General features: G+C 66.1%; 46 protein-coding genes (1 of these 46 cut by a window edge). 23 read left to right on the forward strand and 23 right to left on the reverse strand.

Translation table 11 applies throughout. The features are described 5' to 3' along the window. The 4 genes from ftsZ to ligA all read left to right on the forward strand — a co-directional run. Positions 1-1,167: the 3' portion of a cell division protein FtsZ gene (gene ftsZ, locus VH499_RS25825; protein WP_332055650.1), read on the forward strand. The gene continues 618 nt to the left of window position 1, outside the view; the window shows 1,167 of its 1,785 coding nt (coding positions 619-1,785); its start codon lies off the left edge, out of view; its stop codon occupies positions 1,165-1,167. A gap of 119 nt (positions 1,168-1,286) precedes the next feature. After that, a complete protein-coding gene (locus tag VH499_RS25830; protein ID WP_332055651.1) occupies positions 1,287-2,105 on the forward strand; it encodes an outer membrane protein assembly factor BamD in 819 nt (272 codons plus the stop codon). Positions 2,106-2,115: 10 nt separating this feature from the next. Next, positions 2,116-3,798 (forward strand): DNA repair protein RecN, encoded by a 1,683-nt coding sequence (gene recN / locus VH499_RS25835; RefSeq protein WP_332055652.1) that lies wholly within the window; start codon positions 2,116-2,118, stop codon positions 3,796-3,798. A 161-nt stretch (positions 3,799-3,959) separates the two neighbouring features. Further along, on the forward strand, positions 3,960-6,116 hold the full coding sequence (ligA, locus tag VH499_RS25840; protein ID WP_332055653.1) for an NAD-dependent DNA ligase LigA: 2,157 nt from the start codon (positions 3,960-3,962) through the stop codon (positions 6,114-6,116). A 34-nt stretch (positions 6,117-6,150) separates the two neighbouring features. Here the strand turns inward: ligA and VH499_RS25845 are convergent, their stop codons facing one another. Both VH499_RS25845 and VH499_RS25850 read right to left on the reverse strand, forming a co-directional pair. Beyond that, positions 6,151-7,383 (reverse strand): threonine synthase, encoded by a 1,233-nt coding sequence (locus tag VH499_RS25845; RefSeq protein WP_332055654.1) that lies wholly within the window; start codon positions 7,381-7,383, stop codon positions 6,151-6,153. 117 nt (positions 7,384-7,500) lie between these two features. Further along, positions 7,501-9,510: an aminopeptidase P family protein gene (locus tag VH499_RS25850; RefSeq protein ID WP_332055655.1), complete on the reverse strand. Its 2,010-nt coding sequence runs from the start codon at positions 9,508-9,510 to the stop codon at positions 7,501-7,503. Positions 9,511-9,724: 214 nt separating this feature from the next. On the opposite strand from VH499_RS25850, the gene VH499_RS25855 reads away from it, so the two are divergent. Continuing rightward, positions 9,725-10,066, forward strand: a complete 342-nt coding sequence (locus tag VH499_RS25855; RefSeq protein WP_332055656.1) for a DUF1127 domain-containing protein — start codon at positions 9,725-9,727, stop codon at positions 10,064-10,066. Between the two features lie 115 nt (positions 10,067-10,181). On the opposite strand, the gene VH499_RS25860 is transcribed toward VH499_RS25855, so the two are convergent. Next, positions 10,182-11,033, reverse strand: coding sequence for a 50S ribosomal protein L11 methyltransferase (locus VH499_RS25860; protein ID WP_332055657.1), 852 nt, complete (start codon positions 11,031-11,033; stop codon positions 10,182-10,184). Continuing rightward, on the reverse strand, positions 11,030-13,330 hold the full coding sequence (locus VH499_RS25865; protein ID WP_332055658.1) for an ATP-dependent helicase: 2,301 nt from the start codon (positions 13,328-13,330) through the stop codon (positions 11,030-11,032). Before VH499_RS25865 ends, VH499_RS25860 begins: the two co-directional genes overlap by 4 nt. 86 nt (positions 13,331-13,416) lie before the next feature. Here VH499_RS25865 and VH499_RS25870 point away from each other — a divergent pair, with 86 nt between their 5' ends. From VH499_RS25870 to VH499_RS25885, 4 genes are all read left to right on the forward strand, one after another. Next, on the forward strand, positions 13,417-14,409 hold the full coding sequence (locus VH499_RS25870; protein WP_332055659.1) for a S1C family serine protease: 993 nt from the start codon (positions 13,417-13,419) through the stop codon (positions 14,407-14,409). 168 nt (positions 14,410-14,577) lie between these two features. Continuing rightward, positions 14,578-15,534, forward strand: a complete 957-nt coding sequence (locus VH499_RS25875) for an MBL fold metallo-hydrolase (protein WP_332055660.1) — start codon at positions 14,578-14,580, stop codon at positions 15,532-15,534. Continuing rightward, positions 15,531-16,292, forward strand: a complete 762-nt coding sequence (locus VH499_RS25880) for a glucose 1-dehydrogenase (protein ID WP_332055661.1) — start codon at positions 15,531-15,533, stop codon at positions 16,290-16,292. Before VH499_RS25875 ends, VH499_RS25880 begins: the two co-directional genes overlap by 4 nt. Then, entirely contained in the window at positions 16,282-16,773 is a 492-nt protein-coding gene (locus VH499_RS25885) for a GNAT family N-acetyltransferase (RefSeq protein WP_332055662.1), read from the forward strand. The genes VH499_RS25880 and VH499_RS25885 overlap by 11 nt, the downstream gene beginning before the upstream one ends. Here VH499_RS25885 and VH499_RS25890 read toward each other — a convergent pair. The 3 genes from VH499_RS25890 to VH499_RS25900 all read right to left on the reverse strand — a co-directional run bounded on the left by VH499_RS25890 (position 16,694) and on the right by VH499_RS25900 (position 19,262). Next, positions 16,694-18,082, reverse strand: a complete 1,389-nt coding sequence (locus tag VH499_RS25890) for an MFS transporter (RefSeq protein WP_332055663.1) — start codon at positions 18,080-18,082, stop codon at positions 16,694-16,696. The genes VH499_RS25885 and VH499_RS25890 overlap by 80 nt on opposite strands. Positions 18,083-18,246: 164 nt before the next feature. Further along, positions 18,247-18,762: a thioesterase family protein gene (locus VH499_RS25895; protein WP_332055664.1), complete on the reverse strand. Its 516-nt coding sequence runs from the start codon at positions 18,760-18,762 to the stop codon at positions 18,247-18,249. An 8-nt stretch (positions 18,763-18,770) separates the two neighbouring features. Beyond that, positions 18,771-19,262 carry a thioesterase family protein gene (locus tag VH499_RS25900; protein WP_332055665.1) on the reverse strand — a complete coding sequence of 164 codons (492 nt, stop codon included), beginning with the start codon at positions 19,260-19,262 and terminating at the stop codon, positions 18,771-18,773. Between the two features lie 91 nt (positions 19,263-19,353). On the opposite strand from VH499_RS25900, the gene VH499_RS25905 reads away from it, so the two are divergent. From VH499_RS25905 to VH499_RS25915, 3 genes are all read left to right on the forward strand, one after another. After that, a complete protein-coding gene (locus VH499_RS25905; protein WP_332055666.1) occupies positions 19,354-20,097 on the forward strand; it encodes an SDR family NAD(P)-dependent oxidoreductase in 744 nt (247 codons plus the stop codon). 117 nt (positions 20,098-20,214) lie between these two features. Then, complete coding sequence (locus VH499_RS25910) at positions 20,215-21,240, forward strand: NADP-dependent oxidoreductase (protein WP_332055667.1); 1,026 nt, start codon at positions 20,215-20,217, stop codon at positions 21,238-21,240. Positions 21,241-21,283: 43 nt separating this feature from the next. Then, positions 21,284-22,393, forward strand: a complete 1,110-nt coding sequence (locus tag VH499_RS25915) for an FUSC family protein (protein WP_332055668.1) — start codon at positions 21,284-21,286, stop codon at positions 22,391-22,393. A gap of 3 nt (positions 22,394-22,396) precedes the next feature. Here the strand turns inward: VH499_RS25915 and VH499_RS25920 are convergent, their stop codons facing one another. Next, positions 22,397-22,969: an HdeD family acid-resistance protein gene (locus VH499_RS25920; RefSeq protein WP_332055669.1), complete on the reverse strand. Its 573-nt coding sequence runs from the start codon at positions 22,967-22,969 to the stop codon at positions 22,397-22,399. 86 nt (positions 22,970-23,055) lie between these two features. On the opposite strand from VH499_RS25920, the gene VH499_RS25925 reads away from it, so the two are divergent. From VH499_RS25925 to VH499_RS25950, 6 genes are all read left to right on the forward strand, one after another. Next, positions 23,056-23,898, forward strand: coding sequence for an NUDIX hydrolase (locus VH499_RS25925; RefSeq protein ID WP_332055670.1), 843 nt, complete (start codon positions 23,056-23,058; stop codon positions 23,896-23,898). A gap of 123 nt (positions 23,899-24,021) precedes the next feature. Further along, complete coding sequence (locus tag VH499_RS25930; protein ID WP_332055671.1) at positions 24,022-25,467, forward strand: hydroxymethylglutaryl-CoA synthase family protein; 1,446 nt, start codon at positions 24,022-24,024, stop codon at positions 25,465-25,467. Between the two features lie 54 nt (positions 25,468-25,521). Continuing rightward, positions 25,522-26,721, forward strand: a complete 1,200-nt coding sequence (locus tag VH499_RS25935; RefSeq protein WP_332055672.1) for an acetyl-CoA acetyltransferase — start codon at positions 25,522-25,524, stop codon at positions 26,719-26,721. Between the two features lie 79 nt (positions 26,722-26,800). Next, on the forward strand, positions 26,801-27,262 hold the full coding sequence (locus tag VH499_RS25940) for a MaoC family dehydratase N-terminal domain-containing protein (protein WP_332055673.1): 462 nt from the start codon (positions 26,801-26,803) through the stop codon (positions 27,260-27,262). A gap of 11 nt (positions 27,263-27,273) precedes the next feature. Further along, positions 27,274-27,696 carry a MaoC family dehydratase gene (locus VH499_RS25945; protein ID WP_332055674.1) on the forward strand — a complete coding sequence of 141 codons (423 nt, stop codon included), beginning with the start codon at positions 27,274-27,276 and terminating at the stop codon, positions 27,694-27,696. A gap of 80 nt (positions 27,697-27,776) precedes the next feature. Continuing rightward, entirely contained in the window at positions 27,777-28,601 is an 825-nt protein-coding gene (locus VH499_RS25950; protein ID WP_332055675.1) for an SDR family NAD(P)-dependent oxidoreductase, read from the forward strand. Between the two features lie 88 nt (positions 28,602-28,689). On the opposite strand, the gene VH499_RS25955 is transcribed toward VH499_RS25950, so the two are convergent. Continuing rightward, positions 28,690-29,502 (reverse strand): AraC family transcriptional regulator, encoded by an 813-nt coding sequence (locus VH499_RS25955; RefSeq protein ID WP_332055676.1) that lies wholly within the window; start codon positions 29,500-29,502, stop codon positions 28,690-28,692. Between the two features lie 47 nt (positions 29,503-29,549). On the opposite strand from VH499_RS25955, the gene VH499_RS25960 reads away from it, so the two are divergent. Beyond that, on the forward strand, positions 29,550-29,960 hold the full coding sequence (locus tag VH499_RS25960; RefSeq protein ID WP_332055677.1) for a DUF2000 family protein: 411 nt from the start codon (positions 29,550-29,552) through the stop codon (positions 29,958-29,960). Positions 29,961-30,073: 113 nt separating this feature from the next. Here VH499_RS25960 and VH499_RS25965 read toward each other — a convergent pair whose 3' ends face one another. The 7 genes from VH499_RS25965 to hrpB all read right to left on the reverse strand — a co-directional run bounded on the left by VH499_RS25965 (position 30,074) and on the right by hrpB (position 39,098). Next, a complete protein-coding gene (locus VH499_RS25965; RefSeq protein WP_332055678.1) occupies positions 30,074-30,643 on the reverse strand; it encodes a VOC family protein in 570 nt (189 codons plus the stop codon). 119 nt (positions 30,644-30,762) lie between these two features. After that, on the reverse strand, positions 30,763-32,577 hold the full coding sequence (locus VH499_RS25970; RefSeq protein ID WP_332055679.1) for a cyclic nucleotide-binding and patatin-like phospholipase domain-containing protein: 1,815 nt from the start codon (positions 32,575-32,577) through the stop codon (positions 30,763-30,765). 12 nt (positions 32,578-32,589) lie between these two features. Further along, positions 32,590-33,678 carry a M14 family metallopeptidase gene (locus tag VH499_RS25975; RefSeq protein WP_332055680.1) on the reverse strand — a complete coding sequence of 363 codons (1,089 nt, stop codon included), beginning with the start codon at positions 33,676-33,678 and terminating at the stop codon, positions 32,590-32,592. Positions 33,679-33,726: 48 nt separating this feature from the next. Then, positions 33,727-34,557, reverse strand: coding sequence for a class I SAM-dependent methyltransferase (locus tag VH499_RS25980; RefSeq protein WP_332055681.1), 831 nt, complete (start codon positions 34,555-34,557; stop codon positions 33,727-33,729). A 2-nt stretch (positions 34,558-34,559) separates the two neighbouring features. After that, entirely contained in the window at positions 34,560-35,087 is a 528-nt protein-coding gene (locus VH499_RS25985) for an adenine phosphoribosyltransferase (protein ID WP_332055682.1), read from the reverse strand. Between the two features lie 15 nt (positions 35,088-35,102). Further along, entirely contained in the window at positions 35,103-36,557 is a 1,455-nt protein-coding gene (locus tag VH499_RS25990) for an amidase (protein WP_332055683.1), read from the reverse strand. Positions 36,558-36,620: 63 nt separating this feature from the next. Then, positions 36,621-39,098 carry an ATP-dependent helicase HrpB gene (hrpB, locus tag VH499_RS25995; protein ID WP_332055684.1) on the reverse strand — a complete coding sequence of 826 codons (2,478 nt, stop codon included), beginning with the start codon at positions 39,096-39,098 and terminating at the stop codon, positions 36,621-36,623. Positions 39,099-39,235: 137 nt separating this feature from the next. Between hrpB and VH499_RS26000 the strand changes: the two genes are divergently transcribed. Genes VH499_RS26000 through VH499_RS26010 form a run of 3 tightly spaced genes read left to right on the forward strand, consistent with a single transcriptional unit; the run spans position 39,236 to position 42,319 of the window. Beyond that, a complete protein-coding gene (locus VH499_RS26000) occupies positions 39,236-39,622 on the forward strand; it encodes an EthD domain-containing protein (protein WP_332055685.1) in 387 nt (128 codons plus the stop codon). A 26-nt stretch (positions 39,623-39,648) separates the two neighbouring features. Continuing rightward, positions 39,649-40,581 carry a tripartite tricarboxylate transporter substrate binding protein gene (locus VH499_RS26005; RefSeq protein WP_332055686.1) on the forward strand — a complete coding sequence of 311 codons (933 nt, stop codon included), beginning with the start codon at positions 39,649-39,651 and terminating at the stop codon, positions 40,579-40,581. Positions 40,582-40,588: 7 nt separating this feature from the next. Beyond that, a complete protein-coding gene (locus tag VH499_RS26010) occupies positions 40,589-42,319 on the forward strand; it encodes a thiamine pyrophosphate-requiring protein (protein ID WP_332055687.1) in 1,731 nt (576 codons plus the stop codon). Here the strand turns inward: VH499_RS26010 and VH499_RS26015 are convergent. From VH499_RS26015 to VH499_RS26025, 3 genes are read right to left on the reverse strand one after another with little or no spacing between them, the layout of a single operon-like run. Next, the gene (locus tag VH499_RS26015) at positions 42,314-43,243 is read right to left on the reverse strand and encodes a PdxA family dehydrogenase (protein ID WP_332055688.1); all 930 of its coding nucleotides are present in this window, start codon (positions 43,241-43,243) and stop codon (positions 42,314-42,316) included. The genes VH499_RS26010 and VH499_RS26015 overlap by 6 nt on opposite strands. A 4-nt stretch (positions 43,244-43,247) precedes the next feature. Continuing rightward, positions 43,248-43,712, reverse strand: a complete 465-nt coding sequence (locus VH499_RS26020; protein ID WP_332055689.1) for an aromatic-ring-hydroxylating dioxygenase subunit beta — start codon at positions 43,710-43,712, stop codon at positions 43,248-43,250. 3 nt (positions 43,713-43,715) lie between these two features. Beyond that, positions 43,716-44,969, reverse strand: a complete 1,254-nt coding sequence (locus VH499_RS26025; RefSeq protein ID WP_332055690.1) for an aromatic ring-hydroxylating dioxygenase subunit alpha — start codon at positions 44,967-44,969, stop codon at positions 43,716-43,718. 80 nt (positions 44,970-45,049) lie between these two features. Between VH499_RS26025 and putA the strand changes: the two genes are divergently transcribed. Further along, positions 45,050-48,481, forward strand: coding sequence for a bifunctional proline dehydrogenase/L-glutamate gamma-semialdehyde dehydrogenase PutA (gene putA / locus VH499_RS26030; RefSeq protein WP_332055691.1), 3,432 nt, complete (start codon positions 45,050-45,052; stop codon positions 48,479-48,481). Positions 48,482-48,552: 71 nt separating this feature from the next. Here the strand turns inward: putA and VH499_RS26035 are convergent, their stop codons facing one another. From VH499_RS26035 to VH499_RS26050, 4 genes are all read right to left on the reverse strand, one after another. After that, entirely contained in the window at positions 48,553-49,179 is a 627-nt protein-coding gene (locus VH499_RS26035; protein WP_332055692.1) for a hypothetical protein, read from the reverse strand. A 311-nt stretch (positions 49,180-49,490) separates the two neighbouring features. Continuing rightward, positions 49,491-49,634 (reverse strand): hypothetical protein, encoded by a 144-nt coding sequence (locus VH499_RS26040; RefSeq protein WP_332055693.1) that lies wholly within the window; start codon positions 49,632-49,634, stop codon positions 49,491-49,493. Between the two features lie 17 nt (positions 49,635-49,651). Next, complete coding sequence (locus tag VH499_RS26045; RefSeq protein WP_332055694.1) at positions 49,652-49,774, reverse strand: hypothetical protein; 123 nt, start codon at positions 49,772-49,774, stop codon at positions 49,652-49,654. A 251-nt stretch (positions 49,775-50,025) separates the two neighbouring features. After that, on the reverse strand, positions 50,026-50,333 hold a 308-nt coding region (locus VH499_RS26050), incomplete at its 5' end, for a hypothetical protein (RefSeq protein WP_332055695.1).

Consider the following 50,333-nt stretch of genomic DNA (forward strand, 5'->3'; position numbering starts at 1 on the left):
ATGCCGGGCCTGATCAATCTGGACTTTGCCGACATCCGCACGGTGATGGGCGAGATGGGCAAGGCAATGATGGGCACCGGCGAGGCCGAGGGCCAGGATCGCAGCCGCGTCGCGGCCGAGAGCGCGATCTCCAACCCGCTCCTCGAAGACCATTCGATGAAGGGCGCCAAGGGCGTGCTGATCAACATCACCGGCGGCCTCGACATGACGCTGCACGAGGTCGACGAGGCGGCCAACCGCATCCGCGAGGAAGTCGATCCCGACGCCAACATCATCTTCGGCTCGACCTTCGATGCGACGATGCAGGGTCGCATGCGCGTGTCCGTGGTCGCCACCGGCATCGCGGCCATCGCCTCGCAACAGCCGGTGCCAAACTATCTCAATCTCGACATGAATCGGCCGATGCAGACCGGCCAGCCGGCTCTCAGCCGTCCGGTGGCGGCGCCGGCCGGCCGTATCGCGATGCCGGCTGCGGCGACGGCACCGGTGGCCGCGCCTGCGATGGCCGTGCCGATGCCCTCGCCGGCACCGCCCGTGGCTGCCGATCCGACGCCGATGCAAGCTCCCGCGCCATCGCTGGCACCTGCTCCGCAGCCCGCCGTTGTGCAGGTACCGCTGCCGGCCGTGGAAACGTCCCCGGTTCAGGTAATGCCAGCGGCGGCCGAAATGCCGGTCGCGCCGCCGATAGCCGCCGCGCCCGTCGCACAGCCCGTGCCCGCGCCGGCCGCGCCGCCGGCCCCCGCGCCCGTTGCGGTACCGGCGGCGGCGCTGGCGCCAACCCCCGCGCCAACGCCACAGCACAAGCCGATGGTTGACGAAAGCGATTGGCGCGTGAGCCGTCCGCCGATACGGCCGGCGGTGCGTGCGACGGAGCCAACCTCGCGGCCCGCAGTGGCACGCGCGGTGGGGAGCGAGAACCGGATGCCCAATCTGTTCCAGCGCATCACCGGTGCGTTTGCCACGCCCAAACCGGCAGCGCCTGGCGCTTCCACGCATACCGAGCCGGCCGTGTCGCGCCAGGCTTCGGAAAACGTCGTCGCTGCACCCAAGCCGGTGGTCCGGCCGGCGCCGGTACAGACCTCGATCGACGTTACCGAGCGGGCCAAACCGGCGCGCGACGACGACGATCTGCAGATCCCCGCGTTCCTGCGCCGCCAGGCCAACTGACCATCGCAACTCACGCGGATCACGCAACTTTCCACGCTTTCTTCGAGGGGCCCGCTCGGCCCCTCTTTTTTTGGCATCGGCGTGATATAACCGCCGCGGCACGCAGAAACGGACAGGATATGGCGACGGCGTTGAAGATCAGGTTGTTGATGGGGCTCGGCAGCGCGGCGCTGGCCGCGACATTGGCGGGATGCGGCGACTCCTCGGACGACAAGACCTACAGCGAGCAGCCGGTCGAGGTCCTCTACAATCGCGCGCTCGATGCTCTCGGCGCCCAGGACTACAAGGCCGCCGCCAAGGGGTTCGAGGAGGTCGACCGCCAGCACCCCTATTCGGTATGGGCGACGAAGGCGGAGATCATGGCGGCCTTCAGCTACTACCAGAACAACAAATACGACGACGCCATCATCGCACTCGACCGGTTCATCCAGCTTCATCCCGGCCACAAGGACATTCCCTACGCCTACTATCTCAAGGGCATCTGCTACTACGAGCAGATCTCCGACGTGGGCCGCGACCAGCATGTGACTCAGCAGGCGCTCGACGCGCTGTCCGACGTCGCCAAGCGTTTCCCCGACACGCCCTACGCGCGCGACGCGCGCCTGAAGGTCGAACTCTGCATCGACCATCTCGCCGGCAAGGAAATGGATATCGGCCGCTACTACGAGAGGCAGCAGCAATATGTCGGCGCCATCAACCGCTTCCGGACGGTGATCGAGCGCTACCAGACGACTACCCATGTACCCGAGGCGCTGCATCGGCTGGTCGAGTGCTATCTGGCGCTGGGCGTCAAGAGCGAGGCCAAGGAAACCGCCGCCGTGCTGGGCTACAACTTCCCGGGGAGCGACTGGTACCAGGACACCTACTACCTGATGACCGGCGAGGGCACGCCGGCCGACTCCGACACGGGAACGCGCAAGTTCCTAGGGCTGTTCTAGCCGGATCTCGATGCTTGTCTCGCTTTCGATCCGCGACTTCGTCCTGATCGAAAAGCTCGACCTCACCTTCGCGCGCGGTCCGGATCGCGGGCTGGGCGCACTTACCGGCGAGACCGGTGCGGGCAAATCGATCCTGATCGACGCGCTCGGCCTCGCGCTCGGTGCGCGCGCCGAGTCAAGCACGGTACGGCGCGGTGCCACGCAAGCTTCCGTCGCCGCCGCCTTCGATTTGCCGAGGGCGCACGCAGCACGTGACACCCTTGCCGAGCAAGGGTTCGACATCGAAGAAGACGTGCTCACCTTGCGTCGCACGGTCGGCGCCGATGGCCGCAGCCGTGCCTTCGTCAACGACCAGCCGGCGTCGGTCGGACTGCTGCGACGGCTGGGCGAGATGCTGGTCGAGATCCAGGGCCAGATGGAACAACACGGTCTGCTCGATGTCGCCACCCATCGCGCCGCCTTGGACGCCTTCGCCGGGCTCGAGAGGCAGGCGCAGGCGGTGCGCGCCGCCTGGCGCGAATGGCGCGCCGCCGAGCAGGCGCGCGGCGAGGCCGAGGCGACGGCCGTCGCCGCTCGTCGCGACGAGGACTTTTTGCGCCATGCCGTCAAGGAGCTGGAGACGCTGGCGCCAAAGGCCGACGACGAGGCGAGGCTCGCGGCCGAGCGGCAGTTGCTGCGCGCCGGCAGCGCCATTGGCGAGGCGGTGGCGCAGGCGTTGGGTGAGCTGGAGCAGGGGCGAGGCGCCGTCGCGATCCTGCGGGCGGCGCACCGGCTGGTAGAGCGCAATGCCGACAAGGCTGCGGGTCGGCTCGACTCATCGCTCGCCGCGCTCGACCGGGCGCTCAGCGAGACGACGGAAGCGCAAGCCCAACTGGAGACCGCACGCGATGCGCTGGAGTTCGATCCCAACCGTCTGGAGAAGATCGAGGAGCGCCTGTTTGCGCTCAGGGCGGCTGCCCGCAAGCACAATGTGACAGTTGACGATCTCGCGCCGCTTGCGGAGAAGATGGCGGCACAGCTCGGCGCGCTCGACGACGGTGAGGCCAGTCTCAGGAAGCTCGAGGCAACGGCCAAGGCGGCGCGCGCCGCCTATGTCGCGACGGCCGAAGCACAGGCCGCGGCGCGACGCAAGGGCGCGGCACGACTCGACAAGGTGGTTGCGGCGGAACTTGGGCCACTGAAGCTCGAGAAGGCGAAGTTCGTGACGGAAATCACGGCCTTGCCCGAAGAGGACTGGTCCGAGGCGGGCACCAGTCACGTCCAGTTCACCGTCGCCACCAATCCCGGCACGCCACCGGCGCCGATCGCCAGGATCGCCTCGGGCGGCGAGCTGTCGCGCTTCCTGCTGGCGGTCAAAGTTTGCCTGGCCAAGGGCAGCGAGGCGGCGACCATCGTGTTTGATGAGGTCGACTCGGGTATCGGCGGCGCAACCGCGGCGGCGGTCGGCGAGCGGCTGAAGCGGCTCGCCAGGGAGGTGCAGGTGCTGGTGGTTACCCATTCGCCCCAGGTTGCCGCAGTGGCCGACCGGCATTGGCTGATCCGCAAGACCACTACGAAGAACGCCGCAAGTACCGACGTGCTCGCGCTCGACGCCAAGGGCCGCCGCGAGGAGATTGCGCGTATGCTCGCGGGTGCCGAGGTGACGGCCGAAGCCCGCGCCGCCGCCGACCGCTTGCTGGCAGCCGCCCGATGAGCGTTCCCTACGCCGTATCACTTGGAGCCGGCTGTGTTATCCCGAGCGCAGCGAGGGATCTTTGACCAACCTAACGAAGGATCCCTCACTTCGTTCGGGACGACACCGGATCTCGCGATGAAATCGGCACTTAGGGGCGCGAGGCCAACCAGGAGAAGACCATGTCGCGTGCCGTGAAGTTCAAGGCCGGCCTGGCGGTCGAGGCGATGACCGAACGCCAGGCGCGCGTGGAGCACAGGCGTCTCGCCGGCGAGATTGCCCGTCACGACGAGCTTTATCACCAGAAGGACGCACCGGAGATCTCGGACGCGGAGTACGACAAGCTGCGTCAGCGGCTCCGGGCAATCGAGGCGCGCTTCCCCCAACTCGCCGACAAGGAAAGCCCCTCGCAGCGCGTCGCGCCGACACCGACCACCGCCTTCGCCAAGGTCCGCCACGCGCGACCGATGTTATCGCTCGACAACGCCTTCACCGACGAAGAGCTGCAGGGCTTTTTCGACCGGGTGCGGCGCGGCCTGGAGCGCGAGACCGACCTCAAGCCGGACGACGAGATCGCGTTCAATTGCGAGCCCAAGATCGACGGATTGTCGATCAGCCTGCGCTATCTCGATGGTGAGTTCACGATCGGCGCCACCCGCGGTGACGGCACGACCGGCGAGGATGTCACGGCCAACCTCAAGACGGTGGAGGACATTCCTCACAAGCTGAAAGGCAAGGCGCCGAGGATCCTCGACGTGCGCGGCGAGGTCTATATGGAGCGCCGTGCCTTCCAGGCGATGAACAGGCGCCAGGAGGCGGCGGGCGAGAAAACCTTCGCCAATCCGCGCAACGCCGCTGCCGGATCGCTGCGCCAGCTCGATCCTGCGATCACCGCGACCCGGCCGCTGCGCTTTTTCGCCTATGCCTGGGGCGAGGCCGAGCCACGCTCCTGGAAGACGCACAGCGATTATCTCAAGCTCCTGAAGGGCTGGGGCTTTCGGGTGAATCCGCTGTCGCAGCTCTGCCGCACGCCCGACGAGGTGCGTGCCTTCTACTGCCAGATGGGCGTTGAGCGCCCGTCGCTGCCCTACGACATAGACGGTGTGGTCTACAAGGTCGACCGCATCGATTGGCAGGAACGGCTGGGCTTCGTGAGTCGCGCGCCGCGTTGGGCGATCGCGCACAAGTTCCCGGCCGAGCAGGCGCGCACGCGGCTGAACGGCATCCTGATCCAGGTCGGACGTACCGGTGCGTTGACCCCCGTCGCCGAGCTCGAACCGGTCAATGTCGGCGGCGTCATCGTGGCACGCGCCACGCTGCACAATGCCGACGAGATCGAGCGGCTCGACGTGCGCGTGGGCGACATGGTGGTGGTACAGCGAGCCGGCGACGTGATCCCTCAGGTGCTGGGCTACGTGCCCGAGGAGCGGCCGAGGAGGACCGAGAGGTTCCGCTTCCCCACGCGCTGCCCCTGTCCGCTCAGGACCGAGGTGAAGAGCGAGGAGGGCGGCGTGGTGCGGCGCTGCAGTGGCGCGCTCGAATGCCCGTTCCAGCAGGTCGAGCGGCTGCGCTACTTCGTGTCGCGCAACTGCTTCGACATCGAGGGGCTGGGCGGCACGCACATCGAGAACTTCTTCAACGACGGGCTGCTGAAGATCCCCGGCGACATCTTCCGCCTGCCCAGGCGGGCCGACGAGATCCGCAGGCGCGAAGGCTGGGGCGAAATCTCGGTGCGCAACCTGGTCAACGCCATCGAGGGGCGGCGCACCATCTCGCTCGACCGCTTCATCAACTCGATCGGCATCCCGCTGATCGGGGAAGCCACGGCCAAGATCCTGGCCCAGGAGTACGGAGACGTGGACGTTTGGTTTGGCGAGATGCTGGCGGCGGCCAAGGAGCGCAAAAAGACGCCGGGCGAGGTCAAAAAGGAGCAGGCTGCGGCCGAAGTAGGAACGAGCTACGGCCGGCTCTGCAACATCGAGCAGATTGGCATCACGACGGCGGATGCCATGTGCAGCTTCTTCAACGAACTGCATACCGTCGAGATCATCCGCGACCTGCGCAAGCAGCTCACCGTGGAGGGCGTGACGCGCCGCGTGATCGCCGCCGACGCGCCGCTCAAGGACAAGATCGTGGTCTTCACCGGCGAGCTTTCCGTCATGACCCGCGAAGCTGCCAAGACCCGAGCCGAGGAGCTGGGCGCCAAGGTCACCGACTCGGTCTCCAAGAAGACCAGCCTCGTCGTGGTAGGCGAAAACGCCGGCTCCAAGGCCCGCAAGGCGGTGGAGCTTGGCGTCAAGACGCTCACCGAAGAGGAGTGGGTGGCGCTCTCTTCATGAGCTTCCCCATCCGTATGGGGAGGGGGTCGATTCGCTAAAGCAATGCGAAGTCGAGGGGGCCGTTGCGGTCGAGAGGGCGGCCGCCGTCGGCCATCGGGTACTTGAGCCCGGTCGCGCAGTTGAACAGCACGACATTGTCGGTCTTCTTGATGCGGCCATCGGCGAGCGCCTGCTTGTAGGCGGCAGCGGTCGCCGCGCCCTCGGGGCAGAGCAGGACACCATCAAGCCGCGCGATCTCGTCGAGCGTCGATGAAATTGCGCTGTCCTCGACGGCGATCGCGAAACCGCCTGACTCGCGCACGGCATCGAGGATGAGAAAGTCGCCGATCGCGACGGGCACGCGGATCCCGGCCGCCACGGTGTGGGCATCCTTCCAGAGCTCGGCGTGACGGCTGTTGCTTTCGAAGGCGCGAACGATCGGCGCGCAGCCCGCCGCCTGGACGGCAATCATCTTCGGACGCTTCTTGCCGATGAAGCCGATCGCTTCCAGCTCGGCGAAGGCCTTCCACATCCCGATGAGCCCGGTCCCGCCACCCGTCGGATAGAGGATCGCGTCGGGCAATTGCCAGCCGAGCTGCTCGGCCAGCTCCAGTCCCATGGTCTTCTTGCCCTCGATCCGGTAGGGCTCCTTGAGGGTCGAGGTATCGAACCATCCCGCTTCGGCGGCACCAGCGCCAACCAGTTTGCCGCAGTCGTTGATAAGCCCGTTGACCTTGTAGACGCGCGCGCCGCATTCGGCGATCTCGTTGACGTTCACGACCGGCGTGTCGTCCGGACAGAACACCACCGTCTCGATGCCGGCGCGACTGGCATAGGCGGCAAGGGCCGCGCCGGCGTTGCCGTTGGTCGGCATTGCCATCTTGCGAATGCCGAACTCCTTGGCCATGCACACGGCCAACGCCAGTCCGCGCGCCTTGAACGACCCTGTCGGCAGGCGCCCCTCGTCCTTGACAATGACCTCGCCGGAGGTGCCCAGCGATCTGGCAAAGCGCGGCGTCGAAATGAGAGGCGTCATCACCTCTCCGAGAGACACGATATTTTCGGCTCTGCGTACGGGCAACAATTCGCGGTAGCGCCACCAATCCGGCGAACGGCCGGCAAGCTTCCTCTTTGTCAGGGCCTTTTTGACGCCAGCGAGATCGTAGCGCACCAGGATCGGATAGCCGGCCGGTGACAGATTGTGTGGCGCGTCCGCGGGCAGCTTCTCACCGGTCATCGCGCATTCGAGATGGGTCACGAAAGTCGGCAGATCTGGAAAGGTCGTCATGTCTCGCTTTCTTCGCTTGAGCAAGAATGTGGAACAAAAGAGATCTCTCGGCTCCGCCTCGGGAGGACACGGTCCCTTTGCGTCAATCCGAGCGCAGCCGGGAATCTTCAGCAGTCGCTAAATCGCGCGCGTCGCCTCGCCCAGCCAGGCACGCGTGGCCTCATCGACCTGGGGCGCGATCGTGTCGTGGACGCGGCGATGGTAGGCGTTGAGCCAGCCGCGCTCGGGGTCGGTGAGGAGGGGTGGCTCGATGCAGTTGAGGTCGATCGGCGCCAGTGTCAGTGTCTCGAATTCGAGGTAGCGCCGGTCGGCGCCTTCGATCCTGGCTTCGCGCACTACAAGCAGGTTCTCGATACGGATGCCGTAGGCGCCGGCCTTGTAGTAACCCGGTTCGTTGCTGACGATCATGCCTGACTGCAAGGCAACCGTACTCGCGACCTTGGAAATCCGTTGCGGCCCCTCGTGCACCGCGAGATAGGCTCCGACGCCGTGGCCGGTGCCGTGGTCGTAGTCGAGGCCGGCCTGCCAGAGCGCATAGCGTGCAAGCGAATCGAGCTGCGAGCCGGTGGTGCCCACCGGGAAACGGGCCATGGCCAGTGCAATATGACCCTTGAGGACGCGCGTGAAGCGGTCGCGCATTTCCGCGCTCGGCGCTCCGATGCCGACGGTGCGCGTGATGTCGGTGGTGCCGTCACGATACTGGCCGCCCGAATCGACGAGGTAGAGCGAGCCCGGTTCGAGTGTGCGTTCGGTTGCCTTCGAGGCATGATAGTGGACGATGGCGCCGTTCGGTCCCGCGCCGGAGATGGTGTCGAAGGAAAGGTCGCGCAGCTTGCCGGTCTCCTGCCGCATCTTCTGCAGCCGGTTGGACGCCTCGATCTCGCGCAAGGTGCCGCTCTTCGATTCGCGGGCGAGCCAGGCGAGGAACCGGCTTACGGCAGCGCCGTCGCGGCGATGAGCGGCACGGATTCCGTCCAGCTCGACCTCATTCTTGCAAGCCTTGGGAAGCGCTACTGGATCGGCATCGCGCACCAGGCTCACGCCTGCCGCCTGGAGGCGCGTGGCGGCCCACCAGGGAGCGGTCGCGGTTTCGATCAGCACGCGCTTGCCCATCCGGCCCAGCGTGTCGAGCGCGGGGCCGAGCTCCTCAGGTGGCGCCAATGTCACCGAATTGCCGAGCCAGGCTATCGTGCGCGCCGGGACTTTGCGGCGATCCATGAAGAGATCGACGTGGCCGTCACTGTGCAGCAGGGCAAAACCGAGTGGGAAAGGGGTGCGTGGCACATCACCGCCGCGCACGTTCAGTAGCCATGCAATCGAATCGGGCGCCGTCAGCAAAGCGACGTCGGCGCCGCGGGCGGCGACAGTCTCGGCGATACGCTTGCGCCTTGCCGCACTGTTTTCGCCCGTGAATTCCTCGGCGTGCGGCACGACCGGAGCGAGCGGCGCGGGAGGTCGGTCATGCCACACGGCGTCGATCGGGTTCTGTTCCACCGGCACGAAGCTGCCGCCGGCACGAGCGGCGGCACGCGCGAACCTCTCGTAACCATCGACAGTCTGGAGCCATGGATCGAAGCCTAGCTTGCTGCCCTTTGGCAGATGCTCGGCAATCCACGCTTCAGGTGGCTGCTCGGGGATCTGATAGGGCGTGAAGGCCTCCGTATCGACCTGGCCGCGCACCGCCAGCGTATAGCGGCCGTCGACGAAGATTGCGGCGCGGTCGGCCAGTACGATGGCAAGCCCAGCGGAGCCGGCAAAGCCCGTGAGCCAGGCCAGCCGCTGTGCGCGAGGCGGCACATACTCGCCCTGATGCTCGTCGGCGCGCGGCACGACGAAGCCGTCGAGGCCGCGTCGCTTCAGCTCGGCGCGCAACGCCGCCAGACGCTCGGGTGGGGCCGGCGATACGTGGAGTCCTCCGTCGTCGCCGGCCAGCTCGGCGCGCCAGGCGGCCAGCGCCCGCGTGAGCTCGGCGCCGGCCTCTGGATCGATCAGCTCGACCCACTCCGGACCAGCCAGTCCCTCGGGTGCGGCAGCCACACCGCGCATCAAGGCTTCCAGGTCGGCCGGCTCGGGCGCTCGGCCTCGTTGCCGCAAAAGCTGAAGAACGTCGTCAGGCGCTGAACTCATGATGCGGCCGACCCTACGCGTGGCCTCGGGATGAGGCAAACCGGGTGATATTTGCCCACTTCGCAGGCGCGAAATGCCCAATTAATAGCCCTATGCACGAAGTGCATAGCAGAGCCATGCGGCTCGTATTTTGCCCTGATAACTCAAGGACCTATATTGCGCACCGTGCGGCGCAGCATAAATACATTGCGTCGCACAATGGAAGGAGAAACTCATGATGTCCCAGCCGATTCAGACGCTTCAGAATCTGACCAGCGAAACTACGCCGGCCGGGGGAAACGTATCCAACAGGTTTGGCCTCTTTCAGTGGATTCGCACGCCATTCAGGGACCTGATTTCCGCGGTCAAGGCGGACTTCCGGCTGCGGGCGGCGGAAGCCCAACTTTTCCGCATGACCGACCGTGAACTCGCCGACGTCGGCCTCAGCCGCGGAGACATTCCGTTTGCGGTCCGCCGCGCCAACGACGAGGCGGTCACGGGCGAGGCACCGATGATCGGCAGCACGACCGCCGCCGCGCGCGCAGCGAATGAGAACCTGCGTCATATCGCGGCCTAACGCGACGAGGCCGGCGACACCATATGACGTGTAGCGTAGCGTAAAGCGTAGAGTAGGAAGGGCCGGCAATTGCCGGCCCTTTTCTTTTGCCCGGATCGTGCAGACAGACGGAAGGTCAGGGCTTGCGCAGCAGGACAGTGCGCCACCACGCGCCGCCGGTTTCCAAATCGAGAGAGCGCTCGAACACGAAGGCATTTCGACCATAGGCGGCGAGGAGGTCCTCGGCCTGCTCGACCAGCAGGCCACTCAGGAGGACGCGACCGCCCGGCCGCACGGCAGCGCTGAACGACCTCGAGAGTTCTACCAGGGGGCCGGCCAGGATATTGGCAACGATCAGGTCATAGGGCGCGGCTGCGGCGAGCGCAGCGGCATCGAGACCGGTCGATTCGTGGAAGCGGCATAGCGAGGCGACGCCATTCAGAACGGCGTTGTCATGTGCGACAGCGACCGCTTCGCGATCGCTGTCCCCACCCAGCACCGGCCGCTGCCAAAGCCTGGCCATCGCGATCGCGAGAATGCCGCTGCCGCAACCGACATCGACCGGATTGACGGTCTCGACAGGATCGAGCGTGGCCAGCATCTCCAGACAGCCGCGGGTCGTGGCGTGCGTGCCCGTGCCGAAGGCGAGGCCGGCGTCGATGCGAAGCGGCAGCAGCCCGGCCGGCATTCCGCTGGCAACGTGCGAGGGGTGCACCCAGAAGGGACCGACGGCAAAGGGTTGGAACGAACGCTGGTTCTCGGCCACCCAGTCGACTTCCGGCAGCTCTTCCCAGGACCATAGGCCATCCACCGTCGCTTCGACCTTGTGCCTGTCGCCGTGGCCGAAGATCTCGATACGCCATGGCCCGTCACGCGAAAGCTCACGGCTCGAGACGACGAATCCATCCTCCGAAAGCGGCTCAAGCGCCTGCTCGCGCTCCAGCCGTTCGGCGGCAGGGACGTCGAACCAGGCCTTCCAGGCGTTCACGCCGCCTCGATGAAGCTGTCGAGGACCTTCTTGGGGCCGGCCTTCTCGAATTCGATGTCGAGCTTGTTGCCGTCGACGGCGAGAATGCGGCCATAGCCGAACTTCTGGTGGAACACGCGCTGGCCGATACTGAGATCAGGCTTGTCCCCCTCGACGGCGCGCCGATCGTCGAACGTCTCGTCGCGCCAGCGTGTGCGTGGCCGCCCCATCCCGGTGACGGCGAGGCTCTCATAGTCGAAGCCGCTCGCCTGGTCGCGCAGGCCGGCATGATGGCCTGCCGAGTAGGTGGCATAGAGGCCGGCATCGCTACTCTCGGCAAGCTGGTCGGTCGGCAGCTCGCGCAGGAAACGCGAGGGAATGGCAGCCTGCCATTGGTTGAAGACACGCCGATTGGCGGCGAAGGAGACATAGGCCCGCCTGCGCGCACGCGTCAGCCCGACATAGGCCAGCCGTCGCTCCTCCTCGAGGCCGGCCACTCCCTTGTCGTCGAGGGCCCGCTGGTTGGGAAACAGGCCTTCCTCCCAGCCCGGCAGGAAGACGGTGTCGAACTCCAGGCCCTTGGCAGCATGCAGCGTCATGACGCTCACCATGTCGCCGCCCGACTTCTCGGCATTGTCGGTGAGAAGCGCCACGTGCTCGAGGAAGGCGGGGAGCGTGTCGAACTCCTGCAGGGCGTTGGTGAGCTCCTTCAGGTTCTCGAGCCGCCCCTCGGCCTCGGGCGAGCGGTCGGCGCGCAGCATGTCGGTGTAGCCGCATTCGTCGAGCATGGTCTCGACAACCTCGACATGATTCATTCCGTCCAGCATGTCGCGCCAGCGCTCGAAGCTTCTGATCAGATCGCCCAGCACCTTGCGCGGCCGCGCCTTGAGCTCGTCGGTCTCGAGCGCGCGGCGCGCTGCCTCGAACAGCGAGATCTTCTGCGCGCGCTGGATAAGCCTCAGCGTCCGCAGTGCCGACTCTCCCAACCCCCTGCGCGGCGTGTTGTAGATGCGCTCGAACGCGAGATCATCGTCGGCCTGGACCGTGACGCGGCAATAGGCCAGCGCATCGCGGATCTCCTGGCGCTCGTAGAAGCGTGGACCGCCTATCACCCGATAGGGCAGGCCCAGAGTGATGAACCGCTCCTCGAACTCGCGGGTCTGGAACCCCGCGCGTACCAGGATGGCGATCTGGCCCAGCGGATGCCTGTCGCGCTGCAGCGCCTCGATTTCCTCGCCAATGGAGCGCGCCTCCTCATCGCCATCCCATACGCCGCGCAGCGAGATGCGCTCGCCTTCCTTGAGATCCGTCCACAGTGTCTTTCCGAGCCGGCCCTCGTTGTGTGAGATCAGATGGGAGGCGGCGGCAAGAATATGGGGCGTCGAGCGGTAGTTGCGCTCCAGCCGCACGATCTCGGCACCGGGAAAATCCCGCTCGAAGCGCAGGATGTTGCCGACCTCGGCGCCGCGCCAGCCGTAGATCGACTGGTCGTCGTCACCGACGCAGCAGACGTCGCGCGTGCCCTGCGCGAGCAGGCGCAGCCAAAGATACTGAGCGACGTTGGTGTCCTGGTACTCATCGACCAGGATATGGCGGAAGCGGCGGTGATACTGCTCCAGCACGTCGGGATGCCGCTGCCACAGGCCGACGCAGAGCATCACGAGATCGCCGAAATCGACGGCGTTCACCTCGGCGAGCCGGGCCTGGTACTGCCGGTAGATGTCGGTGGCGCGGCCGTTCGCGAACTCGCCGGCATCGTCGGCCGTCACCTTGTCGGGCGTGAGCGCGCGGTCCTTCCAGCGCTGGATGATGCTCGAGAGCACACGCGCCGGCCACTTCTTGTCGTCGATCCCTTCGACCTGCAGGAGCTGCCTGATGAGCCGCGCCTGGTCGTCGGTGTCGAGGATGGTGAAATTGCTCCTCAGTCCCACCAGCTCGGCATGGCGCCGCAAAATGCGCACGCCGACGGAATGGAACGTGCCGAGCCACATGCCGTCGGCAGCGCCGCCGATGAGCTGGGCCACGCGGTCGAGCATCTCGCGCGCGGCCTTGTTGGTGAAAGTGACGGCGAGGACCTGCGATGGACGCGTGCGGCCCGCGATCAAGAGGTGAGCGATCCGCGTCGTGAGCACGCGCGTCTTGCCGGTTCCGGCTCCGGCAAGTACCAACAGCGGGCCATCCTCGTGCATGACGGCCTTGCGCTGCTCCTCGTTCAGCCCCTCCAGGTGCACCATCGACGCGACAGCGCGCCGCGCCGGCAGCTCGGGAGCGGGGACGGGGTCGTCTGTGATTTCAAACGGGTCGGCGGGGGGCGCCATCACCCTCATATAGCAATCGTCGGCGCGGACGCCTATCTTTCCAGCGGGACTCGGAGGTGGAAATGGCCCGAGGGTTGAACGGATCCATGAACGGCTCGAGTCGCTGGCTCGGCGCTCAGGGTAGTGTCGAAGCCCGGACGCCGGGAAACGAGAGCAACCTGCCGTCCGATGTGGTCGACGGCCTGCCGGCCGTGGTCGGCCTGCACACGACCATTCCCGAGACCCGGCGCTCGGTCCAGCATCTCGGCTCGGAGCGCGAGGGCCATGGCGTCGTGATAGATGATGAAGGCCTCATTGTGACGATCGGCTATCTGATCACGGAGGCCGACACCATCACCATCAAGGACGGCGATGGCCAGGAATATCCGGCGACCCTCGTGGGCTACGACTACGAAAGCGGCTTCGGCCTCGTGCGTGCGACGGTGGCGCCGCCGGTCAAGCCGATGCCGTTCGGCGACTCCGATCAGCTGCTGCTGCGCAGCGAAGCCTACGTCGCGGGCGTGGGCGGCGAGAAGGCGACGCTCAAGGTCAAGGTGGCCGGGCGGCGTGAGTTCGCCGGCTACTGGGAATATCTGCTCGACAACGCGATCTTCACCGTGCCCGCCTATCCGCTGTGGGGCGGTTCGGCGCTGATGGGCCTGGACGGCACGCTGCTCGGCATCGGCTCGCTATTGGTGCAGGAGGCGCTCGGCCCCGGCTCGCCGGCCTTTCCCGGCAACATGTACGTGCCGATCAACCGGCTGAAGCCGATCTTCCGGGAGCTGGTGGAGAAGGGACGGCTGTCGACCCCGCCCAGGCCGTGGCTCGGGCTCTACACGATTGAGCACATGGGGCAGCTCGTCGTCGGTGGCATTTTCGATGGTGGCCCCGCCGACCGTGCCGGGCTGAAGCGTGGGGACTTTCTGCAGGCGCTCGATGGCGAGGTGCTGGACGACGTGGCCGATTTCTACCGCAAGCTCTGGGCAAGCGGGCCGGCCGGGACGCCGGTTACGCTGCGCATGGAACGCGACAACGACTCTTTCGAGGTTACCGTCCGTACCGGCGATCGCTCGAGCTACCACAAGTATGGCTCGGGCTGATTGTTTGTCGCGACTTGTCTCATCCCGAGCCGAAGGCGAGCGACCTTTGCGACGCCGCTAAAAGATTTCCTCGCTGCGCTACGGATGACACGAGCGCGCGGGATGACACGAAATGGCAATGCGGGCTAATTTTCGCCGCAACGCAGGAGCGTGCGGGAGAACAAGCCGATGGCCAAAGCCTTCGCCTCGCAGGCGGACATGGCGGACAAGAACGTCACCTTCAGCCGCCTGTCCGAGCATGCCTATGCCTTCACGGCGGAGGGGGATCCCAACAGCGGCGTCGTGGTCGGCGACAATGCGGTGATGGTGATCGACGCGCAGGCCACGCCCAAGGCGGCGCAAGCGGTAATCGAGAAGGTGAGGAGCGTGACCGACAAGCCGATCCGCTATGTCGTTCTCTCGCATTATCATGCCGTGCGCACCCTCGGCGCCTCGGCCTATGCCGCCGAGCACGTCATCTGCAGCGAGGCGACGCGCGAAATGATCGTGGAGCGCGGCGCGCACGACTACAAGTCAGAGTTGCAGCGCTTCCCGCGCCTGTTCCAGGCCGCCGACACCATTCCCGGGCTGACCATGCCGACCATGACCTTCGCCGAGCGCTTGACGATCTGGCTGGGCAAGCTGCAGATCGAGATCATTCATGCCGGCCGCGGCCATACCAAGGGCGACACCGTCGTCTGGCTGCCCGAGGAACGTACGCTGTTCAGCGGCGACCTCGTGGGGTCCCGGGCGGCGCCATATGCCGGTGACGGGCACTTCAAGGACTGGCCGGCAACGCTGCAAAAGCTGCGTGACCTTCGTCCGGAAGCGCTGCTGCCCGGCCGCGGCGACGCCCTGGTCGGGTCGGAAGGGATCGAGGAGGGTCTCGCGGGCACGCAGGCTTTCCTCGACGAGCTGTATGCGATCGCGACCGCGGCGTCCGAGGCGGGCGAGACGGTGAAGCAGGCCTACGACAAGGCGGCAGCCAGGTTGCAGCCGCGCTACGGCAACTGGACGCTGTTCGACCACGGCCTCCCGTTCAGCGTCTCGCGCGCCTATGACGAGGCCAAGGGCCTCGATCACCCTCGACTCTGGACCGCCGAGCGCGACCTCGAAACATGGGGATTGCTGGAGCCGGCGCCATGATAGCCAAGGACGTGCTGGCCGGACGCCTGGCGCTGGTGACTGGCGCGGGCCGCGGCAACGGAGCGGCGATCGCGCGCGGTCTGGCGGCGGCGGGGGCGGAGGTGATCGTGACGGACATCGATCGCAGCGCCGCGCGGGCCATCGCCGATTCAATCGTCAAGGAGGGCGGCAAGGCGCGTGGTTTCATGCTCGACGTCACCGACGATGACGGCTGCCGCAAGCTCGCGCAGGACGTGTCGTTGCTGGTCGGTCCGATCCGTATTCTGGTCAACAATGCCGGCATTTTCCTGCGCGGCAACCTCGTCGACGCGGACGCCCGCGAGCGCTGGGACAGGACCATGGCGGTGAACGTGGAGGGGGCGTTCAATGTCACCATGGCATTCGTCGAGCAACTCCAGCGCACGCGCGGAAGCATCGTGAATATCGCCTCCATCAACTCCTTCACGGCGCCAGCCGGCAGCGGCGCCTATCCGGTCTCCAAGGGAGCGCTGGCCCAGTTCACGCGCGTGCTCGCCTCGGAACTGGCACCTGATGGCGTGCGCGTGAATGCGCTGGCACCCGGCATCATCGCCACCGCCATGAGCGAAGCGACGCGCGCCGATCCCAGGCGTCTCGAGGCCTTCCTTGCCCATGTGCCGATGAAGCGTGTCGGTCAACCGGAAGAGCTGGTCGGGCCGGTCGTATTCCTCTGCTCTGATGCCGCGAGCTACATCACCGGCGCAATCCTGCCGGTCGACGGAGGCTATCTTGGCGTCTGAGATCGTGGTTCGCGCCGCGACAGTTGACGATGTCGAGCTCCTGCACCGCTTCTCGCTCGATCTCGCGACCTTCGAGGACGAGCCCGACGCCGTCAGCTCGACGCCGCAGACGCTGGCGCGCGACGGCTTCGGCAAGCACCCGCAATTCGCTGCCCTGATCGCCGAGCGAGCCGGTGAGCCGGTGGGCTTCGCGCTCTACACCTTCAACTACTCGGTCTGGACCGCGGCGCGCGGCATCTTCGTCGAAGACATCTGGGTCGTGCCGAAGGAGCGGCGTGGCGGTGTCGCACGTGCGTTGATGGTGGCACTGGCGCAGGAGTGTGTCGCCAAGGGTTTCAAGCGCATCGACCTCAACGTGCTCGACTGGAATCCGGCACGCGGCTTCTACGAGAGGATCGGCTTCAAATGGATCCGGACCTGGCTGCCCTACCGGCTGAGCGGCGAGGCGCTCGCCGCTCTCGCATCGCTATCGAGGCGGTAGCCGCTCCTGCCAGCTGCACGGCGCCGCCCGCGAACATCGCCAGGCGCAGGCCATCGGCACCACCATCTGCCAGCGCATAGGCCGCGCCCAGCACGGCGACGCCGATCGTTGCGCCCGCCATGCGCGCGACGTTGATCAGCGCCGAGGCCGTGCCCGAGCGCGCACGTCCAACCGTACCGACGGCCGCAGCCATCAGGGGGCCAGTGGCAATGCCCATGCCGAGGCCCGTCAGCACGAGCCCGATCTCGTCGACGACGATGGAGGCGCGGTCGGCGCCAAGGGCGATCACCAGCAGGCCGCCGCCGATGAGCGCCACGCCCCCGGAGGTCATCCCGCGCAGCCCGACCTTCTCCGTCAGCCGTCCCGAGAGAGGCGACAGCAGCACGAACGCCAGTGCCATTGGCATCAGGGCGAGTCCGGCTTGCGTTGCCGAGAGCGTGCCTGCGCTCTGCCAGGTGAGGGGCACGAGGAACAGCACGCCGTACATGCCGAAGGTCATGGCCGCCGTGGCGGCAATGGCGCCGCGAAAAGCATCCGTGCGGAAGATGTCGAGCGGCACGAGCGCGGCATCGCCCTGCCGATGCTCGACGCGGAGGAACAGGACCAGTGCCACCAGGGCGGCAAGGAAGGCGATCGCCGCCACCGCCGGACGGCCGCGCGATTCGATGGCCGCAAGTGCAAGGCCACCGAGCGCCACCGCGCCCAGCGCCTGCGCCGTCGCATCGAGACTGCGACCGTGCGGATTGGCCGATTCTTCGACCGCACGCGGCGCGAGCATAAAGGCCGCGACGCCGAACGGAATCACGACCAGGAAGATGCTGCGCCAGCCGAAGGTATGGATAAGGAGCCCGCCTAGCGTCGGGCCGATGGCCATGGCAAGCCCGTTGCACGCCGCCCATACGCCGAGCGCGCGGCCGCGCTCGGCCTCGTCGCGCCAGGCCATGCGGATGATGGCGAGCGACGCCGGCACCAGCAGCGCGGCGCCGAGACCGGTGCCGGCACGGCCCGCGATCAGCACTGAGATACTGGGCGCGATCGCGCAAACCAGCGACGCGGCGACGAAGATGGCGAGCCCCACCATGAAGACACGCCGCCGTCCGTAGAGATCGGCCAGCAGGCCGCCGGTCAGGAGCAGTACCGCATAGACCAGATTGTAGCTGTCGAGTACCCATTGCAGGGCATCGACGCCGGCCTGGAAATGCTCGCCGATCGGCCGCGTCGCCAGATTGACGACGGCCGTGTCGAGCTGCGCCACCAGGACGGCGAGGCAGAGCGTCGCGAGAGTGAGGGGATGCCGATCGCGGTTCACGCGCCAAACAACGCACGACTTGCTTGCACGATGCTTCGGAAAGGAACGAAGCATCGGAGGATTGCGCACGCCGATGAGAGATCCCTCACTGCGCTCGGGGACGACACAAGAAGACGGTGTCATCCCGAGCCGAAGGCGAGAGATCTTGCAAGTAGTGCAGAGTTCTATCTCTTCCCCAGCCCCATCACTCGCCCGGCGTTGGCAGGGCGAGGTAGCCGCTTGTGCTCGTCCCAGATCGCCTCCAGCCGCTCGGCCGCCTGCATCGGCCACGGCGTGGAACGGCGGGAGGCGTAGTCGATGTTCATCACGATCACCTCGTTGGTCGCGGCGAGGTAGCCTTGCTCCCCGTGGTACATCTCGTGGAAGAGATGGACCCGCTTGGCGTCGCGATCGAGCAACTGCGTCGTGAAGCGCATCGGCGCGCTGCCTTTCATCTCGCGGTCGTATGTGACATGCGTCTCCAGCACGAAGGTCATGCCGAGCTTGTTGTCGACGTAATTCCGGCCGAGCCCCATGTTACGCATGAAGGCACCCGACGCCTGATCGAAGGCCGCGACATAGAATGCGACGTTCATGTGGCCGTTCCAGTCCACCCATTCGGAAAGCACGGTCGAGCAGTGAATATCGAGCGGGGCCCGCGTGACCAAGTCCGGCATTTCGTAAGGCAGGGTGACGAGCATGGTATCCCTTACTTCTTCTTGATGCCGATGAGGCGGCCGGCCTGCGGCGGCCGTGGCAGCCTGGCGTGGAGGGCGACGAGCTTCTCGATGCGCGCCATCGCCCAGTCCGGCCATGGCGCCGAGCGCCGCGTCGCGTAGTCGATGTTCATCAGCATCAGCTCGTTGGTAGCGGCGAGGAAGCCCTGATCGGCATGATACATCATGTGGATGTAGTGCAGGCGCTTGGCGTCGTGGTCGAGGATTTGTGTGGTGATACGCAGCGGATCGCCTTCCTTCACCTCACGGTCATAGGTGACGTGCGCCTCCAGCACAAACGTCATGCCAATCTTGTCGCGCGTATATTCCCAGCCGACGCCGAGCTGGTTGCAGAGCGTATCGGTCGCCTTGTCGAAGGCCACGACGTAGAAGCCCACGTTCATGTGGCCGTTCCAGTCGGTCCATTCGGGCAGGACTCTGGCGCGATGGATATCGAGCGGCGCGCCGAGATCGAGTTCGATCATGGGGTACGGAGCTAATTTCATGCGCGCGGACCGTAGCGAAGCGGGCCCCTCCGTCGCAAGTTCCGCAACAGTCTTTTGCCGAGGAGTGGACATGGCCAAGAAGCCAAAGGCGGTGATCCTGGGTGTCGGCGCCGTGCGCGGCATCGGCGGCGCGGCGAGCCGACGATTCGCGAAGGAGGGCCATCACGTGCTGGTGGCGGGCCGAACGACGGCCAAGGTCGACAAGGTGGTCGACGTCATCGCCAAGGAAGGCGGTTCGGCTTCGGCCGTGACGATCGACGGTACCAAGGAGGATCAGGTCGTCAGGCTCTTCGATCGCGCGATGGCCGACGATGCCGATGGGACGCCGGCGGACCTCTTCGTGTTCAACATGGGCAACAATGCGGCGGTCGATGTGAGAGAGATGACGGCGCAGCATTTCGAGGACTCCTGGCGCGTCGGCTGTTTCGCGGGCTTCCTGTTCGGCCGCGAGGCCGTCCGCCGTCTCGCACCGCTGGGGCGCGGCACGGTGCTCTTCACTGGTGCCTCGGGCTCGCTGCGCGGCCGGCCGCGCTTCGCCGCCTTCAACGCCACCAAGGGTGGCTTGCGGCTCTTCGTGCAGTCGCTGGCGCGCGAGTTCGGCCCACTGGGCCTGCACATCGCCCATGTCATCATCGACGGCGGCATCGAAGGCGACAGGCTTCTCGCGCGCATGCCCGACCGCGCCGACAAGGCCGGCGCCAATGGCCTTCTCAAGGTCGATGCGATCGTCGACAACTACTGGCATCTTCATTGCCAGCAGCGCAGCGCGTGGAGCCACGAGATCGATCTGCGGCCGTACAAGGAGCCGTTCTAGATCCCTCGGCTGCACCTCGGGATGACGCGGTCCTCGAGTCGACGATGTCGTGTCATCGCGAGCGCAGCAAGGGATCTTTCGATTCGTGCTAACAATGCCATCAAACTGGAGGCCCTGATGCCCGCATCCAACCGCCGCGTCTTGCTGAAGTCACACCCGCAGGGAGAGCCGACGGCCGCGAATTTCGACGTCGTCGAATCGCCGATCCCCGAGCCGAAGGAGGGCGAGTATCTTTCGCGCACGATCTGGCTGTCGCTCGACCCATACATGCGCGGCCGCATGTCGGAGGCACGCGGCTATGCGGCCAACGTCAAGCTCGGCGACCCGATGGTCGGCGGCACCGTCGGGCAGGTGGTCAAGTCGAGGGCCGCGAACTTCAGGGAAGGCGACTTCGTGGTCGAGCAGTCGGGCTGGCAGAGCTACGCCGCATCGAAGGGCGAAGGCGCCATGAAGCTCGATCCGAAGGCGGCCCCGCTTTCGACGGCTCTGTCGGTGTTGGGGATGCCCGGCATGACCGCCTGGTGGGGGCTGATGCAGATCGGCAAGCCCAAAGCCGGCGAGACGGTCGTGGTCTCGGCGGCTTCGGGCGCCGTGGGCTCGGTGGTCGGCCAGCTCGCGAAGTTGCACGGCTGCCGCGCGGTCGGCATCGCCGGCGGCGGGGCCAAGTGCGACTACGTCATGAAGGAACTCGGCTTCGACGCCTGTGTCGACTATCGTGCCGCGGGCAACGATCTCTTCAAGGAGCTGCGCGCCGCGGCGCCGAAGGGCATCGACGTGTATTTCGAGAATGTCGGCGGCGCGGTGCAGGCGGCGGTCGTGCCGCAGCTCAACGACTTCGCGCGCGTACCGTTGTGCGGCCTGATCTCGCAGTACAACGCCACGGAGATGTCGCCTGGCCCGGACTGGCGGCTGCTGCTGATCAAGCGCGCCACCGTGACAGGCTTCATCGTGTCCGATCACTTCGGCGAGATGGACGGCTTCCGCAAGGAAGTGCCGCCAGCGGTGAAGGCGGGCAAGATCAAGTACCGCGAGGACATCGTGCACGGCATCGAGAAGGCGCCCGAGGCTTTCATCGGCCTGCTCAAAGGCCGGAACTTCGGCAAGCTCCTGGTCCAGGTGTCGGAGGATCCGACGCGGAAGTAACCACGTAGGCGTGGCTGCAGGAGCGAGATATCCTTGCTCGCACATGGATTTCGCAACGCGCGTCAGCCAGGAAGCGAAGGCCTTCATCGAGCCCGGACCGAGGCTGGTCGACGAGCTCGAGTGCGTGGCATCGGTGCTGCTGGCGATCGTGTTCGCCCATGCGCTGGACGTCCGCAACGTCTCGTGGGCCGCCTTCTCGGGCTACATGGTGATGCGTGGCCATGTCTCGCAGAGCTTTCTGCGCGGCGTGCTGCGAATCGCCGGCACGGTCGTCGGTGCAGGATTGGCGCTGTTGCTGGTCCCGATCCTGTTGCCGTCGCTGGCGGCGGCGTCGCTCGTGGGCGCCGCAATCGGCGGCGTGACGCTCTATGGCGCGCTTGCCGGCCGCAGGGCCTACGCCTGGCTGTTCGTCGGGCTCACCTTCGAGATGGTGCTGCTCGACCAGCTCGCACGTCCGGCCGTCGCGCTGGTGGATTTAGCCGAAACGCGCGTGCTGGAGGTGATCGCCGGCACGATCGCCTGCGTGCTGGTGAGCATGGCTTCGACGCTCACGGCGCGGCGGCGCTGGCCCGCGCCACCGGTGCCGCCGGCGTCAAGCCTGGGCTGGCATCCGGGTGCGGCACGCCATGCCGCACAGGGCGCCATGGCGCTCGCCTTGCTGCCGCCGCTGTGGGGGCTGTTCGGGATTTCCGATCTCGCGCAAAGCGCCATCACGATCATGGCGGTGATGCTGGTGCCGGTATCGAGCCTGCGCGTGGGCGGGCTGGGCCTTGTTACCAGGCGTGTGCTTCACCGCGTGGCCGGTTGCCTGGTGGGCGGCGCAGTGGCGGCGCTGATCTTGTTTTTGGCGCACGGCAACGCGCCCCTCCTGATCGCCGCCACGGCGCTCGGCGTCATGGTGGGGCGATATATCGAGAATGGTCGCGGTCCTGTCGCCTATGCCGGCACGCAGTTCACGCTGGCGATCCTCGTGACCCTGGTGCCGGACAGTTATGCCGCCGCCGCGATCGATCCCGGCCTGCATCGCCTGATCGGCATCCTGGTCGGCGGTGCGCTGATGGAGCCGGTGCTGATGGCATGGCACGTCATCGCGCCGTCGCGGGCGGCGCCACGAGCGACCAGCCCCGGCGTCGAAGAGCCCGCGTCAGAGTGAATGTCAGGCGCGTCGCTTCAGCGCTAGGCCCATAGCGATCCAGCCGCTGCCGATGAAGATGAGGTCGATGCCGAGGAACATGCCGAGCACGTAGAAGCTCGAGACCGGCCAGTGCGCCACGATGATCAGGCCTAGGAAGAAACTGATGAGGCCCGAGAACACGACCCAGCCCCACGGCGTGCCATGCTTCATCTGAGTCGCCAGAAAGACGCGCAGGATGCCCGACACGATCAGGGCGATACCCAGTATCAAGGTCAGGATCGTGGCGGCGGCGAACGGATTCTGCAGGCAGATGAAGCCGGCGACGACATAGAGAATGCCCAGCAGCAGCCAGAAGGCGAAGCGTCCCCAGCTGCGCACGCTGAAGGCGGAGATGATCTCGACGACGCCGACCAGCAGCATCATCACACCGACGATGATGACGGCCGAGGCGGTCGCGGCGACGACGCTGCCCAGCGCGACGATGCCCGCGATCAGCGCGATCACGCCAAACGCCACGATCCAGCCCCACTTGTCGCGCAGCGCGCGCATTCCCTCGCCCAGGCTATGGGGGCCAACATTGTCCGCTGTCGCCATGGTCGCCTCCTCAGTGCGGAACTGGCCGCACGACGTCTATCCCTGCGCCGATGGCACAGTTCCACCGGCTGTGTGACAATGACACCATGAAGGATACGCTCCGCAAGGAATCTCCGCCACCGCGTCCTGCCACGACAGTCCTGCTGGTGCGGCCGTCGGAGACCGGCAACGCTGCCTCACCGCTCGAGGTATTCATGGTGGTTCGCCATCACCAGATCGATTCGTTCTCCGGCGCCCTGGTCTTCCCCGGCGGCAAGCTGGAGGAGGCTGACGGCGATCCGCGCTTGCGTGCCCGCTGCGGCGGCTCCGACAGGCTCGGCGACGAAGAACTGAAGTTCCGGATCGCCGGTGTCCGCGAAGCCTTCGAGGAATGCGGTATCCTGCTCGCTCGCAAGCCTGATCAGCGCGCGCTGGTTGGCGCCGGCGATCTCGAGGCCATCGAGCGGCGCTGGCGGACCAAGCTCGCCAAGGACGAGGCGAGCATCGTCGATCTCGTGGAAGCCGAGAACCTCGAGCTTGCGACCGACCTCATGACGCCGTTCGCCCATTGGATCACGCCCACCTTTGCGCCCAAGCGCTTCGACACCTGGTTCTTCCTGGCCGAGGCACCGGAAGACCAGGTCGCGCTGCATGACGGTTCGGAGTCGGTGGACTCGGTCTGGATCGGCGCGGAGCAGGCGATCGACGAGGCGAAGGCGGGGAAGCGGACGCTGGTCCACGCCACGCACAAGAACCTCGAGCTGTTGGCCGAGGGCGGCACGGTCGTCGGCGCGATTTCGCAGGCGACCGAGCGCAAGATCGTCACGGTGCAGCCTTGGGTCGAAACCCGCGAGGGCAAACGTTTCCTGCATATTCCCGAAGGGGCGGGCTATCGCAATCTGGTGCGTGAGATGCCGTCCATGGCAAGTGTTTCGCAGGCCGGAAGATAGTTTCGTCGTCGGGGCAGCCATGTCCAAATCCGGCTCGCGCCTGCCGGGCCGTCGCGCTAAGAGCCAATGAACACGCGTTCATGAGCCGGCTTCCTCGGCCGGCCTGCTGGAGGGACGACGAGAATGGTCGGAATCGTGGCCTACGGAGCCTATGTGCCGCGCCTGCGCCTCAGCCGCCAGGCGGTGTATGACGCCAACAAATGGTTTGCCGGCGGCTTGCGCGGACTGGCCAAGGGCGAACGCTCGATGGCCAACTGGGACGAAGACTCCATCACCATGGCGGTCGAGGCCTCGCGCGATTGCCTGAGCAGTCACAAGGCCGAGGACGTGCGCTCGCTCTACTTCGCCTCGACCACGCATCCCTTCAAGGATCGCCAGAATGCCGGCGTCGTCGGCACGGCGCTGTCGATCGAGCAGAACCTGCTGGCGTCGGACGTTGGCGGTTCGCAGAAAGCGGGCACGTCGGCGCTGATCGCCGGGCTCAATGCCTCGAAGAACGGCGGCGGCCCGGCGCTGGTCGCGGCGGCCGACAAGCGCCTGACCAAGGTCGCTTCCTCCAACGAGCTGAACTACGGCGACGGCGCGGCTGCACTGCTATGCGGCACCGAGAACGTGATCGCGAAGCTCGTCGGGCATCACTCCGTATCGATGGATTTCGTGGATCATTTCCGCGGCGAGGAGTCCGAGTTCGACTACGGCTGGGAAGAGCGCTGGATTCGCGACGAGGGCTATTCGAAGATCGTCCCGCCGGCGATCAAGGCAGCGCTCGCGGCGTGCAAGCTGAAGGGCAGCGACGTCACCCATTTCATCATGCCGAGCCTGATGCCGGCGGTGCCCAAGCAGATGGCCAAGATCTGCGGTATCGGCGAGGGCGCGGTGCGCGACCTTTTGGGCGCCAACCTCGGGGACACCGGCGCAGCCCACGCGCTGGTCATGCTGGTCGATGCGCTGGAGACGGCGAAGGCCGGCAACAGGATCATGGTCGTGGCCTTCGGTCAGGGGGTCGACGTGCTGGTGTTCGAGGTCACCGAGGAGAACGCCAGGCTGCCCAAGCGCAAGGGCCTGTCGGGTTGGATGGCGCGGCGCAAGGAGGAGAAGAACTACATGAAGTTCCTCGCCTTCAACGAGATGCTGCCGATCGAGAAGGGCATGCGCGCGGAGTTCGACAAGAAGACCGCTCTCTCGGTCCTGTGGCGCAAGCGCGACATGATCTATGGGCTGGTCGGCGGCAAGTGCAAGGTCTGCGGCACGGTCCAGTTCCCGCGCAGCCAAGTCTGCGTCAATCCAAACTGCCATGCGGTCGACAGCCAGGAGCCCTACGCGATGGCGGGCCTCGAGGCGTCGGTGATGTCGTTCACCGCCGACTCGCTTACCTACTCGCCCGATCCGCCGGCCTACTACGGCATGATCACCTTCCCCGAGGGCGGCCGCTTCATGGCCGACTTCACGGACAGCGACAAAGAACAGGTGAAGGTCGGCACCAAGATGCGCATGACCTTTCGCATCCGCGATAACGACACGATGCGCGGAGGCTTCAAGCGCTATTTCTGGAAGGCGGCACCGGTCTGATCGCTTTCCTCCTGCTTTCGTCTTAGAGTTCCACCCTCACCAAGGAGACCTGCAATGGCTCGTGGTATCAAGGACAAGGTCGCGATTCTGGGCATGGGCTGCTCCAAGTTCGGCGAGCGCTGGGACAGCGGCGCCGAGGAGCTGATGCTCGAGGCGTACAAGGAATGCGTCGCCGACGCCGGCATCGACGCCAAGCAGATCAATGCCGCCTGGTTTTCCACCGCGATCGACGAGGTGCATGTCGGCAAGTCGGGCATTCCGCTGTCGACCACGCTGCGCCTGCCCAACATTCCGGTGACGCACGTCGAGAACATGTGCGCGTCGGGCACGGAGGCTTTCCGCGGCGCCTGCTACGCCGTCGCCTCGGGTGCGGCCGACTTCGCGCTGGCGCTGGGCGTCGAGAAGCTCAAGGACACGGGCTATGGCGGTCTGCCGGGCGGCCGCGGCGGCCCGCTTCAGGCGCTGTGGAGCGCCAACGGCACGGCGCCGGGCAATTTCGCCCAGCTCGCCACCGCCTACATGACCGCGCACGGTGTCTCGGGCGAAGATCTCAAGAAGGCGATCGGCCACGTCTCGTGGAAGAGCCATCAGAACGGCGCCAAGAACCCCAAGGCGCATCTGCAGAAGGCGGTCGAGATGGATACCATCCTGAATGCGCCGATGATCGCCTCGCCGCTCGGCCTGTTCGACTGCTGCGGCGTGTCCGACGGCGCGGCGGCGGCGATCGTGACCACGCCGGAGATCGCCAAGTCGCTCGGCAAGAGCAACATCGTGAGCGTCAAGGCTCTGCAGCTTTCCGTCTCCAACGGCTCGGAGTCGGGCCACAACTCGTGGGACGGCAGCTATTTCCATACCACGCGCATTGCCTCGAAGAAGGCTTACGAGGAAGCCGGCATCAAGAAGCCGCGGGACGAGGTCTCGATGTTCGAGGTCCATGACTGCTTCTCGGTGACCGAGCTCGTCACCATGGAGGACTTGCACATTTCCGAGACCGGCAAGGGCTGGAAGGACGTGCTCGACGGCTTCTACGATGCCGACGGCAAGATCCCGTGCCAGATCGACGGCGGGTTGAAGTGCTTCGGCCACCCGATCGGCGCCTCCGGCCTGCGCATGCTCTACGAGATGTACCTGCAGTTCCAGGGCCGCGCCGGCGCCCGCCAGCTCAAGGACCCGAAGATCGGCATGACCCACAATCTTGGCGGCGCCCCGCGCGAGAACGTATCGAGCGTGGCGATCATCGGCCGCTTCGAATAGCCGCCTCAATCGTGAGCCCTCTCTCTGGCTGACCGTCGGAGAGAGGGTTTTTCTTTCAAGGTAACGGAGGAAGCGGCCTATGCAGCTCGACAAGAAACTTATCGGCCATACGTTCAAGCCGTTCACGACCACGGTCGAGGCCGGCAAGATCCGGCTGTTCTGCAAAGCCATCGGCGAGGAAGACGCGATCTACGTCGACGAGGCGGCCGCCAAGAAGGCCGGCTATCGCGCGATTCCCGCGCCGCCTACGTTCCTGACCGCCGTCACCAACGACGATCCCGACAAGGGTGGACTGCTCAGGCTCCTGAACGTCGATATCGGCCTGATCCTGCACGGCGAGCAGCACTACGAATATCTCGCGCCGGTCCATGTCGGCGACAGGATCACCTGCCAGCAGAAGGTGGTCGACATCTACGACAAGAAGGGCGGCGCGCTCTGGTTCGTGGTGTCGGAGACCGAGCTCAAGGACCAGGGCGGCAAGGCGGTGGCCAAGGCGAAGGGTATCACCGTCGTGCGCAACCCCGACGCGGCCAAGAAGTGAGGGAGGACGAGATGGCGACCGCTCCCAGGTTCGATCAGATCAAGGTCGGCGACACGCTGCCGCCGCTCAAGCTGGCTCCGATCAGCCGGCATCAGCTCGCGCTCTACTGCGGTGGCTCGGGTGATCACAATCCGATCCATGTCGACATCGACTTCGCCAAGAAGTTCGGTTTCAAGGACGTGTTCGCCCACGGCATGCTGTCGATGGCCTTCCTCGGCCGGCTCGTAACCTCGTGGGTGCCACAGACACAGCTTCGCAAGCTTGGCACGCGCTTCACCTCGATCACGTGGGTCGGCGACACCATTACCGTCAGCGGCAAGGTGACGGGTAAACGCGAGGAAGGCGGCCAGCAGCTGGTGGATCTCGAAGTCAGGTGCACCAACCAGAACGGCCAGGACACGCTGCAAGGCGATGCCACGGTGGTGCTGAATTAGTCAGGCGGACCGCGAGCTTCCAGCTCGCTCGAGAGCTCCCGAGATGCGCGCGGTCCAGAAGAAGGTAGGAGAAGAAGCAAATGGGTCAGATGGACGGCAAGGTGGCGATCGTCACCGGTTCGGGGCGCGGCATCGGCAGGGAGATCGCACTCAGGCTGGTGCGCGACGGCGCCAAGGTGGTGATCAACGACATCGACGAGGCGCCGGCGAAGGAAACCATCGCCGACATCGAGAAGATGGGTGGCAAGGCGGTGGCCTGCAACGGTGACGTCGCCAAGCCCGACTTCGGCGACCGCATCGTCAAGACCGCTGTCGACGCTTTCGGCGGCTGCCATGTCGTCGTGAACAACGCGGGCTACACCTGGGACTCGGTGATCCAGAAGATGACCGACGAGCAGTGGTACGCCATCCTCGACGTCCATCTGACCGCGCCGTTCCGCATCCTTCGCGCCTTCCAGCAGCACTTTCGCGGCGAGGTCGAGAAGGAACGCTCGGCAGGCAAGCGCGTCGTGCGCAAGGTGGTGAACATCTCATCGACCTCGGGCGTCAATGGCAATGCGGGCCAGTCGAACTACTCGGCCGGCAAGGCGGGCATCGTCGGCCTCACCAAGACGCTGGCCAAGGAGTTCGGCCGTTACGACGTCACGGTGAATGCCGTGGCCTTTGGCTACATCCAGACCCGCCTCACCAAGCCGCTGAGCGAAGGCGAGGCCGGCGAGATCGAGGTGCAGGGCCGCAAGGTCAAGATCGGCGTCCAGGGCGGCCGCATCGCCGCCATGAACCAGATGATTCCGCTCGGCCGCGGCGGCCTACCCGAGGAGGCGGCGGGTTCGGTCTACCTCTTCTGCAGCCCCGACAGCGACTATGTCAGCGGGCAATGCCTGGTGGTGAACGGCGGGTTGTGACCGGAGAGTTCCCTCGCCATTCGGCTTGGGATGACAGGGATTTGGTTTCACCCGCCAAGCTGCGTCATTCCAAGCGCAGCGAGGAATCTCACTTCTTCCTATTCGACGTCAGCGCCGCCCATCGGCCGGGCGTAAGGCCGAAGTGGGCCGAGAAGTGCCGCGTGAGGTGGCTCTGATCGGCGAAGCCAGTCGCGACGGCGACCCCCGACAGAGGTTCGCCGCGCGCGATCAGCGTTTGCGCGCGGGCGAGCCGCCGCCCGACCTGGAAACGATGCGGCGAGGTGCTGAAGACCGCCCGGAACTGACGGGCGAGGGCGAAGCGGTCGAGCCCGGTCACCGATTCGAGTTCCTCCGACAAGACGATGCGCGGCGCCTCGGCGATCAGGAAGTCGCGGGCCCGCTCGACGGCCTTGTGCGCGATCGCCGGCTTCTTCGCATTGGGCGGTGCGTCGCTGCGCGCCACCAAGAGCTCGGCAAGCCGCGCCACGACCGCGTCGACCGCCAGCGGCTCGAGTGCACGAGGGAATTCGGCGAAGGCCTCGCGCAGGAGCGCGGCGAGGTTTGGATCGTCGGCCACCACGTCGGGCACATAAGGAGCGGCCGCCCCACCGAGCGCGGTGCTGACGGCTGCCGGATCGGCATAGAGCATTCGGTAGGCGAAGCCGTCGGGGACACCTGCATGCCCGTCATGCGGTTCGTCGGGATGCAGCACGATCACCTGTCCGGCACAGCTCGTGCGCAACCTACCGCGATAGTGAAACGATTGTGCGCCCCAAACCGTCAGGCCGACGCCGTAGGTCTCATGGCGGTGGAGGTCGTAGGCATGGCCGCCGAACTGGGCCAGCAGGCGCTGCAGTCCGTCGCGCGGTGCATCGAAGCGGATTTCGTCAGGGCGGGTCATGCACGAACGTTCAAGACCGGGGCATCATCCTGCCCGATATGGGGCGCATGATCTATGATACCAAGACGGCTTTGGTCCTGCGCGGGCATCTCGCAGGCTGGCAGCTCGCCAATGTTGCGGCTTTCCTGACTGGTGGCCTTGCGGGCACGACCCCGGAAATGATGGGCGAGCCCTACCGCGACGCCGCCGGGCGCTTCTACTCGGCCCTCGTGCGCGAACCGGTGTTCGTCTATGGCGCCACGCTCGACGAACTGCGCCGCACGCACCAGCGCGCGCTCGGCCGCTCGCTGCGCCCGGCGATCTATATCGAGCAGATGTTCAAGACCGCCAACGACATCGATAATCGAGCCGCGGTCGCCGCGGCGCCGGCCGACGCGCTCGATCTCGTCGGCCTCGGCATCCACGGGCCGCGCAAGATCGTGGACAAGGTGATCCAGGGACTGAAGTTTCTGACGTAGAAGCCCTCATGGCGCTCGGGATGACACGGCATCTTCTCTCCATGATACGGGTCATCCCGGGGCGAAGCCGAGGGATTCCATTGCTCGTGATACGACCGGTACGCTGAGATCAACTACCGATGCGGCCGGATGGTGTTGTTGACCTGCCGGTCGCCGGCCTGCCAGCGTCGCAACGTTTCGTGAGCTGTTCCGCGCTGACGGGCCGCAATCTCGCCGGCGTGGGGCGGATCGGAGGTGAACTCTACCAGGAGACCGTCCGGATCCTGGACGTAGATCGACTTGCAGTAACCGTGGTCGGTCTCGCGCAGAGACAGTCCGGCGTCGGCCACGCGTTTGCCGATGGCCTTCTGCGTCGCCTCGGTCACGGCAAGTGCGATATGGATGAAGAGGGGCTGCTTCTTCGCCGCATAGGCCGTTGCGACCTCGGGGTCCGCGAAGGCGAAGAAGGCGAGCGCCCCGCCGTCGCCGATGCCGTAGAAGGTGTGGCTATAACTGAGTCTTCGGCCGGGGAACTCGGGAAACTCTCCTTCCTCGATCCAGGTCGCGACCAGCGGCAGGCCGAGGATGTCCTCGTAGAAGTGGCGGGTTCGTTCCTGATCGGCGCAGACATATGCATTGTGATGCAACCGCAACGGCAAGGCGTTTGCCGTTGCGCCGGCTTTGGCAGGAGCAGAATTTTTCATGATGGCATCCTCCATTCCTTGCTGTGCGTGACCTGGTGTTAGGCTTGCCCCTCGGAGCGCGCTACTCGACTATTTGGCAAGGTGCCGGGTAAACGAAGCCGGCCATCGGAAACCGCAGATCACGCAATGAACAGGCGAACGCCGACCGGGAGGCTGCGCGCCTTGTCCAGCGCTTCCATCGTGGCGCGATAGCCGATCTCGATGGCGGCATGGAAACTTGTCCAATCGAGCAGGTCGAACCGCTCCACCGGCGGCACGATCAGGAGATCGCAGGCGCTTCGATCCTGTTGCGCACGGGCGGTGCTCGATATCAGCGCCGAGCGCAGCAGGATGCGCACGATCGAGGGGATCGGCAGCGTTTCGCGCCGCCGCCACACCAGGCGGCGGAAGAACTGCCAGGCCGAAAACGCGTCCTCCACGCTCTCGCCCGCCGACAGCGCGCCGCCGGTATCGATGTCGACGCCGACGGTCGTGCCTCGGCCCAGGCGGCGCATGGCCCGGACCGGGAAGTTGTCGATCACGCCGCCGTCGACATGGATCTGGCCCGCATCGTTGAAGGGCGGCAGCACCCCGGGGATCGCTACCGAGGCACGCAGCCAGCGCCATAAACGGCCGGTCTGGTGGATATCGGCGCTGGAGGTGGTGAGGTTCGCGGTTACGCAGAAGAACGGCATGATCAGATCCTCGATGTCCTTGTCCTCGAACGCGGTACGCAACAGGCGCGTCACCTGGCGGCCGCGAAACAGCGAAATGAACGGCAAGGTGTAGTCGCTGAGCGGATTGACCTGAACGAAGGCGCGATGGAAGCGCTCGCTGAGCTCGTCGTCCGACCAGCGCGCGGCAACGGCTGCGGCGACGATAGCGCCCATGCTGGTGCCGGCCGCCTGATCGATCGGCACGCCGCTCGTGCGCAGGGCTTTGATGACGCCGACATGGGTGAAGGCGCGCGCGCCGCCGCCCGCCATCACGATACCGACCGCGTGTCCGGTGATCAGCCGCGCCAGGCGGTCGAAATCGGATTGCAGGTCGAGACGGACGTGATGGTGCTGACCGTAGAGACCGCCGGCAAGAAGCGTTGCGGTGGAGCCGGGCCGCGGGTCGCGTCCTTCATGCAGGAGCACGAGCTCGCGGCGGCGATGGAAGATCGCGCCCTGCTGCGCCGCCTCGATCTCGAACGGCAGCCTGGTCGGCAGGTCGTTGTCGGCGTTGCGCACGACCACCAGGCAATCGGCCTGGCGCAGGCAGAGCTGCGTCCAAGGGGTCAGGGTCGGATCGGCGCGGTAGAGGACGAAGGTGTTGGCCGTTTCGCAATGGGCGAACCACTCAGGCTCCTCGTGCAGCGAGTCGGTCCCGAGCATCTGTACCTGGTCGCCGATCCGGCCAAGGGCAGCCGCGAGCAGCACGGCGAAGCGGGCCGACGCGACGTCGGGCCCCGTCGGAAGCAGGGCGAAGGTGCGGGGCTGTCGCCGGCGCTTGCCGCTGCCTGCCTCGCTCCGCATCGCCACGTTACGCATCAACGCGGGCAGGACCTCGGGATGATGCGCGGTGAGCGCATCGAAGCTCTCGCGGCCGAGCCGCCAGACTTCGCTGTCGCGCAGGGCCGCGACGTCGCGCGTGCGCGTGCTTTGCGAGAGCAGCGACATCTCGCCGACAATGCTGCCTGGCGTGATCTCGGCGATCAGCGCCGGCCCCTCGGCGCTGGCCTGGTCGTCGTGCCGGAAGACGCCAAGGCAGCCGCTCGCCACCACATAGACAGCGTCAGCCGGCTCACCTTGATGGAAGAGGGGCGTGCCGCCCGGCAGCACGCGCGGGGTCAGCTCGCGTTCGACCGCGATCAGGCTCTCGGTGTCGAGATCGGCGAACAGTGGAGCGCGCCGCAGCGCCTGGCGGAGGCGCAACCGGGCCGCGTCCTCGTGGTCCGCGACGTCGGTCACCGCTGCACACCTTCAGGCGGTCAGGCCCTTGAGGGCCCAGCCGATCGTTTGGTCGGCGCGCGTCCAGACCATTTCGCGCCACTTGTCGCCGGCTGGAAAAAACCTCTCCTTCATTTCGGCCTTGATCTTTTTCCCGACCGGCGAATCGAGATCGCCGCGCTGATGCAGCCAGTTGTCGGCCCGCACCGCATCCAGCACTTCGGGCACGGAATAGGTGCCATATTCGATGGCGATCGAAGTCACCTCGGCATCCGGCAGCTCCTGTGGGAACGCGTCGGTCATGGCGCCGGTCACCACGGCAGAGGTCGAGGTGCCGCTCTCCGGCGAAGTCATCTCCTCGCCGTACCACGCCTTGGCCCGCGCATAGGATTTGGCACCGGGGGCCACGGCACAGATCAGCTCGCCGTGGCCGAACGGACCAAGCCCGGTGTGGTAGTCGATCACGCCGACCCGCCGCGCGCGCCCCAGCTCCTCGCGCGCGATGGCGCGGATGGCGCGGTTGCTCCAGGTCGGCTTGAGGCCACCATAGAAGACGCCGTCGGGATGGGTGTGCTGGCCACCGCTGATCGCGCCCTGCAGGGCGAAGGCGCCATGCTTCTGGGCGTAGGCGTCCAGGATGCGCTGGCTCTCGGCCCGGCTTTCTGTGCTCCAGTCGCGCGGCAGGATGGCGTCGGCGATGGCCAAATAGCCTTCGTTCCTGGGGTAGCCCTTGTCGTGGTCGACGAAATTCCGGTTGAGGTCGACATTGTCCTCGTTGACGCGGCGGGTCCAGGCGAAGCCGTACGGATTGATGGCATGGACCAGCAGTGCTCCGACATCCGGAGGCAGCTTTGCAGGTCCACCGGTGCGCAGCCAGGCGATCTGCGCGCCAGAGCCACAATGGCCTTCGACGCCATGGGTGCTGGAGATCATCACCAGCATTTTGTCGGCATCAGCGCGACCGAAGCGGGCGGTATCGAGGTGCAGCTTCTCGCCGTGAGGCCCCACACCGTGGGGGTTGAGCCACGAACGGATCGCGCCGCCGGCGGTTGCCGCTGCGGCGCAAAACTTCGCGCGGGCATCGGCATAGCTCTCGGAAAAGCACTCGGAAATCGAAACCATAAGTCCTCCTGCGCCCAGTGTAGCACGGCGCAGGTTGCGGTTTGCCCTTTAGGGAACCCTTGCCTGCAGGCGGACCCCACCAAGGCTGCCGCCTTCGTAGAGGCGGGCGATCACCGTGTAGAACAGCTCCTGCGCGCAATAGGCGCCTTCGCCATGCGCCTGTGCGTAGGCGGTATGGCCGTCTCTCCACGCCGTCAGCCGCTCGGCGGCGTAGGGTGCCCAATCCGGCGTGAGGTCCGTCGTCGCAACGTCAACGAAGCCGGCCGATTCGAGATCCGCCTTGTAGTCGGCGATGGACGTAACGGTAACGCCGTGGACGATGCTGCGGACATCGCCCAGATCGCGAGGGGAAAACCTCGCCCGCATGCAGAGGTCTTCGATATGGCATCGGCCGCCCGGGCGCAGCGTCCGCCTGAGGCAGGCGAACAACCGTGGCCGATCGGGGATGTGCAGAACGGCAAGCCAACTTACCCAGGCGTCGAATGAGCTGTCAGGAAGGGGGTAGACCAGCGCATCGCCACAGATATGCGTAACCAGCCGGTCGAGCGAGCAGCGCCGTGTCAGATCGACTGCGATGGCGTGCAACTCGGGTTGCAACTCCAGCGCCGTGACCTGGCAGTCGATGGTGTGGGCCAGATAGCGCGCGGGGCCGCCCACGCCGGAGCCCACATCGAGAACGCGATCCGCCGGCCCGAGCGCGAGCCGCTTCGCCGTGTCACGAATGGCGCACGTGCCGTGATAGTGCCACTGGTCCATCGGAAACAGTTGCTCCGGACGGATCGGATCCGTCGGCCCGATGCCGAGCGCGGCCAATCCCCTGGCGATGCGATCCAGGTTTGTGTAGAGCGGCATCGCGGCGATCGCGCCGACTTCATTCATGACTAACTATCGTACTGCAGCAGCGCCTCGACCGGTACCGGCAGGCGCTTGCGGCCCTGGAGGAAGGTGAGCTCGATGATGCAAGCGGCGGCCGGCACAATGGCGCCGACCTGCTCCAGGAGCGTGACCGCCGCGGCCATGGTTCCGCCGGTGGCAAGCAGATCGTCGACCAGCACCACGCGCTTTCCCTTTTCGATCGCATCGCTCTGGATTTCGATCGTGTCGGTGCCGTACTCCAAGGCATAGGTATGGCGCACCGTGATGCCGGGCAGCTTGCCCTGCTTGCGCAACATCACGAAGCCGGTGCCGAGCGCCAGAGCGAGCGGCGCAGCGAGCAGGAAGCCGCGCGACTCGATTCCCGCCAGCACGTCGGGCTTGTGCGGTCGCACGGCGGTTGCGACCTGCTCGATGGTTTCGTGCCAGGCCGCGGCGTTCGCGAGCAGGGTCGAGATGTCATAGAACAGAATCCCCGGCTTGGGGAAATCCGGGATCGAGCGTATGTGATCCTTCAGGTTCATCTTCTCGCGCATGTCGGTCCCCGGCGCTCAGTGATAGCCCGGCGGCGGCTCGAAGCTGCGATATTCCTGCTCCAGCAGCCTGGCGAAGGCGATGGTCGAATAGTCTCCATACTGCGGGCCGATGATCTGCACGCCGATCGGCAGGCCGTCGGGGCTAAGCCCGATCGGCGCTGCGGTCGCCGGCATGAACGTGACGCCCGCATAGCCCGCCCAGAAGATTTGATCGACCACCGGCACTTTATTGTTGTTCACCACGATGGTGCGCTTGTGACGCAAGCCTTCCTGGTCGTGGGGGAACGCCGCCGTCACCGAGACCGGGCAGAGCATGATGTCGTAGTCCTGGAAAAAGGCGTCCCAGGCGAGGCGCATGCGGTGCCGCTTCTCGTTGAGCTGCAGCCAGGTGCGATGCGAGAGCGAGTTGCCACGCTGCATCTGGGCGAAGTAGCTCATATCGTCCGCGGGCAGCGTGGCTGCATCGTGCTGCGCTTCCTGATAAGCGGCCTCGGACAGGCGCGTCGAGGTCGCCGCGCGCAACAGGCGGACGTAAACGTCGTTCAACTCGGCAGTGTCGATGGTCGGACGCGCCTTGTCGCTCACCTTCACCTTCTTCTTCGCAAGAAAGTCGACGAGCCTCTGAATCTCGTCCTGCACCGTGTGGTCGACCTCGGCATTGGGGTCGCTCAGCAGCACCGCCACCTTGAAGTCGCGCAGCCGCTCCTTCTTGGAGCGCGGCAGGGCGAGCTTCCAGCCGCGGCCATCGATCTCGTCGGGCCCGGCCATGATGTCCATCGCGATCTCGAGATCGCCGGCGCCACGCGCAAGCGGGCCGACCACGGTGATATCGCCCACGCTGACGTTGCCCCGCGTATGGCCCTTGTACGAGACCACGCCGTAGGTCGGCTTGTGGCCGAACACGCCGCAATAGTGCGCGGGATTGCGGATCGAGGCGCCGATATCGCTTCCGGCCTCGATGCCCGTCAGACCGGCGGCCAGTGCCGCGCCCGAACCGCCCGACGAACCGCCCGGTGTGCGCGCCAGATCCCAGGGATTGTTGGTGCTGCCGTAGACGTCGTTGTAGCTCTGCCAGTCGGCTAGATTCAGCGGCACGTTGGTCTTGCCGAACAGGATCACACCGGCATCGATCATGCGGTCTGCCACCAGAGAGTTCTGCTCGGCAATCTTGTCCTTGAAGGCCGGATCGCCCCACGTGGTGGCATAACCCTCGACGTCGAAGGACTCCTTGATGGTCATCGGCACGCCGTGCAATGGCCCCAACTTCTTGTTGGCCTTCAGCGCCGTGTCGGCTGCCCTGGCGCGCTTGCGAGCCGCGTCGATGTCGGTGGCGATGACGGCATTGAGCCTCGGATTGTAGGTTTCGACGCGCTTCAGATAGAGGTCGAGCAGTTCGAGGCATCCGATCTTTTTCTTGCGCACTGCCGCGGCGAGCTGTTTGGCGGTCTGAAATGGCAGGTCGAGAGGCATGGGCTGAAAGTCCACAGCGGCGATGGAAGGGGCCACCGCCGTAGCACATTTGCCTCGCCGCCGTCATCGCGCCGGGGGACGCGGCCGGACGCGCGCGGTCGGCGCCGCGACCAGCGGATCGTCGGGCCAGTAGTGGCGCGGGTAGCGGCCCTTGAGTTCAGCCTTCACCGTCTTGTAGCCGCTGGCCCAGAAGCTCGCGAGGTCGCGCGTTACTTGCACCGGGCGGCGAGCGGGCGAGAGCAGATGGAGCGTAAGCAGGACCTTGCCGCCAGCGACGCTCGGCGTCTCGGCAAGACCAAACATCTCCTGCAATCTCACCGACAGTGTCGGTTCGGCGGGGTTGGCATAGTCTATGCGGACGCGCAAGCCGCTCGGCACGTCGAGGTGCGTCGGCGCAAGACGGTCGAGCGCGCGTTGGCGGTCCCACGGCACCAGCGTCTTGAGCGCATCGGTGAGCTGGATGCGGCCAAGATGATCGCGCCGCGACGCGCCGTCGAGGAAGGGCCCGAGCCATTCTTCCAATGAGGCGAGCAGCGCTGCATCCGAAAGATCGGGCCAGCCTGCATCGAGCGTGCGCAAAAAGGCGATCCGTTGCCGCCACCTTGCGAGATCGTCGCTCCACGGCAGCGCACCGAGCCCGAGTTGCCGCACGCCGTCCAGCATCGCGGTCGCCATCTTTTCTGGATCGGGCCCGGCGAGCGGCTTGTCCTCGAGCAAAAGCGCGCCCAGTCGACGCCGGCGCCGGGCCAGCACCGCGCCCTCGCGTGCGCTCCATTGTACGATCTGCTCGTCGACGATGCGCTCGGCGCAGAGCTCCTCGATCTCGTTGTGAGTGATGGGGGCCGCGAGAAAGATGCGCGAGTCCTGCGCGGCGCCGTCGAGATCGGCCACCACCAGGAACTCCTCGTTGGCCATCGGATCGCCCTCCGGCAAAACCGCGCCACGACCGCCCGAGAGCAGATAGCGGCCCGCTGCGCCTGGCCGTCGTCCGCCGACGCGGTCGGGATAGGCGAGCGCCAGCAGCTCGCCGGTCCGGGCAACATCTGGCACTTGGTTTCCCGCTTCCCGGGGAATGAGGCGGCGCGCGGTTTCCTGGATCAACCGCAGCGCGCCGTCGCGCCTGCCGCTCAGGGCGATCGCGAGGCGATGGCGCAAGTCGACGTCGCGCTGGCCTGGTGGCAGGCGCAGGAAGTCGCGCTCGCTCAGGATCGCGGCCAGCAGTGCTGCAACGCGTCCCTGTCCCAGCTCGCCACCCTTCAGCACGAGATGGGCCAGCCGCGGATGCTGGCCGAGCCGTACCATCGCGCGGCCATGAGCCGTGATCAGGCCTGTGGCATCGAGTGCGCCGAGATCGAGCAGCAATGCGCGCGCCGTCGCCAGCGATGCCACAGGCGGTGGTGTGAGCCAGGCCAGGCTCGTGGTGTCGACCACACCCCACGCCGCGAGCTCCAGCGCCAACGATGCGAGATCGGCGTCGAGGATCTCGGGCGGCGTGAAGGGCAGAAGCCCGCGCTGGACCTCCTCGCTCCACAGGCGATAGCAGATGCCGGCCTCGAGTCGGCCCGCTCGTCCGCGCCGCTGATCGGCCGAAGCCTGACTCACGCGCACAGTCTCGAGCCGCGTCATGCCCGAACGCGGTGAAAAGCGGGGTACGCGCATCCGCCCGGCGTCGATCACGATACGCACCCCCTCGATCGTGAGGCTCGTCTCGGCGATTGGGGTTGCCAGCACCACCTTGCGCCGGCCGGCAGACGACGGCGCGATGGCCAGATCCTGCTCGGCAGGCGAGAGGTCACCATAGAGCGGCACCACATCCACGTCCGATCCGAGATGACCGAGCCGCTCCTGCACGCGGCGGATCTCGCCGACACCGGGCAGGAAGACGAGCGCGCTGCCGCTTTCGTCGGCGAGGGCGCGCCGCACGGCGTTTGCGGTCGTGTCCTCGATGCGGCCTGCCGGGTCGCGGTCGAGATAGCGCGTCTCGATCGGGAACATGCGACCGGCCGACTCGATCACCGGCGCGCTTCCCAGCCGCTCGGCCACTGGGCCAGGATCGAGGGTCGCCGACATCGCGACCATCCGCAGGTCGTCGCGCAGCGCGATCTGCGATTCGCGCACCAGCGCGAAGGAGAGATCGGTCTCCAGCCCGCGTTCGTGCAACTCATCGAAGATCACGCAGCCGATACCGTCGAGCGCGGGATCGTCCTGGAGCATGCGAAGAAAGAGCCCGTCGGTAACGATCTCGATGCGCGTACGTGGTCCGACCCTGGTATCGAGCCGCACGCGATAGCCCACCGTCTCGCCGACCTCTTCGCCGAGCGTCGCCGCCATGCGCCGCGCCGCCGCGCGTGTCGCCAGCCGGCGTGGTTCCTGCATCACGATCTTGCGACCCGCCAGCCATGGTGCCTCGAGCAACGCCAGCGGCACGCGCGTCGTCTTGCCGGCACCAGGCGGGGCCACCAGCACTGCAGCATTGCGCTCGGTCAGCACTGCCGTGAGCCGCGGCAGCGCCTCGTCGACGGGAAGGAAGGGGAAGGGCATAGCTCTCGGTATCTCGGCACAATCATCGGAGCGGGCCACCCCATGCGCTTGAGGGCAGCACCGAAAGAGCGCCACTGGAGTGGCGCGCTCTCCTGGGCGCTTATAGCCTATGATGGCGGAAAGTCGGGAGGAGCGCGGTGCTCAAGCTCACATTCTGTCTGCGACGGCTGCCAAACTTTTCACTTTCAGAATTCCAGGACTACTGGCTCAACAAGCATGGACCCCTGGTGCGTCGCCTGCAGCCGGCGCTGCGCATGGTGCGCTACGTGCAGGCCCATCGCCTGGACGGTGATTTCGCGGCCGGCATGCAGCGTGCACGGAAGGCGCCCGCGCCGTTCGACGGCATTGCCGAGCTGTGGTGGACCGACGAGGAAACCTTCCGCGCCGCCGGACGAGATCCCGCTGCGCGCGAGGCAGGGCGCCTCCTGCTGGAGGACGAAGCGAAGTTCATCGATCTCGCGCGCTCGCCTCTGTGGCTGAACCGTGAGCAGGTGATCTACGCCGAGGCCGATCGCCCATGCTGAGGCGAGGGCTTCTCCGCCTTGGCGCCATGACCCTGTCGGCAAGGCAGGCTTTCGCGCAAGCCGCGCCTTACCCCTCCAGGCCGATCCGTCTCGTCATCGGCTATGCGCCGGGCGGCGGCAACGACCTGATCGCACGCATCGTAGCGGCCAAGTTGCAGGAGAAGCTCGGCCAGCCGGTGGTGGTCGAGAACAAGCCCGGGGCCCAGTCGATCGTGGCCGCCGAGCTCGTCGCCAAGGCCGCCCCTGACGGCTACACGCTGTTCGTGGCACCGAGCGGTCCGTTGACGGTCAATCCCGCCGTCTATTCGAAGCTGCCCTATGATCCGGAGAAGGACTTCACGCCGATCTCGCTCTTGGCCGAGTTCCCGCTGCTGCTGGTGGTAGGGCCCGACCAGCCGGTGACGAGCGTGCCCGAGCTCGTGGCCTATGGCCGCTCCCATCCCGAGGTCGCCAACTACGCCTCGGCGGCCACCGCGTTCCAGCTCGCGTCGGAGCTCTTCAACCAGCGCACCGGCTCGCAGTTCCAGTACATCCCCTACAAGGGCAGCGGCGAGATGGCGCAAGCAGTGATGAGCGGCCAGGTGCTGATGGCGATTGCCGATACGGGCCCGCTTGCGGGCCCGGTGAAAGGCGGCAAGTTGCGTGCGCTTGCCGTCACGACCGCACGGCGCACCGCGGCCTTTCCCGACGTGCCGACGCTTGCCGAAACGGGCGTTCCCGATATGGAGATCTCGCTCTGGACCGGCATTGTCGCGCCAGCGGGCACGCCGGCAGACGTCGTCACCCTGTTGCAAAGGGCGATCGCCGACTCGCTCGTGCTCCCGGATGCACGCGCGGCGCTCCAGGCGATCGCCGTCGAGCCACGCGGCTCGACGGCCGAGGAGTATCGCGACCTGATCGCCCACGACGCGGCGCGCTGGAAGGCGGTCGCGACCAAGGCCAACATCAAGCTCGATTGAGGACGCGATGGACAGCAACGAAGCTCGCCACTCGACGGCGCATTATTTCCTCGAAGGCCTGACCGAGATCGGCTTCGACTACGTCTTCTGCAACTTCGGCACCGATCATGCACCGCTGATCGAGGCCATGGCCGCCTTTCGGAAGGCAGGCCGATACATGCCCGGGACGATCCTGTGTCCGCACGAGAACACGGCGGTCCACATGGCGGCGGGATACGCCATCGCAACGGGACGTGGGCAGGGCGTCATGGTCCATGTCGACGCCGGCACGGCGAACGCGGCGATGGCACTGCACAATCTCTGCCGCGCCCGCATCCCGGTGATGCTGATGGCCGGCAAGGCGCCGTTCACGACCCGCGGCGAGCTTCTGGGTACGCGCGATACCTACGTGCATTTCGTGCAGGAGCCGTTCGACCAGGCGAGCGTCGTGCGGCCCTACACCAAATGGGAATACAACCTGCCTTCCGGCGTGATCGCCAAGGAAGCGCTGCGGCGCGCGCACACGGTGATGGAGAGCGATCCCAAGGGCCCCGTCTATCTCACCTTTCCGCGCGAGACGCTGACCGACACCTGGTCGGAAGGCGCCATCCGTTCCTATCCTGCCGAGCGCTTCGGCGCCGTGGCGGCGCGCGGCGTCGATGGGGCCGCGATGGAGACGCTGGCGACGAGGCTCCTGGCGGCCGAGCGACCACTCCTCATCACCGCCTATGCCGGACGCAACCATGCGACGGTCGCCGTCCTCGACGAGCTGGCGCGCTTCGCCGGCATCCGCGTCGTCGAATTCAATCCACTCTATATGAATCTGCCGCACGATTCGCCCTGTCATGGCGGCTTCATGCCGGCCAAGGCGCTCGCCGACGCCGACGTCGGTCTGCTGGTCGATGTCGATGTGCCGTGGATCCCGAGCGACATGCCCGACAATCCCGCGACCTGGTGGGCGCACATCGACGTCGATGCCGAGAAGCGCGCCTTCCCGATGTGGACCTTCCCCGGCAACCTGCGCCTGCAGGGGGACAGCCGTCGGATCCTGTCCGACCTGTTGTCGGCGGTGAGGACGCGCGCCGACACGACGTTCCGCAGCGCCGCGGCGGCGCGAGTCGCGAGACTCGGCGAGGAGGCCAGGGTGCGGCGCGAGCAGGCCGCGAGGGTCGCCGCCAATCGCGGCACGCCGGGCCAGATCAACCCGCACTTCCTTTGTGCCGCGCTGGCCAAGGCGCTCGATCCTTCGGCCATCGTACTGAACGAGGCGATTCGCAATGGCCCCGTCGTGTTCGCCCAGATGCCGCGCATTCAGCCGGGGACGCTGGTCGGCCTGGCCGGCGGCGGGCTCGGCTTCTCCGGCGGCATGGCACTGGGGCTGAAGCTCGCCCAGCCCGAGCGCACCGTGGTCCAGATCGTGGGCGACGGCACATTCTACTTCTCCAATCCGCAGTCAACGCTCGCCGTCGGGCGGCAATACAAGCTGCCCGTGCTGACGGTGGTGCTCGACAATGCCGGCTGGGCGGCGGTGAAGGAGGCGACGCTGCGCGTCTATCCCGAGGGGGATGCCAAGGCCGCCGCCGACTATGGCGCCGCGCTCGCCCCCGACATGGATTTCGCCAAGGTCGCCGAAGCCGCAGGCGCGCATGGCGAACTCGTCTCGGACCCAGACGCCGTCGAGCCTGCCGTCACCCGCTGCCTGGAAGCGCTACGCTCCGGCCGTTCGGCCATCCTGCATGCGCGCGTGACGAAGCTATGACGATCTGATCCCAGCCAGCAGCTCGATCGTCTCGATGACGCCCGTCGCGTCGGCGACACCTTTGCCGGCGATGTCGAAAGCGCAGCCGTGTGCAACGGAGGCGAACAGGATCGGCAGGCCGAGCAGGACGGCCGCGGCGCGCAGCGGCGAAAGCAGCTTGATCGGGATGTGGCCCTGGTCGTGAAACATGGCGAGGTAGATGTCGTGCCGGCGCTGGCTCAGCAGCAGGTCGGCTCCGACCGGCCCGTCGACCGCGATGCCACGGGTGCGCAAGACTGCGGCTGCAGGCTTGGTGATGCGCTCGTCTTCGTCGCCGAACAGACCGTCCTCGCCGGCATGGGGGTTGATGCCGAACAATCCGAGTCTCGGCACGGCGATGCCGAGCGGCCGGGCAGTGGCCACCGCGGCTTCGGCCGCTGCGACCACCAGCTCCGGTGTCAGGCGGCCGAGCGCCGTGCTCACCGATTCGTGCAGCGTGACATGGGCGATGCGCAGGTCCTGTGCCACCAGCATCATGAACACCTTTCTCCGTGGCGTGCCTGCGAGGTCGGCGACGAGATTGCCGTAGCCGTTGAAGGCGATACCGGCGCGATTGACGGCCGTCTCGGAATGCGGGCAGCCGATGACGGCATCGACCTTCCCCTCGAGCGCGAGCTTCACGGCCGCCGCGGCGTAGGCGAGCGTGGCCTTGCCGGAGCGCGGATCGAGCCTGCCCGGCGCGTAGCCTGCTTCATCGAGCCCTGGGGTGTCGACGAAAGCCGGCGTCGCGGAAAGGCCGAGGCGATGCGCCGCATCCTCGATCACGAAGCCGTCGCCGACCAGCAGCGGCTGGATGTGCAGCCGGCCCGCGAACCGTTGCGCTGCCTTGACCGCGATCTCCGGTCCGATGCCGTTGGGATCGCCCACGGCGATGGCAATGCGCATGGCCCTAGAAGGGGATCGCCACGAGAGTGTCGAAGCGGCTGCTGTCGCAAATCACGATCCGCTCGGCGAAGTGCAGTGTGCCGTCGCCGTTGCCTCGGACCTTGTCGCGGTAGCAGCCGGTCGCGAACACATTCGTCGCTCCGTCGCGCATGATTCGGACGATCAGGAACGGCGTCTCGACCTCGACCGTGTTGTCGGTACGGGCAAGTACGGTCGGCAAACCGACGATGTGGCGATAGCGCTGCCGCTCGTAGATGTTGGCCTTGCGCAAGGCGGAGATACGATCCTGAAGCATGGCCCGGGAGTCGGCGTAGATCAATCCGGCTTCGAGGCCCTTCGCCATATTCTCGGCCGTCGTCAACTTGTAAAGACACGACTCGAGGAAGAAGCCGGGCCAGTCCTCGTACTTCTCGTTGTCGATCGCCCGCGCATAGGCTGCGTTGAGCTCGACGAGGCGCGCGACGTCCATTGGTCAGTAGCCCATGTAACGTCGATAGGCTTTCCAGAAGCCGCGGACCGATGCCTCCGTGGCGCGGGTGGCCTGGCTCTCCGTGGTCTCGCCGCCCATCTCGACGACCGAGACTTCGCCGCCGGCAGCGGCAATGCCGCGCTGGACGAAGCCGCCGACGCAACCATCCTCCATCGACACGAAGCCGGCCGGCCCGACCAGGTTCTGTTGCGTCAGCCGCCGGCGCGTCATATCCGGCGAGTCGTCCACGAAGCCGAGATAGGTCCAGTGCAGGTCCATGCGGCCTGGGCCGCGCGGCACCACCTGACGGACGGCGAGGCAATTGTTGATCTGCTGCACGATGCAGGCCGGGAAGATTGTCAGCATCTGAAGCTGGATGCGGTCGCCGAATTCGTCGACCGAATCGAGCAGGCGCGTGTCGAGCAGCCGGTAGTCATCGCTTTCCGAGCGGATGCCCTGATCGCGATAGGCCACGGCGTTGGCGCCCTCGGGCATGCCGATCGTGTAGCTCGCGTGATGACCGCCGTCGGGGCTAACCAGCACGCCGCCGCCCTGAGTCAGACGCGAGATGTGGAAGGTGGTGAAGAAAAGATGGAGCAGGCTCGCGTGATAAGTGTCCTTCACGTTCTCCACGTAGAGCTTCCAGTTATTGGGCAAGGGTTGCACGAAGCGGCCCATGATCTTGATCGGCCGATTCAGTACACGCTTCACCCGGCCCAGGATTTCGGCGCCGAGATATTCCTCGATCGGCGGCGTATCGGGCGACAGCGTGGCGAATACGAGGCCGCCGAGCGCTGTGGTCCGGAGCTTGCGCGGACCGAACTGGTCGCGGCGGAAGTCCTTCGGCATGCCACCCACGCCGTTGATGCCGCGCTCGAAGGCGATGCCGCGCAGGTTACCGGCGAGGTCGTAGCTCCATGCGTGATAGATGCACTTGAAGTTGTTCTGCACGTTGCCGCTGTCGTCGAGGGCGATCAGCGCGCCGCGATGGGCGCAGCGGTTCTCGAAGCAGTTGATGCGCCCGTCGGCATCGCGCACCACGATCACCGGCAGGCTGCCGATCACGTTGGTGCGGTAGTCGCCCTTGTCGGGGATGTCGCTCTCGAGGCAAACGAAGTTCCAGGTGGGCCCCTCGAAGATGCGTTGCTGCTCGCGCTTGTAGTTCTCTTCGTCCTGATAGACCCAGTAGGGGACGCGCGCGGCCGAACCCTGGGGCCACAAGCCTGCGGCGGAGCGGGAGTGATGCAGGGCGTCCATGCGGTCCTCCTTGTTCGCCGACCATGTTAGCCTCAAGAGAGCGGGTCACTCCAGTGCCGCAATCCGATGAGGCCGTGTCGATGCCTTCGCTCCCGTTTGACGTTTTCGTCCGATCGATCCGGCCGCAGACGCCGCTCAGGGCGGCGATCACCGCGGCCTGTCGGCGGCCGGAGCCGGAGTGCTTACCGCCGTTGATTGCCGCCGCTACCCTGCCCGCGGAGACCATGGCGGCGGCTGCGTCGCTGGCCCGCACGCTGGTCGCGAAGCTGCGCGGCAAGGCGCGGCGCGGCGGAATCGAGGGGCTGATTCACGAATATGCGCTGTCGAGCCAGGAGGGTGTGGCGCTGATGTGCCTCGCCGAGGCGCTTCTGCGCATCCCCGACGACGCCACACGCGATGCCCTGATCCGCGACAAGATCGCAGGCGGCGACTGGGAGGCGCATCTCGGCCACAGCCCGTCGCTGTTCGTGAACGCAGCCACCTGGGGCCTGATGCTGACCGGCCGGCTTGCAGCGACGCACAGCGAGCGCGGCCTCTCGACGGCGCTCGCCCGTCTGATCGCGCGCGGTGGCGAGCCGTTGGTCCGCAGCGCCGTCAATCTCGCCATGCGCCTGATGGGCGAGCAGTTCGTGGCCGGTCAGACGATTCACGAGGCGCTGGAGCGCAGTCGCGGCTGGGAGGCGAAGGGTTTCCGCTACTCCTACGACATGCTGGGCGAAGCGGCCGTCACCGAATCGCAGGCCAGGCGCTACTTCGAGGACTACCGGCAGGCGATCGATGCGATCGGCATCGCGGGCGCGGGCCGCGGCCCCTATGACGGGCCCGGCATTTCGGTCAAGCTCTCGGCGCTCCATGCGCGCTACAGCCGCGCGCAGATCGAGCGCGTGCAAGCCGAACTCTATCCACGATTGAAAGCGCTCGCCACGCAGGCACGCTCGCTCGATGTCGGTCTCAACATCGATGCCGAGGAAGCCGATCGCCTCGACACTTCACTCGATCTGCTCGAACGGCTTTGCTTCGAACCCGACCTCGAGCGATGGAATGGCGTCGGCTTCGTGGTGCAGGCCTATCAGAAGCGTTGCCCGTTCATCATCGACTGGCTAGTCGACCTCGCCCGCCGCAGCGGGCATCGGCTGATGGTGCGGCTGGTCAAGGGCGCCTATTGGGACGGCGAGATCAAGCGGGCGCAAGTCGATGGACTGGAAGATTTCCCCGTCTTCACGCGCAAGATGCATACCGATGTCTCGTACCTGGCCTGCGCGAAGAAGCTGCTGGTGGCGCCCGACGCCGTCTATCCGCAATTCGCCACCCACAATGCGCTCACGCTGGCTGCCATCCATGGCATGGCCGGACCGGACTACCGGCCGCGCCAGTACGAGTTCCAGTGCCTCCACGGCATGGGCGAAGGCCTCTACGACGAAGTGGTTGGCCGCGACAAACTCGACCGGCCATGCCGGATCTATGCGCCCGTCGGCACGCACGAGACACTGCTCGCCTATCTCGTGCGCCGCCTGCTGGAGAACGGCGCCAACACCTCCTTCGTGCACCAGATCGCCGATCCGGACATGCCCGTCGAGGAGCTGCTGGCCGATCCGGTCGAGCGAGCGCGCGCCCTGGTTCCGATCGGCGCCTCGCACGAGCGGATCGCGCTTCCGCGTGACATCTTCAAGCCGACGCGCGTCAACTCGGCCGGCTTCGATCTCGCCGACGAGCAGCGTCTGGCCGACCTGGCGAAGGCGCTGGGGGCAAGCGCACGCGAGGCCTGGCACGCGGCGCCACTGCTGGGCGATGGCGTGCGCGACGGGCCGGCTCGCGAGGTGCGCAATCCGGCCAGGCTCGACGATGTGGTTGGCACGGTCATCGAGGCGACGCCGGAGCTGGTCGATGCCGCCTGCGCGCGGGCGATGATCTGGCAGGCGCTGCCGGAGGCGAGGGCAGCCTGCCTCGAGCGCGCGGCGGATCGGCTGGAAGCGCGTACGCCGGCACTGATCGGCCTGATCGTGCGCGAGGCCGGCAAGACGTTCATCAACGCGGTCGGCGAGGTGCGCGAGGCGGTCGACTTCCTTCGCTATTACGCGGGCGAAGCGCGCCGCTTCTCCAACGAAACGCACAAGCCGCTCGGCCTCGTTGCCTGCATCAGCCCGTGGAATTTTCCGCTCTCGATCTTCACCGGCCAGGTCGCGGGTGCACTGGCGGCTGGAAATGGGGTGATCGCCAAGCCTGCCGAGGAGACACCGCTGATCGCCGCCCAAATGGTCAAGCTGTTCCTGGGCGCGGGCCTGCCGCCCGGCGTCCTGCAGCTCGTGCCAGGCGACGGCAGCATTGGCGCGCGGCTGGTCGCCAATCCGGCCATCGCGGGCGTGGTCTTCACCGGCTCGACCGAAGCGGCGCAATCGATCAACCGGACGTTGGCCAGCCGTCTCGGCCGCGACGGCAGGCCGATCCCGCTGATCGCCGAGACGGGGGGACAGAACGCGCTGGTGGCCGATTCGTCAGCACTCGCCGAGCAACTCGTGGGCGATGCGGTCGTCTCGGCCTTCGACTCGGCCGGCCAGCGTTGCTCGGCGCTGCGCGTCCTCTGCCTGCAGGAGGATATCGCCGATCGTGTGCTGGCCATGCTCGAAGGAGCGATGGCCGAGCTTGTCGTCGGTGATCCCGATCGGCTGTCGACCGATGTCGGTCCGGTGATCTCGGAGGACGCACGCAAGCGCCTCCTGGGTCACATCGAGCGCATGCGCGCTCGCGGCTACGCCATCTACCAGGCGCCGCTCGCGGCCGAGACCGGCGCCGGCCTGTTCGTGCCACCGACGCTGATCGAGATCCGCTCGGTGACCGATCTGGCGGACGAGGTGTTCGGGCCCGTGCTGCACGTTCTGCGCTATCCACGCGGGCGACTCGAAGGCGTGATCCGCGAAGTCAACCGCACCGGCTTCGCCCTCACCTTCGGTGTTCACAGTCGCATCGACGAGACGGTGGCGCGCGCGACCGAGGCGAGTACCGCCGGCAACCAATACGTCAACCGCAATCTCATAGGCGCGGTGGTCGGGGTGCAGCCGTTCGGCGGCCGTGGCCTCTCGGGCACCGGCCCGAAAGCCGGCGGGCCGCTCTATCTCCTGCGGCTATTGTCGCAGCGGCCGATGGCGCCTGTGGAGACCGCGGAACGTGAGCTGGCCGGGCCGGCCGGCGAGCGCAACAGTTACCGGCTACGGCCCAAGGGCACGATCCTGTGCGTCGCCCACGACCCGGCCGACCTGCAGGTCCAGCTCGAGGCCGTGCGTGCCACCGGCAATCGCGCGACGATGGACATCGACGACCCACACCTCTCGGCGGCGTTGTTCGCGGGCGGAGAGGCTGAACTCCGGACCCTGCTCGGACGGCTGGCCGAGCGCGAAGGCCCGATCGTGCCGGTTCACTGCGCCCCCTATCCGCTGGATCTCCTCTTTGACGAGATCTCGCTCAGCATCAACACTGCCGCCGCCGGCGGCAATGCCAGCCTGATGGCAATCGGCTAGAGTCGAGTCCACCACACGATAGCAGCAGCGAGGCAGGCGGAGGCGAGGGACGGGGGCATCCATACACGACCCTAGTCTTCCCGGCCCCTAATTTGGGCAGCCGATTTAACCACATTAAAGCCAAAGGCCCTCATATCGGGCATTACGCCCAAACGCCCCACTCTAAAGTGCGGGTCCAAATCGGCTCGATTGACGGGGTTATCGCTCCCTATAAATCGGCGTATGCGCTCGATAACTTCCTCGTTCTCGGCGTCTCTCATATCCATCGCATAGTCTACCCGATAGCAGTCGCCGACATCCCGGAAGTGAGCGGATATCGTTCCCATATCGGAGCCTACCCACGTAGCTATCCGGGAGAGTTCTAAAAGTGATAGGGTATGTGGCATGTGCTTCTTGATTAGATCATACGCTCGCCGCGGCAAATCAGTGCCGAAGACGTACATACGACCCATTACGAACGTCTCCCAAATCGGGTCGCCGTCAGGATAAGGTTCGCTCGCCCAGTAGCGCGGGATCCAATCCAAATCAGCCCACGCGCCCTTTTCTTTTTGCTTTGCGCGGGTAATCCAATTCGCATCGTGGCGTGTCCGTTGTGGAGATGCCTCTGCTAGCCCCAACTCCGCCAGAAACCTCTCCTGAAAATGATTTTGGCCGTCATGCCAATCAATCGCTGCTCTTTTGGCGCTGTCGAGGTCCAAAAAGCAGAAAATGCCCGTTAGTCGAGAGACACAATGAGGAAAGTCCCTCGCGCGAACGCTCTCCAAAGCAAACTCGCGCTCAATCCGAGTCCCACTGGCATCCTTAAGCGCCGCCGCGGTCCAAACTGACAAGAATCCTTCCTGATAGTTACTCGCTACAAGTGCGCCCCGATATGTAGCCCATGCGCATAAGGGGTTTCGGATGTTGAGATACGCCCATGCGTCTGTTGCCATCACGATAGATATGCCTCCATCAAGGTGCGATGTGTGCGCTGTCTCGGTGCTCGGCCTTTGCGCCGCCGGCGCCTGGTTCACACCCCTGCCGTGCCGGGCCGCACACCATACTCCTCCGCGTCTGCCGCGTTGCAGTCCCGCGAGACCTTCACGATACGCTCCGCCGGCACGTCCGCTAATTTCTTGTCGCAGAGGATCGTGACAATGCCGGGCGCCGCCATGAGGCCCCTTCGCCTGGCTAGCGTGCATTATGGCCTAGCGCCATTTCGCGCTCCAGCGGCAGCTGGCATCGGGCAGTGCATAGGTCCGGGACCGCGATGGTCGCCGCGCCGACTTTTTCAAAGTCGATGATGTCAGCCATTGCCGATCCCCTGTGTTGAGTGAACCGGCTGCTTATCGCCCACACGCAGCCATATCTACCAAAGCATCGTTGCTCCTGGTGGCGCTAGCCGCGCACCCGAAGTTTTACGCATTAATGCCTTGGTTGCAGTGTCACTTTCGTCTCAATCGCAGGAAAGCTAATCTGATGCTATGAGAAGACATGACGAGGGCAACAAAACCACATCGGTGCGGGTGCGTGTCAGCAGACTCTCACAGCAGTTGCGAGCATCATCACTGCGTTGTCCAAACGTTTTGCGGTTTGGGTCCACCGTGACTTTCCTGACACTGGAACAGTTGCATGACGGCGGCAGCTGTGCCGTCGAGTGATAGCGCTGTCATTGGCATCCAGCGACTATTGTAAAAATCGACGCGGTTGTATTTTGCGAAGTCGACGAGGAAATTGGCATCCACTGTTGTAATTAATGCGGGACTGCCACTGGCGTTATACATGCCGCGCATTTTTCTATCGAGCACACCAGCGCCTCCATCCATCCTGATATGGACGGTGTATTCGACACCGGTTTGTATCTCCAACCATT

Source organism: Reyranella sp. (assembly GCF_036558665.1).
Classification (GTDB): Bacteria; Pseudomonadota; Alphaproteobacteria; order Reyranellales; family Reyranellaceae; genus Reyranella.

Bases quoted from the DNA above. Each gene is read 5' to 3' on its own strand.
- VH499_RS25960 (WP_332055677.1), top strand. From the start codon at position 29,550: ATGATCTATGATACCAAGACGGCTTTGGTCCTGCGCGGGCATCTCGCA.
- VH499_RS25945 (WP_332055674.1), top strand. From the start codon at position 27,274: ATGGCGACCGCTCCCAGGTTCGATCAGATCAAGGTCGGCGACACGCTG.
- VH499_RS25845 (WP_332055654.1), bottom strand. From the start codon at position 7,383: ATGACGACCTTTCCAGATCTGCCGACTTTCGTGACCCATCTCGAATGC.
- VH499_RS25930 (WP_332055671.1), top strand. From the start codon at position 24,022: ATGGTCGGAATCGTGGCCTACGGAGCCTATGTGCCGCGCCTGCGCCTC.
- VH499_RS26010 (WP_332055687.1), top strand. From the start codon at position 40,589: ATGGACAGCAACGAAGCTCGCCACTCGACGGCGCATTATTTCCTCGAA.
- hrpB (WP_332055684.1), bottom strand. From the start codon at position 39,098: ATGCCCTTCCCCTTCCTTCCCGTCGACGAGGCGCTGCCGCGGCTCACG.
- VH499_RS25855 (WP_332055656.1), top strand. From the start codon at position 9,725: ATGATGTCCCAGCCGATTCAGACGCTTCAGAATCTGACCAGCGAAACT.
- VH499_RS25950 (WP_332055675.1), top strand. From the start codon at position 27,777: ATGGGTCAGATGGACGGCAAGGTGGCGATCGTCACCGGTTCGGGGCGC.
- VH499_RS25905 (WP_332055666.1), top strand. From the start codon at position 19,354: ATGGCCAAGAAGCCAAAGGCGGTGATCCTGGGTGTCGGCGCCGTGCGC.
- VH499_RS25870 (WP_332055659.1), top strand. From the start codon at position 13,417: ATGAACGGCTCGAGTCGCTGGCTCGGCGCTCAGGGTAGTGTCGAAGCC.
- VH499_RS25965 (WP_332055678.1), bottom strand. From the start codon at position 30,643: ATGAAAAATTCTGCTCCTGCCAAAGCCGGCGCAACGGCAAACGCCTTG.
- VH499_RS25865 (WP_332055658.1), bottom strand. From the start codon at position 13,330: ATGGCGCCCCCCGCCGACCCGTTTGAAATCACAGACGACCCCGTCCCC.
- VH499_RS25985 (WP_332055682.1), bottom strand. From the start codon at position 35,087: ATGCGCGAGAAGATGAACCTGAAGGATCACATACGCTCGATCCCGGAT.
- VH499_RS26020 (WP_332055689.1), bottom strand. From the start codon at position 43,712: ATGGACGTCGCGCGCCTCGTCGAGCTCAACGCAGCCTATGCGCGGGCG.
- VH499_RS25910 (WP_332055667.1), top strand. From the start codon at position 20,215: ATGCCCGCATCCAACCGCCGCGTCTTGCTGAAGTCACACCCGCAGGGA.
- VH499_RS25850 (WP_332055655.1), bottom strand. From the start codon at position 9,510: ATGAGTTCAGCGCCTGACGACGTTCTTCAGCTTTTGCGGCAACGAGGC.
- putA (WP_332055691.1), top strand. From the start codon at position 45,050: ATGCCTTCGCTCCCGTTTGACGTTTTCGTCCGATCGATCCGGCCGCAG.
- VH499_RS25925 (WP_332055670.1), top strand. From the start codon at position 23,056: ATGAAGGATACGCTCCGCAAGGAATCTCCGCCACCGCGTCCTGCCACG.
- recN (WP_332055652.1), top strand. From the start codon at position 2,116: ATGCTTGTCTCGCTTTCGATCCGCGACTTCGTCCTGATCGAAAAGCTC.
- VH499_RS25920 (WP_332055669.1), bottom strand. From the start codon at position 22,969: ATGGCGACAGCGGACAATGTTGGCCCCCATAGCCTGGGCGAGGGAATG.
- VH499_RS26025 (WP_332055690.1), bottom strand. From the start codon at position 44,969: ATGGACGCCCTGCATCACTCCCGCTCCGCCGCAGGCTTGTGGCCCCAG.
- ligA (WP_332055653.1), top strand. From the start codon at position 3,960: ATGTCGCGTGCCGTGAAGTTCAAGGCCGGCCTGGCGGTCGAGGCGATG.
- VH499_RS26005 (WP_332055686.1), top strand. From the start codon at position 39,649: ATGACCCTGTCGGCAAGGCAGGCTTTCGCGCAAGCCGCGCCTTACCCC.
- VH499_RS26045 (WP_332055694.1), bottom strand. From the start codon at position 49,774: ATGGCTGACATCATCGACTTTGAAAAAGTCGGCGCGGCGACCATCGCG.
- VH499_RS25875 (WP_332055660.1), top strand. From the start codon at position 14,578: ATGGCCAAAGCCTTCGCCTCGCAGGCGGACATGGCGGACAAGAACGTC.
- VH499_RS25895 (WP_332055664.1), bottom strand. From the start codon at position 18,762: ATGCTCGTCACCCTGCCTTACGAAATGCCGGACTTGGTCACGCGGGCC.
- VH499_RS25900 (WP_332055665.1), bottom strand. From the start codon at position 19,262: ATGATCGAACTCGATCTCGGCGCGCCGCTCGATATCCATCGCGCCAGA.
- VH499_RS25830 (WP_332055651.1), top strand. From the start codon at position 1,287: ATGGCGACGGCGTTGAAGATCAGGTTGTTGATGGGGCTCGGCAGCGCG.
- VH499_RS25990 (WP_332055683.1), bottom strand. From the start codon at position 36,557: ATGCCTCTCGACCTGCCATTTCAGACCGCCAAACAGCTCGCCGCGGCA.
- VH499_RS26040 (WP_332055693.1), bottom strand. From the start codon at position 49,634: ATGGCGGCGCCCGGCATTGTCACGATCCTCTGCGACAAGAAATTAGCG.
- VH499_RS25880 (WP_332055661.1), top strand. From the start codon at position 15,531: ATGATAGCCAAGGACGTGCTGGCCGGACGCCTGGCGCTGGTGACTGGC.
- VH499_RS25955 (WP_332055676.1), bottom strand. From the start codon at position 29,502: ATGACCCGCCCTGACGAAATCCGCTTCGATGCACCGCGCGACGGACTG.
- VH499_RS25915 (WP_332055668.1), top strand. From the start codon at position 21,284: ATGGATTTCGCAACGCGCGTCAGCCAGGAAGCGAAGGCCTTCATCGAG.
- VH499_RS26015 (WP_332055688.1), bottom strand. From the start codon at position 43,243: ATGCGCATTGCCATCGCCGTGGGCGATCCCAACGGCATCGGACCGGAG.
- VH499_RS25940 (WP_332055673.1), top strand. From the start codon at position 26,801: ATGCAGCTCGACAAGAAACTTATCGGCCATACGTTCAAGCCGTTCACG.
- VH499_RS25975 (WP_332055680.1), bottom strand. From the start codon at position 33,678: ATGGTTTCGATTTCCGAGTGCTTTTCCGAGAGCTATGCCGATGCCCGC.
- VH499_RS25980 (WP_332055681.1), bottom strand. From the start codon at position 34,557: ATGAATGAAGTCGGCGCGATCGCCGCGATGCCGCTCTACACAAACCTG.
- VH499_RS25935 (WP_332055672.1), top strand. From the start codon at position 25,522: ATGGCTCGTGGTATCAAGGACAAGGTCGCGATTCTGGGCATGGGCTGC.